This window comes from Streptomyces yerevanensis (assembly GCF_000716805.1).
Lineage (GTDB): Bacteria > Actinomycetota > Actinomycetes > Streptomycetales > Streptomycetaceae > Streptomyces > Streptomyces flaveus.
In genome coordinates this window covers 1-56,851 of record NZ_JNWJ01000041.1, presented here as the reverse complement: position 1 = coordinate 56,851, position 56,851 = coordinate 1, and the positions used below count along the sequence as shown (strand labels likewise).

The window sequence follows — 56,851 nt, the reverse complement described above, 5'->3', positions numbered from 1 at the left end:
CTGACGGCAATGGACAGCCTGTGGCCCGCGCCCGTGCGCGGGTCACAGGCGTACGTGCGCAGGTGACCGCCCGCCGGCCAGGGGTGCCTCTAGGGGCGTGGCTGGGCGGGCCGCGTGTCGGGGCGGGCGTCGTATGTGGCGCGGGCGGCGTCGATGTGGGCCAGGTGCGTGGTGCTCCACTCCAAGAGGGGGGCGGTGGCTTGGCGGAGGGTTTTGCCCATCGGGGTGAGTTCATAGCTGACGTGTGGCGGCATGACGTTGTGGACGGTCCGCGTGAGGATTCCGTCGCGTTCCAGGCTGCGCAGTGTGACGGTGAGCATGCGCTGGCTGATTCCGTCGATGGCTCGCTTGAGTTCGGTGAAGCGGCGCGGTCCCTGGCTGAGGTTGCGCACGACCAGCAGCGACCATTTGTCCCCGACGATGTCGAGGACTTCGCGGGTCCGGCATGGGTCCTCCTGCCGGGCGGGCCGCGACTCACTGTCGGCTGTGCTCATGGTTACCTCCAGGGAACCCGGGCACCGAAATGTGCCTTATTGCTCGGGGCATGGCTGGTGCATCACGATGACTGCGGTTCTCAAAGAGTACCGAGGCACGAAAAGGAACCGGTACGTTCCCGCGCCTCCGCGACCCCGACGAGGAAGAACCTCCGGATCATGTCAACATTCCTGCTGGTACACGGTGCTTGGCACAGCGGCCGGTGCTGGGAGCGGGTGGTCCCGCTGCTGGAATCGGCCGGACATCGCGTGTTCGCGCCGTCACTGACCGGCTACGGCGACAAGGCACACCTGCTCGGTCCCGAGGTCGGGCTCGAGACACACGTCGAGGACGTCGTCGAGCTGATCCGCGAGGAGGACCTGACCGAGGTGGTACTCGTGGGTCATAGCTACGCGGGGCTGGTCATCTCGTCCGTGGCCAACGAGGTGCCGGAACGGATCGCGCATCTCGTGTACCTGGATGCGATGGTCCCGAAGCACGGCGAGACCGCCCTCGACGTCCAGCCTGTGGCCCAGGAGCTGATCGACGAGGCCGCGAAATCCGGCAGCTGGCGGGTTCCGCCGCTGCCCGAAATGCCTCCGCCCTTCGGTCTGTTCGGGGTCACCGACCCGGCGGACGTCGCGTGGCTGCGCGCGATGCTCTCCGACCAGCCGGTGCGCTGCCTGCAGCAACCGGTCCGGCTGGACAACCCGGCTGTGAGCTTGATTCCGCGTACGCACATCCACTGCGTCGGTGTGGAGCCGGAAGGCATCGTGCGGCGGCCCGTACCCGCGATGCAGCCCAATGGCTCGCCGGCACGGACCTGGGAACTGCCGACCGGGCACGACTGCATGATCACCATGCCGACAGAACTGAGCGAACTGCTGCTCAAGGTCAGCCTTTAGCATCGTCCGGCTGCCTAACAGCAGGCAAGGCAACTCCCTTGTCCTGGGCGGGATTTGCGGGCTGGGTGTGACCCGGCAGGAGCAGGCACAAGGGAAGGGCGAGCGCGGTGAACGCCACTGCCCACCAGAAGGCTTGGTCGAAGCCCTGGGCCAAGGCGTCGGGGTGCGGGCGTTGCCCACGCCGTGCTGGAGGGCGACGGCGAGGATCGCGATGCCCACGGACCCGCCGAGTTGTTGAGTGACGCGGCTGATGATGCTGGCGTCGGGGATCTCGGGGTGCTGGAGGCCCACGTAGGCGGCGCCCATCGGCGCGATCATGGCGGCTCCCAGGGCGATGCCGCGGACGAAGAGTGCGGCTGTCAGCAGGATCTCGCTGGTGTCCGCGGTGACGAAGGCGAACGGCACGGTGGCCGCCGCTAGGAACGCGAAGGCGGCGAGTGCGACCCCGCGGGGGCCGAAGCGGTCGGTGTACTTGCCCGCCAGGCCGCGTGCGAGGAGCGCGCCGACGCCCTGTGGGATGAGCAGGCCGGCACCTAGGGCGTCCTGGCCGCGTACCTGCTGGAAGTACTGGCTGCCGTGTCTATGTGCGGGGGTCGGTCGTTAGGCCGATCGGGTGCGTGAGTGTGCCCGGTTCGGACCATGGAGGGGGTGGTGGGCGTGGGCCGGTTGATGGCGACGGCGCCGTGTACCGCCTTCGGCGGCGTGGTGGAGGGCAGCGGTGAGCGGGTCGGCCAGGCCCTGCTGTATGAGCGGGTGGGCTTCCTCGCCGAGTTGAGTTGCGAGCTGACCCGGGCTCTGGTGGCTTCCCGGTGGGATGAGGCCTCCCTGGAGGTGCTGGCCGCTGGGGTCGACGGGCAGGGTGAGCCGTTGCCGTCCAAGGGGTGGATGGCGCTGCGCCGCCTGGACTGGGCGGCGGCCGTGCCTGCCGCGGGGGTGTACGTGTCGGACCGGGTGCGGCGGGGTGCGGAGGAGTACGCGGCGCGCACCCTGCGCCTGGCGCTGCACCGGCGCACTCTGGTGGCGGCGATCCTGACGACCTGGCCCGCCGACCCCCACCGGCGCACCCAGGCGGAGTGGACGGCGCTGCGGGCACTGCTGCCCGCCCAGGTCAGTAGTGCGGAGATCCGCAACCGCACTCGGCAGGTCCGCGCCTACCTGGCCGAGCACGGGAAGTTGCCCGCCGGGCTGTGCGAGCTGGAGGAGCCGCCCGAGATCTCAACTCAGGTACTCCTGGCCGCGATGGACCGCCAGCAGGTCACTCTGCAGCGGGTGGACGAGGGAATAGCCAGGCTGCGGGTGAAGCTTCCGCTGTGCGCGGCTCCCGCCTCGGGCCGGGACTGGGCCTGGCACGTGATCGACCTGCGGCTGCCGGGCACCGTCGGCCCGGAGGCGGTGCTGCACACCCCGACCCTGCGCCCCACCCGCAGCGGGCGGATCGCGGTGGACCTGCCGCACTCCCGGCCCATGGCCGTGGCCCCGGCCGCCGGGCACACCGTGGCGGTGGGCTTCGACTGGGGGGTCAACACCCTACTCACCGGCACGGTGGGTCGGCTGACCGGACGGGGCGAGACGGCGCGGGTGGTCACCGACGGCCGCCCGCTACTCTTCGACGCCACCGCGATCAGCGCGAAACTGCACCGGCTGCGCGGCCACCGCGAACACCTCGCCGCCCGACGCGACCACTACCGCGCCCTCGCGGAACCTCTCGGTGCCCCACTGCTGGCCTGGGACGACCTGCACCGGCGGGCCGCAGTGCTGGAGGTCGAGCACGAGCGGGTGTGCGCCCGCATCCGCCACCTCAACGACGCGCTGGCCTGGTCCGCGGCCCGCTGGGCCGTCGACCAGAGCCTCGCACTCGGCGCCACCGTCATCTACCTGGAGGACCTGGCCACCCTGGAGGCCCGCGGCCGCAGACGCGGTAACGCCCGGCTGTCCGGGCAGGTCCGCGGCACCCTCGCCGAGGCGATCCGGCACCTGGCCGCGAAGGCGGGCCTCGCGGTGGTCACCGTCCCCGCCCGGGGCACCTCCGCGCGGTGTCCCCGCTGCCTGGGTCCGCTGGGCCATCATCCCGCCCCGGACCGGCTTTCCGAGCGCGGCTGGGCCTGGGCCCACTGCCCCGGCTGCCACCTGTCGATCGACCGGGACCAGGCCGCCGCCCGCCGGATCGTCTCCCGCGGCCTGCTCGCTCAGACCCACATCACCACGGACCGCGCCACCGGCATCCGCACCGTCCGCACCACCGTCGACGGCACCGTCACCGCGGTGCGCCGCCCCAAGAAGACCACCCGCCGCCTGCGCCGCGCCCGCCAACAGGCGGCCGCGCCACCCAGGCCGCCGGGGCCGAAAACCACTCCGGGCAAGGCCCATCCCACCCCGGTCCGGCCATCCCCGGCCCGCCGGTCGACGACTTCCCGCCGTATGCCCGAGGTGCGTACGGTCCCCGCCACCACCCCCACCAGGGTGGTAAAGCGTCCGGCGGGGCATGACACCCAGGCACCGGCCCCTCACGGGCCGGTGTCAGGTCATGGAGTACCCGCCCTCTCCCGACCGGAGCCTGCTCCGGGCGGGGTGGGGCGGCTCTCCCGCGGAACCTGTCGGCGGCGCACCCGTGCCGCCCAGCGGACCGGCTTCCACCACCTGCACGCCACCGAGGTCCACCCCCTCACTCCGAGGTTCGGACCCCCCGGTGACGGCACACGGCCACGCCGCGTCCGAAAAGCCTGAAACCCTCAGGCACACACAGAGTTCCAGAGACGCTGCAGAGCGACATCGATGCTGGCTCGGTCTGGACTCGCAAACGCTGCGCTCCCGGGTGGTCGCCCGGCTGGGCGAGGACGTCGCGTACGACGCGTTCTGCTTCGGCGCCGTCGACCCGTGGACGCTGCTGGTCAGCGACGACGTCTCCGAGGGCATTCCGCCCGGCAGCGCGCAGTTGGCGTCGCACAACGAGTACCTCGTGGCCGACGTGGACAAGTTCGCGGACCTGGCGCGGACCGGCCGTACCGTCGGGATTCTCAGTCACAGCGTCGGCGGTGACCTGCCGCGCAGTGCCCGCTTCCGTACGGTCCTGCCGGTCATCGAGGCTCAACACGAGCTGCGTGCCGTGTTCGTGGCGGACGGTGAGTGCTGGGGCGCGCTGGCGCTGTTCCGGCGGGGCGGCCGGGCAGACTTCACACCGCGGGAGGCGGCGCTGTTACGCGCGCTGTCCCGGCCGGTCGCGGTGGCGCTGCGCCGGGCCTGCGTCAACGCCGCGCCACTCGCGCCGCAGGTTCCGGCCGGTCCGGGTGTCCTGGTGCTCGACGGCGAGGGCCGCACCCTGGTCGCCAACGAGACGGCGCGGCACTGGCTCGACGAGATCGGCCCGCTGGCCCCGCACGAGGTAGCGGCGGCGGCCCGGGCCGGTCGGGGCGAGGAGGCGTATCTGCGGGTACGGTCCCGCAGGGGACGTTGGCTGTCGCTGTGGGGTTCGCCGCTGGACGGTGATCCGCACCGCGGCGCCTCGGTCGTCATCCAGCCGGCCCCGGCCTCCGGCATCACCGGCATGCTGGCCCTCGCGTACGGGCTGACGGTCCGGGAGCGGGAGATCCTGGAGCAGGTGATCTCCGGCCAGCCGTCGACGGCAATCGCCTCCGCGCTGAGCGTGTCCCCGTACACCGTGCAGGACCATGTGAAGTCCCTCTTCGCCAAGTTCGGCGTACGCAGCCGCGGGCAGTTGGTGGCGCGCGCCCTGGGCCATCCGCCCATGGAATCGCCCCACACTGCGTGAACCGACCGGCCGCTGGAGGCTGCGGTCAGCCGGGTATGTCCATGCGCTGTGTGCCGATCACCGACAGCAGTTGCAGAGCACCCTCCACCGGGGAGCCGGGGTCGGCCGTGTAGATCACGACTCGCTGGTCCCGGTCAGTGATGTCCAAGACATCGCAGTTGAGTGTGATGGGACCGATCACGGGGTGCCGAAAGGTCTTGTGCGGGGCGGGTTCGACCGACATGTCGTAGGCGGCCCACAGCCGGGCGAACTCCGCGCTGCCGGTGAGCAGCTCGTTCACCAGCGTGGTTACCTCGGGGTCGTCGGGGTAACGGGCGGCGGCGGCCCGCAGATGCCGGGCCGCGGTACGGCCGAAGATCTCCATGCCGGACCGGCTGTACCACTGCCGCTCCCCCACTCGCGAATCGAGAAAGGTACGGCGCAGGAAGTTGCGTTCGTGCCGGGGCAGTGCGGAGAAGTCTTCCAGGAGCGCGGCCGCCAGGTCGTTGTGGGCGATCACCTCATAGGTCGCGGACAGTACGAGTACCGCGGCGTGCGGTAGCCGCCGCAGCAGGTCCAGGATGCTCGGGCGCACCTCGCAGGAGGGGCCTGACGGCGGCGCGGGCGGGGCGCCGGCGAGGTGGTGCAGGTGGGCGCGCTCGCCGTCCGACAGGCGTAGGGCACGAGTCAGACCGGCCAGCACCTCGCGCGAGGGGCGTGGGCCGCGGGCCTGCTCCAGCCGCGTGTAGTACTCGGTGGAGATGAACGCCAGCTGCGCCACCTCCTCGCGTCGCAGCCCCGGGGTACGGCGCCTCGGCCCGGCGGGCAGCCCCACGTCGGCGGGGGTGATCCGCTCGCGCCTGCTGCGCAGGAAGCCGGCCAGCTCTCGTCTGTCCATGTCCCCCAGTGTGTACGGGGCCCGCGAAGCCGATCCAGGTACCGCCGGTGCCTGGATGAGGGTGCCCGGCCGGGCACAGGCTCGTCGGCATGAACGACACACAGACCACCGACACCTCCGCCCCCGCCGCCTCGGGTCTGCTGGCCGGCAAGGTCGCCTTCATCAGCGGAGCCGGCCGCGGCATCGGCGCCGCCGCGGCGCGGCTGTTCGCCCGGGAAGGCGCCCGGGTCCTGCTCGCGGCCCGCACCGAGGACCAGCTCAAAGCGGTATCCGAACAGATCCGGGTGGCGGGCGGCACCGCTCAGTACGCGGTGTGCGACCTGGCCGACACGACAAGCGTGCGCGCCGCCGTCGACCGCACCGTGGAGGTGTACGGCCGACTCGACGTCGCCTTCAACAACGGGGCGCTCGCCACGCGGCACGTCGGCCCGATGGACCAGGTGCAGGAGGCGGACTTCGACCAGCAGTACAGCGTCAACCTCAAGGGCGTCTGGCTTGCCCTGGCCGCTCAGGTCTCCGCGATCCGGGCGACCGCCGGCAGGGGCGCCATCGTCAACAACTCGTCCGTCGGCGGCTGGAAGGGCAACCCCGTACTGCCCGCGTACAGCGCGATGAAGCGAGGTGTCCACAGCCTCACCGAGTCGGCCGCCGTCGCCTACGGCGCCGAAGGCATCCGCGTCAACGCCATCGCCCCCGGCACCACGCTGACCGAGATGATGCGCCACTGGGAAGCGGAATCGCCGGGCGTCATCGACCAGCTCAACGCGCACACCCCGCTGCGCCGCGCGGCCCAGCCCGAGGAAGTCGCCGAGGCCGCCGCCTGGCTGCTGAGCAACCGCGCCTCCTACGTCACCGGAGTGGTCCTCGCCGTCGACGGTGGCATGCAGGCATCGTGAGCCGAGGCCAGACGCCGGCCTTGATCAGCGGAGATCAAACGGACGGCGGCTGTCGCCGATGTTCGTCGAAGGCGGCCGTCATCCGGGCCGGCGTCTCCCCGTACTGCTTCTTGAAGGCTCGGATGAAATGGCTGCTGTCGGAGAAGTGCCAGCGCGCCGCGGCTTCCGCGATGGTCGGCCTGGCCCATGGAGTGAGCAGTTCGTGCCGTGCGCGTTCCAGTCGTCTGCGGCGGATGTAGGCCGCCACCGGCTCTTCGGCTGTGCCGAACGCGCGGTGCAATGTGCGTACAGAGACGTTCAGTTGGCGTGCCAGCCACCGAGGCGAGAGGTCGGGGTCCGTGAGGTGCTCGTCCGCGAGATCCATCGCGGCGCGGGCGAGTGCGGGAGCCAACCGGGGCTCGGCGTCGTCGAATTCGTTTCGCACGGCGGCTCTTACGAGTTCGAGCAGGGCGTCGCGTGCGCCGCGTAGGCCTGCCCCGGTGAGGCCGTGCACGGTCTCGCGGACCATGCTCGCGTGGGCCATGAGAATGCGCATCTCGCTGGAACGGGTCGAACCGACGATCTGCCTGCCGTGCCTGCCGCCGGTTGTCCGCCCGAGCACCGCGGTGGGCAGGATCAGTACCGTCGCCCGGGCACCGGGCGCCACGTCGAACAACGAGGGTGGGTTGTTGTGGCGGGCGATGAAGGACCCGGCCGACACCGTGACGCTTTCACTTCGCCCGTCAAGTGCGGCGAAGCGCCAGGAGCCGTGCCGCATCAGGTGCACGAGCACCCGGTCGTCGCATTCGCGGGCCGCCGCGGGACGCCCGAGGAAGCGCTCGCTGTAGACGTCCGCAATCACCGCGTCGTGCAGGTTGGCGGCCTGGACGTCGATCCGGAAATCGCCGGTCTCGCCGACGTCGAAGGAGGGCAGGGGTAACGCCACGCCTGTTTGTGTCTCCCACTCCTGCCGGAAGACCTCGAAGCCGTTTCTGGCCGTTCGCGGCTGCGTGACGTCTGCCGTGAACGTCCTCCCCAGCCGGCTTCCCGTCATGGCCCTCTCACCGTCGCCCTTTTCGAGTAAGGCACGGAAATCCCATTGATGTGTCGCTCAGTTGCAAGCGCCCCCACACCAACCCGAACAAAATTACAGGCCTCTGCGACACGAGAGGCACAAGGTACGACTTCGATGACCGAAACGACCACGACTCACGCCGCAACGAACGCGGCTGCCGGCGACCCGGCGGCGGATATCGCAAGCCTGATGCAGATGATCGCCGGCGGCGCGATCCTCCAGACCCTGCACGCGGTTGCCGAGCTCAACATCGCCGACCACCTCGCCGATGGAGCACGCACGGCGAAGGAGGTGGCCGCGCGCGAGGGCAGCCATGAGCGATCCACCTTCCGTCTGATGCGTGCCGCCGCTTCGCTGGGAGTGCTCAGCTACGAAGGGTCGGGTCGCTTCGGCCTGACCGGGCGGGGCCAGCTGCTGCGTACGGGCGTTCCGGGCTCCCTGCGTTCCCTGGTGCTGATCCAGGCCGGGGAGTCGCACTGGCAGCCCTGGAGTCTGTTCCCCGAGGCGGTGCGGCAGGGCACGAGCCAGGCCAAGAAGGCATTGGGCGCGGACGTCTTCGACTACTACGCACGGCCGGAGAAAGCCGACAAGGCCAAGCTGTTCGCCGAGTCCATGCGGGACTTGGCCGGCATGGTGACGCAGGGCATCCTGGCCGAGGCCGACACCGAGGGCCTGTCCACCGCGATCGACGTCGGCGGCGGGGACGGACACCTCGTACTGGCACTCATGGAGGCCAATCCTGCTCTGCAGGGTCAGGTACTCGACCTGCCGCACGCCATCGAGGACGCGACCCAGCAGGCCGGACAGCGGGGCCTGTCCGACCGTTTCTCCGGTGTGCCGGGCGACTTCTTCGATGAGGTACCCAGCGCGGACCTCTACCTCCTCAAGACCGTGCTCCACGACTGGGACGACGAGCGCTGTACGACGATCCTGCGCAACTGCCGCTCCGCGGTGCGCGAAGGCGGGCGCGCCCTGGTCGTGGAAATGCTCGTCGACCAGGAGATCGGCAAGCCCGACTTCGCCACCATCGCGGACGTGACCATGCTCTGCGTCACGGGCGGCATCGAACGAGACCTGGACGAATTCGACGCGCTCTTCGAGGCCACCTGTTGGCGCCGCGGCAAGACCTATCCCGTAGGCGGCGGCTATTTCGCCATGGAACTCGAGGCCGTCTGACCAGCTGGTTCAGGAGAATTCCATGTCAACAATTCTCATTACCGGTGCCAATCGGGGTATTGGCTACGAGACGGCCCGAGCCCTCATTGCCGAGGGCCACACCGTATGGCTGGGTTGTCGGGACAAGGCCCGAGGGGAGCGCGCCGCCGACGAGTTGGGCGGGCGATTCGTACGGCTCGACGTCACCGACGACGCCTCCGCCCAAGCTGCCGCCGCAAACATCGGCCAACTCGACGTACTGGTCAACAATGCGGGCCTGCTGGAGCCGCCGACGCACATCGGAGACCTCACGTCCGACCTCGTGCACCAGGTTTTCGACACCAACGTCTTCGGTGCCGTACGCGTCACGACAGCCTTTCTGCCTCTCCTCGCGGAGTCGGCGCGGCCGGCGGTGGTCAACGTGACCAGCAGCATTGGCTCGTTGGCCAAATCGGTCGATCCGGACGACGAGTTCACCGCCTACCCGCAGGATGTGTACCGCGCTTCCAAGGCGGCCCTCAACATGTTCACCGTCCAGTACGCCAAGGCATATCCGGCTATGCGGATCAATTGCGTCGACCCGGGTCTGACCGCGACCGACATGATGGGCGGTCAAGTGGGCCAGCCGGTGGCCCAAGCAGCCGCGATCGTCGCCAGGGTCGCTCTCCTCGGCCCGGACGGCCCGACCGGACAGTTTCTCGGCGCTGACGGGGTCGTCCCGTGGTGACCTGGAACACGAAGCCCAGCTGGGACGCGAAGCCGACCAGGGCGCCCATCACCGAGACCATCGACCGCTTCGTCGACAGCTTCAACGTCCAGGACCTCGACCTCGCCATGTCCTTCTTCGCCGAGGACGCCGAGTACCGTCCCGGCGACGGCGCCGTCCACCGAGGACTCGCACAGATCCGCGCCGCGTTCGTGCCGATCTTCTCGGGGAAGTTCGGCCTGGTCACCTTCGACGAACACGACCGGCTCATCGACGAACAGCAGCGTCGCGCGGCCATCCGCTGGACCTGCCGCCTCGACCTGGCGCCCGAGCACACCCGCGGCACCACCTCGGTGCTGCGCTGGGCCCTCCGCGCCCGCTACGGCAGCCGGATGCGCTGGGAAGGAACCGACATCTTCCACTTCGACGAGGAGCTTCGCATCACCGGCAAGTACACCTACGCGAGTTTCCGTCGGCCCATCATGCTCAAGGGGTGACCGCTGACCGCCTGGTGCTACGTCAGCCAGGGCGCCGCCGCGCCCTGGCTGCGCTCGCTCAGGCGACCGTCGCCTCGATGATCGAGTAGGGAGTCGCCGTCGGCACGACCCTGTCGATGCTGATACCGGCGGCGTTCAGCAGCGACTCGTACTCCGCCCGGGTGCGTTCCTTCCCGGAGCCCATGGCGAGCATGGTGAGGTCGATCGTCTTGGCCACGTGCGGCTCGTCGCCGTCCGGCACGATGGCCTCGAAGATCAGCACCCGAGCACCCGGCCCACCCGCCTTGGCCACTGACTGGAGCAGGCTGACGGAAGCGTCGTCGTCCCAGTCGTGAAGGATGTAGCTGAGTACGTAGATGTGCGCGACGGGCACGCTGTCGAAGAAGTCACCGGCGACGACCTCGACCCGGCCTTCGAGCCCTCGGGCGGCGATGTTGGACCGCGCCGCCGGCGTCATCGCGGGGAGGTCGAAGACGATCCCCCGGCGGTCGGGCAGATCCTGGATGAGTTCGACCAGGACGCTGCCGTCGGCTCCCCCGATGTCGGCGACGAGCTCGCCGGCGGGCAGTGCGTAGTCGTCGAACATGCCGGTACGAAAGCCGTTGGTGACCGAGGCCATCGCCTCGCTGAACTGCCTCGTTCGGTCAGGGCTCTCGGTCAGCCAGTCGAAGAAGGGCTTGCCGAGGTAGTGGTCCGCGGCGGGCTCGCCCGTCCTGAGCGTGTGGAGCAGATCGCTGAACGGCGCGTAGTGGGTCTCCATCCACATGAGCGCCACCGCGTGCACCGAATCGGCGGCGTTGCGGGACAGCGTCGCGCCTATGGGTGTCAGGGACACTTGATCGCCGTCGAGGATGAACACCCCCATCGAGGCGAGAGTGCGCAGCAGACGGCGCAGGGGCTCGACCTGCGCGCCGGATCGCTCCGCCAGTTCGCTCACCGTCAGCGGGCCCCCGGCCTCGTCCAGCATCGTCGGCAGGTCCAGCTTGGCCACGACGTAGACCGCCTGGGAGACCTGGAATCCTCCCGTCATCTGCAACATGACGTCTGTCGGCTTCGGCATCGGTGGGTTCATCAGCGCTCTCCTCTTAAAGTCCGTAGGTGACAACGGACTGATCGAACAGTCGATGGTTGGGCGGCGGCGATACCGCGGGGAGCACAAGATTTGTCCTCATTTGCGTGACCGCGCCCGGAACCGCCCTGGGTTTGCTCCCCCCGCCGAAGCTTAGGAAGGTCGGCGCGGCGCGACCTTGAACCACAGCGGCATCAGAACGGAACATCCGCGCCACGAGACAACGTTGTCGAAGCGCATGGAGGTAGACGATGAACAACGCTGCACCGAAGGCCGAGGGGTCACGCGGGGCGTTCTTACTGGACTCCACCATCGCGGGCACCGGGCCGCGCGGGTTCGACGCCTTACGGCACGTATGGGAGACGCAGATCGGCGATGTCTTCCGACTGCCGAGCTTCAGTCCGGCCACGATCGGTGACCTCCGGGTCAAGGGCCGCGCCGCCAAGGTGCGCGACGTGGCCATCGCCGATGTCCGCAGCGTGTCAGCCCTCGCGGGCACCCCGGGTGACGATCACGATGCGGTGGTGATGCACGTGGTGCGGCGCGGCACATGGACGCTGGACGACCCGCCCGATCGCGGCGAACGCACGGTTTCGGCCGGGCAGTTCCGCCTCCGGCACTTCGTACGGCCCTATGGGTTCCAGACGGCGCCGCACACGACGACGAAGATCCTCGCTCTGCCCGCCGCAAGGCTCAGCCCCGTTCTCGGGAACCGGATCATCACCGGGCCGGCGAACTCGCCCGAGGTGCGCCTGCTGGTGGCCCACACGAATATGGTCCACGCAAACATCGCCGACCTCGGCCCGGCCGGTGTGCAAGCTGCTCACAGCGCCCTGATCGAGCTGGCCAAGGCGGTGGTGCAGGGCCAGTTCGACGACGTGGAACCCCGACTGGCTCCCGCGCTCGCCCAGGCCGCGAAGGACCTCGCGGACAGCCATCTCACCGATCCCGAACTGTATCCGGCGATGCTGGCCCGTCAACTCAACGTCTCCGTACGCACGTTGCAGCGGGCGTTCGCCGCGACGGGAGAGTCGGTGGCCGCCTACATCCGCGGGCGGCGGCTGGAAGAAGCCCGCCTCGCGCTCTCCGCCCCGTCCGGACGGCTGAGCGTCTCCGAACTCGCCGCCCACTGGCACTTCGCCGACAGCAGCCACTTCATCCGCGCCTTCAAGAAGCAGTACGGCCGAACACCCGCCGATTACGCAAGCTCGACCAGGCCGGCCAAAGGACGACCCGGCCTCGACGGTCATCTGTCGGCCGGACACGCACCCGGCCCACCTGCCTACAAGAGGGCATCTGATCAATGAGCTCACGGTGCCCGCACACAAGAGCGGGGCTGCCACCACAAGGTCCTCCATCGGGATTCGCCAGACCGCCGGCCGATCGACGGTCTACCGTACGGATATGCCGCACTACCCTCTGCGGTCGTATGAGGAGGAGTCCTGTGTCATCGCCCTGTGACCCCAAGTACGCTCCCGTCGGGGATATTGGCGCAGCGCTCATGATGATCGACTCACGGCTCAAAGCCGTCTACGACAGCAAGACCGAGACCGACCCCGAACAGCAGCAGATGGTCGACCAGTTCGCCGCGACCTTGGGCCCTACGGGACTCGATGAGCTGCTGGACGGCACGGGCACGCTCATTTACATGTTCATGCAGTGGCTGCGGAAGGCCTGCGAGGACGCCGACGAGGACGTCATCGAGTACTCGGTGTCCGCCCTCGTGGCCACGATGCGCATGATGCCCAAGACCTTCCGTCCCGAGGTCATCCCCACCATGGCCGGCCTGCTCATCGCCGCAGGCACCGGCCTGAGCCCCAACTTGTGGCGCGCACAGTACGGACCCTGGACCGACGCCGAGATGAATCCCCTGGAAGCCACGGCCGTCCTCCTCGCGGAGCACATCAACAGGATCACCGGCGACCACGACTTCGCCACCCGCCTGATCACCGAGGCGCTGTCCAGGTCGGACCAAGGCTGACCTGCGGCATCCTCGCCCCGAAAGCCGAGCGCTTCCACCAGCGCCGGGGTGACGGCCGTACCGATCTCTACGCCATGGGCCGTGTCCTGTACGAACTTTTCGTCGGCAAGCCTCCGTTCGTCGATCCGGGCGGGGCTCGGTTTCAGGCGGCATGTCGTTCGCAGCCGCCTCTTTGTTCAGCTTCTCCTGCCACATCGCGATGCCACGCAGCTCCGGAATCGTGCCGTCGAAACGCGTCTCGTCGTCGTTCTTCGACGGGGTGTTGGCCTCGTCGTGCAGAATGATCACATGACGAAACGGGGAGAAGGGGACGGGCCCGGTGGCTCGTCCGTCGGCAATGCGATCGCGCTCTGGATGCCCCTCGGCCTGTGCTGGGGCGTCGCCCTCGGCATGCTCACGGACAACCTGGGTCTCGGGCTCGCGCTCGGTCTGGGATTCGGGGTGGCGATCGGTGCCGCCCGAGGGCGGGCTCAGCAGCAGCGTGACGAGGCTCCGGGTGACGACCTCTGAAGTGGTGGGTGCTGCCGCATGGGGCACATCCCGTGGGCGAGTGCGCACGAATCCCTTGACGCGTACGGCGAATCTTCGCTGTTGATGGGAGCCGAAAGGCTGCACGCCCATCGGCTCCCTTCAACGCCACCAAGCGACACCACGTCATTGAGTGTCAGTCGATGCAAGGTGAGCGAACCTCAAGTGGCCTGACCTCAGCTCTTGCCGAGCAGGCGCCAGATCTGGTTCCTCTTGTTGTTCAGCGCGCTCGCCGGGTCGCAGGTCCACTGGTGGATCTTCGCGCCGGGTGCCGTCGAGATCTGGCTGACGTCGAGGCACTTGCCGCTGTGGACGGCGGCCAGCTGGTAGTCCTGGCTGTTGCCGAGCGCGGTGACGGGGTTGAGGGTGAACTGCTGGTTGGTGGCGCCGTTGCAGGTGTACTGGATGACGGCGGCACCGTCGGCTGTGGAGCGTCCCGAGACGTCCAGGCACTTGCCGCTGTGCTGGTTGACCACCGTGTAGGTGTTCTCCCGGCCGGCGACCGGCTTGAAGTCGAACATCTGCTGGTAGCCGCCCTCACAGTCGTACTGCTGGTACTGCGTGCCGTTGGCCGTGGACCGGTTGGTGTCGTCCAGGCACTGGTTGCTGTGCTGGGCGACCGCGACCGTGGAGATCGCGGTGTTGGACGGCGGGAGCAGGGTGACGGTGTAGCCGTCCGCCGCGTTGGTCCACGGCACGCTGACGGAAGCGGAGTTGCCGCTGACGGTCAGGGTCTGATCGGAGACGGTGACCGGTCCGGTCACGGCGGCGCCGCCGTTGTTCGGGATGCGCTGCACGACCGCGCGGACCTTGCTGTCCTCGACGACGGAGGTGGTGTCGAGGCGGTTGAGGTTGACCGTGATGTTGCCGGTGTTGCCGTTGCTGCCGAGCAGGATCTTGGCGTTCTTGGCGGTGTTGTCCTTCGTCGCCAGGCCGTCGGTGCCGGTACCCGGGGTGACCCTGACGATGTTGCCGGTCTGGGAGCCGTAGTAGCGGTACAGGAACCACTCACCCAGCGGCAGGTACTGGCTGCCGGTTTTGGTCAGCAGGTTGGCCTGGAAGTCGTGCAGGTTTCCGGCCGAGGCCCAGTTGGCGCGCAGGCCGTCGGCGCCGGCCCGCTCCAGACGGGAGATGTACCAGCCGCCGCGGCCGGGGTTCTGCTCGTTGGTGTTGGCGTACTCGTTGACCTGGAACGGACGGCTCGTGGTCATCGACCGTGCCGCCAGCTTGGACCGGACGGCGCCCGCGTCGGTGACCGGGTCACCGGGCAGGTCGTGCCAGCTGTAGATGTCGGGTTCGACGTTGTTGGCCTTCACGTAGTCCAGGTACGTGTTCCACCAGGCGCTACCCCCGGACGCGGGCTTCCCGGCAGTACTGGGGCCGACGACGACGGCACCCGGGAAGTTGGCTCTGATCTTCTGGTAGGCGCGCTTCCACATCTCCAGGTACCGGGCCTGCGACGGCGCCCAGAAGGGAGCCCAGTCGGGCTCGTTCCAGATGTCCCACTGGACGGTCATGTTGTTGGCCTTGACGTCCCCGATGAGCTGGTCGAGGAAGGCGTCGAACTTCGTCCAGTCGCCGTTGTCGCCCGGCCAGCCCTGCGTGGTGGTGCCGTCGGATCCCCACAGGTCGTGCGGCAGGATGACGAAGGTCCCGCCCAGCGCCTTGGTGCGCTTGTACTGGGCGAGCGTGGGGGCCCAGCGGGTCTGGTAGGCGGCCAGGCTGGTGCCGTAGCCGCCGTTGTTGAGCTGGGCGCCGCCGGCCCGCATGAACTTCCACTTGATGTCCTTGTAGAAGTGGTCCTGCGGCAGCGAACCGTCCACGGTCATGCCGTAGATCGTGCCCGATGCTCCGTAGCCGGGGGCGCCTCCGGCGTCGGAGAAGTCGACGGTGACGGTGGTGTCGGCGGCCTGCGCCGTGGTGCCGGGGAGGGCGACGGTGGCGAGCGACGCCAGTAGTGCGGCGAGCGCGGTGGAGGTACGGAGGCGACGGCCTTGCGCGCCGCCACGTACGGGCTCACGTCTGCGTCGTGGAGAGATACGGGATGAGTGCATTGCGGGTGTCTCCCAGGGGTGGGTGCTGCCTGGGCGTCGGCCGCCCAAGAGTTCTTCAGCCGCCGGTCGTTGCGGCGGGTGCGGTGCGCCGGAGCTCATGGGCCTCGGCGAGGAGGAGGTAGCTGCTGGCGGTCCAGGTGTAGGCGCGGTCGCGCAGGCCCGATCCGGTCAGGGCGTCGAAGTTCTCGGCGAAGCCGTTGGTCTCGCACAGGGCGCGGAAGCGGGCGCTGATCTCGTCCGCGAGGCGTACGTGGCCGGCGCGGCGCAGGCCGTCCTCGACGAGGACGGTGGCGGGGGCCCAGATCGGGCCGCGCCAGTAGCCGTCGGGCAGGTAGTGCGGTGAGGTGGGAAGTTCGGTGGCCAGGCCGAACGCGGTGAGGTGTGCCTCGATACGTTCGGCCAGCACGCTGCCGACCTCCTCCGGCAGGTGCTCGCCCAACGCGATCGGCATCAGGTCGAGCAGACTGGAGGTGCTCCAGGTGTCCCCGCTGTGGACTGCGCGGGCGACGAACCGGTCGCCGGTCCAGAGCTGGTCCAGCATCGCGGCCTGGGTCGCCTCAGCCGTACGCGTCCACTGCCGGGCGTCGTCGGAGCGCCCCAACTCGGTGGCCAGAGAGGCGAGTTCACGCAGCTGGAGGATGAGGAAGGCGGCCAGGTCGGCGGTGACGATCACCCGCTGGGGGTCGAAGGTCGTGGCGTTGTCCCAGCCGCTGTCGTTGCCGTGCTGGTAGTGCGGCAGGGCGGCGCCGGGTGCTCGCCGGGCGGTGAGCCAGAAGCCGGTCCAGCGGCTCAGCCTGTCGTACGTCTCGGCCAGTTCCGTCCGGTCGAGGGGTTCGGGGAGGCGTCGGCGCAGCCGGCCCAGGGTCCAGCCGTGGATGGGCGGTTTGACGAAGTTGTAGAGGACCTCGGAGTGGGTGACCGAGTCGGGCAGCGCCCCACTGTCGTCCTGGTGGTCGAAGGGCAGCGAGAACTGGTCCCAGGCCAGGTCAGGTGAACCGGGGGCCAGGGCAAGGGCGTTGAAGCAGTGGTCCCAGCTCCAGACCTTGTCCATCCAGTGCTTGGACATCAGCACCGCGGGCCGGGTGACCAGGCCCGCCGGGCGCACGGTCGCGGACCACACCACGTAGGCGGCGAGTTCGGCGGCCGGCGTACCGGAGGAGCGCCAGGGGGCCACCACGTCGGCGAACTCGGTGAAGGAGCGCTGCGCCGCCGCCACGACCTGGTCGAACGTCGCCGAGGAGGTGAAGGGCCGCCGCGCCGAGTCCAGTTCCTCGACGGCGATCTCCCAGGCCCCGCCGGTCCCGTCGGCGTCCGCGGTGACGGTGACACCGCGGTCGCCGCTGCCGAGGGCCTCCGTGCCGGACGAGTCGGCCACGGCGCCGGACAGCACGGTGATCCGGTAGCGGCGCCCGGTCTCGTACGAGGTGAGCATGTACGCGCCGTCCACCGGGTCGCGGTAGAAGTAGCTGCCGCTGAACGGCGTCAGGGTCTTCGCCGCCGCGGCGACGCGCAGGTCCAGCCCTTCGCCGCGCAGGCGTACGGTGTCCGGTGCCTCGTAGGCGAGTTCGATGTGCCCGTCCGCACCGGTCCAGCTGAGCAGACCCGGTGTCGCCTCCACGCGGGTCTCGGCCCGGTCGCCCGTCGCCGTGTCCAGGGGGACGAAACACAGGACCGCGTGCATGCCGTTCTGGTGCGAGACCAGGTGAAGGTCCTCGGCGTACGTCTTCTCCGCCACCACGGGCGAGATGTCGAACCAGGATCCGTACGTGCTGAACGGGATGTCACGGATGGAGAAGGCCGGTCCGGATCGGGCCGCGGTCATGAGGGGTTACTCGTTTCTTCAGCGGTGGACGTGGAGAGATGTGCGGTGGCCGGGTCGGCATCAGGAGGAGGTCAGTCCTTGACGGCTCCGGCGGTCACGCCCGCGGCGACGTAGCGCTGGGCGAGGACGAGGATCACCGCGGCGGGCAGCGAGGCCACGACGGCGGTGGCCATGATGGCGTTCCACTCCTGGTTGTTGTTGCCGATGTACTGGTAGATGCCGAGGGTGATCGGCTCGTTGGCGCCGCCGTTGACCAGGGTGCTGGCGAAGATGAAGTCGGACCAGGACCACAGGAACGCGAACAGCGACACCGTGACGACCGAGTTGCGGCTCATCGGCAGCACGATCGACCGGAAGGTGCGCAGGGGCCCGGCTCCGTCCATCTGCGCGGCCTGAAGCAGTTCGCTGGGGATGCCGGACATGAACGCGGTGAAGATGAGTACGGCGAAGGGGACGGCCAGGGTGGAGTCCGCGACGATCAGGCCGGGGACCGACTGGAGCAGGCCGAGGCTGAGGTAGATGGCGTAGAAGCCCATCGCCATGATGATGCCGGGGATCATCTGGGCGACCAGGAAGAGGAAGCTGAGCACTCCGCCGCCGCGCGGGCGCAGTTTGGCCAGGGCGTAGCCGGCGGGCGCGGCCAGCGCCACGGTCAGCACGACCGTGCCCAGGCCGATGACCAGACTCGTGGCGAGATACGGAAGTTGCTGGTCGAGGACGGCACGGTAGCCGTCCAGCGTTCCGTTCATGGGAAACCAGTCGGGTGGCGACTTGCGCATGTCCTGGTCGCGGGTGAAGGACACGTTCAGCATCCAGTAGACCGGGAAGAGCATGACGGCCGTGAGCGCGAGGCCCGTCGCTGTCTGCCACCAAGTGGTCCGGCCCAGGCCCCGGCCCCGGCGCGGACGGGGGCGCGGTCGTCGTGTGGTCACGGTGGTCGCGGTGGTCGCGGTGGTCATGAGGCGTACTGCTTTCGCTGGACCCTCAGGTACACCAGGCCGAAGACCAGGGCGGCGACGACGAGCAGGTTGCCGACGGCCGCACCGGGGCCGAAGGCGGGCAGCAGGTTGCCGAAGCCGAGCTGGTAGGACCAGGTGGCGAAGGTGGTGGACGAGTCGGCCGGGCCGCCCTTGGTCATGATCCAGACGATGTCGAAGACCTTGAGCGTGTAGACCAGGCCCAGCAGCAGGGTGATGGCGGACACCGGGCGCAGCAGTGGGAAGGTGATGCGCCAGAAGCGTTGCCAGGCGTTCGCTCCGTCGAGGGCCGCCGCCTCGTACAGGCTGGCGGGGATGGACTGCAGACCGCTGTAGAGCACCACCAGGTTGAACGGGACGCCGATCCAGACGTTCGCGATGATCACCGAGGTCAGCGACCACGACGGTGAGGTCAGCCAGTTCACCGCGTCGATCCCGACCGCGTGCAGGGCGGCGTTGACGACACCGGAGTCGCTGTTGAGCATCCACGACCAGGTGGAGGCCGACACGATCAGCGGCAGCAGCCACGGTACGAGGAACAGTGCGCGCAGCGTCGCGGAGAGCCGGAAGTGCTGGGTGAAGAAGACCGCGAGGGCCAGGCCGATGGCGTACTGGAAGACCAGCGACACCACCGTGAACACCACGGTGTGCATCAGCGCGGGGGCAAACGTCGGGTCGTCGAAGACCGTCAGATAGTTCTCCAGGCCCGTAAAGGGTGCGTCGCCCTGGACGAAGGAGCGGACCGTGTAGTTACGGAGGCTCAGGTCGACGTTGCGGTAGAGCGGATAGGCGTAGAAGAGGACGAGGTAGAGGGTCACCGGGGCGAGGAATCCCCAGGCGGCCCACTGCTGGGAGGCGGGACGGCGCCGTGGCGCCGTGCGCGGCGGAGGCGGGGCGGCGGTGGCCGCCCCTTTCCGGTCACGCACGGTCCGACGGTCCGGCAGCTGTGTCGTGCGGTTCATCAACAGGCCCCGGGTTCCGGTTACTTGACGGCGTCCTGCGCCGCGGTGAGCGCGTCCTTCGGCGACTGCGACCCGCTCAGGGCGGACTGGACCGCCTTCCACATCTGCTCGGAGATCTTGGGGTACTTGGTGCCGAGGTCGTCACTGGTACGCCCCTTGGCGGCCTTGACGGCGTCCACCCAGGGCTCCAGCTTCGGGTCGGCCGTGACCTGCTTGTCCTGCACCTCGCCGGTGGGCGCGACGTACGACAGGGTGGTGTCGGTGTCGAGCAGGTTCTGCGAGTTGGTCAGGCAGGACACCAGCTTCTGCGAGGTGGCGTAGCGGCCGGTCTCGCCCTGCACCGGGATGGTGACGAACTCCCCGCCTGTCGGGGCGGCGGCGTTGCCTCCCTCGGCGCCCGGGACAGGGATGACCCCGTACTCGAAGCCGGCCTTCTCGGCGCCCGCGAGCTGCCAGGTGCCGTTCTCGGCGAAGGCGTAGTCGCCGCTCGCGAACTCCTGCCAGCTGGTGGTCTGGGTGTTGTTGATCACCGAGTTGGGGGCGTAGCCCTTCTTCAGCCAGTCGCTCCACAGCTTCAGCGCCGAGACACCCTCGGCCGAGTCGAGTTCGGTCAGCTGCGCGCCGGAGCCCCAGAACCACGGCAGGAACTGGAAGCTGCCCTCCTCCGTGCCGATCGCGGAGAAGGTGATGCCCTTCTTGCCCGCCTTGTCGACCTTCGCCAGCGCCGCCGTCAGCGAGGCCCAGTCCTTCACCGAGGCGATGTCCACGCCCGCGGCCTTGAGGACCTCCTTGTTGTAGTACAGGGCCAGGGTGTTGGCGCCGATCGGCGTGCCGTACGTCTTCCCGCCCGTCTGACCGGCCGCGAGGAGGTTCGGGTCCACGTTCGAGGTGTCCAGCTTGTTGTCGTCGGTCGTGGTCAGCACCCCGCCCTCGGCGAGGGTGGACACCACGGGGTTGTCGACGATGAGCACGTCGGCGGAGTTGTCCTGCTGCGCCGCCAGCAGCGCCTTGTTGGTCAGGTCGCTGGTGTCGTACGCCGTCCGCTTGATCTTCACACCGGCTTCGGTACCGCAGCTGTCCAGCAGCTTCGCCCAGGCCGAGCTCTTGTCGAACTGCGGGTACGGGTCCCAGATGGTGTACGTACCGCCGTCCGCCGACTCCGCGGACGTGTTGCCGTCGCCGGATGAGCATGCGGCGGTGGAGGCGGTGAGGGCGACGACGGTCATGGCCGCGGCGGCGAGACGGCGTCCGGTGGATCTACTCATGGGGCTGTTCATGGGGCTGTTCCTCTGGTTTTTGGCATGGGCGTGCCAGGGAGGGTGTTGAGAGGGCTTCAGTCGGCCGATCGGCCGGTAAGGCGGTCCGGTAAGGCGGTTCAGGGCGTGCGAGGGGAAGGGCGGGTGGGACGCGGAGGGTGTTGCTGGTCGGAAGGGCGGGCGTCAGGGTTCATGCCGGAGCCGGATTCAGCCCGTACGTCGCCGGGTCACCCGGTGCCGGCGGGCCCCGTGCTTGCGGGCCCCGTGCTGGCACGCAGCGAGATCGGCGGCGCGAGCAGGTGGTGCCGGGCCGGCGCGTCGGGATGGTCGAGCCGCTCGACCAGCAGGTCGACGGCAAGGCGGCCCATCTGTTCCGCGGGCACGTCCGCGGCCGTGAGCTGCGGGGTCACCGTCTCCGCCCACCGGCTGGCGACGACCCCGGTGACGGAGAAGTCGCGCGGCACATGGCGGCCGGCTTGGGCCAGCCCCCGGTAGAGGCCGCCCAGCGCGGCCTCGTTCAGCGTGACCAGCGCCGTGGTGGCCGGCTCGTCGTGCAGGATCCGCTCCAGACATGCCTGACCGGAGGATGCGTCGTCCCCGCAGCAGTACGTCCGGCTGGTGACTCCGCGCTCCGCCGCGGCCTTGGTGAAACCTTCGAGACCGCGGTGAGCGGATTCGTACCCGGCTCGCAGGAGCTGTTCGGGCCGGTTGACGAAGGCGATCGTGCGGTGCCCGAGGTCGGCGAGGTGGTGGACGCAGGCCTCCGCCAGAGCGGTGTGGTCCAGGCCGACCCACCAGCCGTTCTCCGGATGTGCCGTGCGGCCGATGGCGACGGCGGGGAGGCCCACCGAGTTGAGGTGGTCGAACCTGTCGTCCTGGAGCCGGAGTTCCATCAGGATCGCGCCGTCGACCCGACGCTCGCCCAGGAGCCGCTGGAACGAGCGGTCGCTGTCCATACCGCTCGGAGAGAGCAGCACGTCGTAGTCCTTGGCCGCGGCGGCCTCGACGACATTGCCGATGAAATCGAGCTGCATGCCGGTGTAGTGGTTACCGGCCGGCGGGAAGACCAGACCGATGGTGTTGGTCCGGCCGTTCGCCAGGGCGCGCGCACTCGCGTTGGGCTGGTAGCCCAGCTCGTCGATGACCCGCTGGATCTTCTGGCGGGTGCCGTCGGACACCGGCCGTTTGCCGCTCAGCACGTACGACACGGTGCTGCGCGAGACACCGGCCCGCTTGGCGATCTCACCAATGTTCACGGGACTCCTTGCTCGAACTGCCCGAACCGGTTCGGCGATCTCGGGAAAGGAGACCGAGGTCGGCCGCTGGCGCTGAGGGCTTTATACCGATGACGACCGGCTGTCGAACCGGTTCGCGTGAAGTGAAGGTAAGTACAAGCCACGGAGGTGTCAATGCCTCTCCACGCTTCCCGTAACTGCCACGAAACCTCGCCGGGTCGGCGCCTGCCCTCGTCCGCAGCCCTAAATACTGCCTGCCACCTGCAAATACGCAGATCTCACGGCTTGACTCACTCCGGGCGGCGGGTCGACGCGCCGCAGGTTTCTGTGTCACGGGTATTGCTGGCTGGTTTTCCACGGTGCTAGCTTCCCGATCCGGTTGGCGTTCGAACCGGTTCGACCTCGTCGGCGGGCACACGGATCCCTCGCGGCGCGGTTTCCCGTACGTCGGCACCGGGCCCACGGCGGCACACGGTTCCCGTACACCCCTCGTACGGCATCGCCGCCCGCCTCCTGCCTCCCTCCCCCACGAAGCTACGGAGATCCCCTTGCAGCCCAGAAGAAGAACGGCGGGAGCCGTCGCCATCACCACGGCGGTCCTCGCCTCCGCACTCGGCATGTCCGCCGCCGGAGAGGCAGGCGCCGCGGAGCCGGAGGGGTGACAGCGGCCACCAGCCGCTCGAGCGCCCGTGAACCTCAACCCGCACGGGTCGGAATCCCCCTCTAAAGGAGGGGGAGGATGTCAATTCAACGACTTCCGGGAACTGACGGTCCCGGTGACCCTGAAGAAGGGAACGAACCGGATCGGCTTCACAGCGGAGGAGCTCCCCGACTTCGACGGCGCCACCTACAACCAGTACGACCAGTGATCCCCGTACGCACCGGTGATCGACCGGATCGCGGTCACCCCGCTGACGGAGAAGTAACCCTCACGGAGAAACAGCCTTCCGGCACCTCGCAGCACACCAGGCCGCCGGTCCGCTCCCCCGGGCCGGCGTCCTGGTGTGCCGGGCCGAGCGGGCCTTCGCCGACAGACGGCCCGAACCGATTAGCTAGACTTGCATGAAAGAAAGTTTCATCAAAGAAACTTTCCTGGCACCCGTGCGAGGCAGTTCGTCATGAATGGATTCATCGGCCGCCGGACAGAACTCGGCCTCCTGGACGACATGCTGCATCCGGTGAAGACCGGCGGGCGCGGCGGACGTCCCGGGCGGGCGGTACTGATCCGCGGACGCCGCCGCGTCGGCAAGTCCCGGCTGGTGGAGGAGTTCCTGGAACGCGCCGAACTGCCGCACGTCTTCTTCACCGCCGTCGGCGGCTCGAGGGAGGAGGACCTGGCGGGCTTCGTCGCAGAAGTGGCCGCCTCCAGCCTCCCGGACGCGGGCCGATTCGCGGACTTCACCGCACCGCAGACCTGGGACGCCGCCCTGAGTCTCCTCGCCTCCGCGCTGCCGACCGATGCGCCCAGCGTCGTCGTCCTCGACGAGATGCCTTATCTCGTGCGCGAGGACCCGGCCTTCGAAGGAACCCTGCAGAAGGTCTTCGACCGGACCCTGTCCAAACTGCCCGTACTGCTCGTCCTCATCGGCTCCGACATCGCGATGATGGAACAGCTCAACACCTACGGACGGCCCTTCTACCAGCGCGGAACCGAGATGGTCGTGCCCCCGCTCAACCCGGCCGAGGTCGGGGCCATGCTCGATCTGCCGCCCGCCGATGCCTTCGACGCCTATCTCGTTTCCGGCGGACTCCCGCTGATCCTGGAAGAGTGGCCGCACGGCGCCGGACTGTGGGACTACCTCGCCTCCGCGCTGCGCAAGCCCACCTCGGCCCTGCTCATCAGCGGTGAGCGCACTCTGGCTGCCGAGTTCCCCACCGAAGCACAGGCCCGTACCGTCCTCGGCGCCATCGGGCACGGTGAACGCACCTTCGCCCTGATCGGCCGGGCCGCCGGCGACCTCAACCCCGGCTCGGTCAAACGCTCCCTGGAGCTCCTGACCACCCGCCGCATGGTCGCCACCGACCTTCCCCTGTCCACCAGACCCAGCCGCGAGACCCGCTACCGCGTCGACGACCCCTATCTGCGATTCTGGCTCTCCTTCATCGGCCCCGGCATCCCCACCGTCGAGCGAGGTCGTGGCGACCGAGTCCTCGACTCCATCCGCACCAGCTGGACATCCTGGCGCGGCAGGGCCATCGAACCCATCATCCGCGAAGCACTCTGGCGCCTGGCCGACGACCGGCTGCCCGAAGGCACCAACGCCGTCGGCGGATACTGGACCCGCACCAACGACCCGGAGATCGACCTCATCGGCGCGGACCGCTCCCCGATCGCCAAGAAGATCACTTTCGCCGGATCGGTCAAGTGGCTGGAGAACAAACCCTTCGACCACCGTGACCTCTCCCGCCTCATCATCCACCGCTCTCAGCTCCCCGGCGCCGACGACGACACCACCCTGCTCGCCGTCACCCGCAGCGGCTGCACCGCCGAAGGGATCTCCACCTTCACACCCGAGGACCTCCTCGAGGCATGGACCTGAGAGGAACCGCTCAGCGGTGATACGCGTCCTCCGGCCGAACGAGGAGGGCATGTGGTCGTACGAGGGGTGCGCGACGCACAAGAGCGGCGGAGTGGGCGGCGGTGGGAGTACGGGCTCGTCGCGTGTGCCCTCGGCGTCACCGGGCTGCTGGTCCTGCACTCCGCCGTGCCCAACCGGGTCGGGCGTCTCGGGAGCCTTCTGGAGACGTTTCTTCCGTGGCTGGGTGTGGCCGTGCCGCTGCTGGGCGGGGTCGCCCTGCTCAAGCGGTCGGTGGTGGGGCTGCTCGCCTGCCTGGCGCCCACGCTTGCCTGGCTCTGGATGTTCGGCGGGCTGTGGTTCGGCTCGTCGCCGGGCTCGTACGACCTGACCGTCGTCCAGCACAACGTGGCCGACGACAACTCCGACCCCTCCGGCACCGCACGGGCGCTGCTCGGCGCACGCGGTGACCTCGTGGCCGTGCAGGAGCTGACGCCCGAGGCGCGCGTCGCGTACGAGGACGTCCTGGGCGCCTCCCTCCCCCACCGGGCGGTCCATGGCACAGTCGCGCTCTGGTCCGCGTACCCGCTGTCGGACGTGCAAGCCGTGGACATCCGGCCTGCGGGCTTCCCGGACAGCTGGCAGCGCGGTCTGCGGGCCACGGTCGCCGCGCCCGAGGGAGAGACCACGGTGTACGTGGTCCATCTGCCGTCGATCCGCCTCGGCGCAACGGGCCTGGCGTCGGCGTCCCGCGACGAGAGCGCGGCCCTGCTCGGGGCCCGCATCGCGGACGACCCGGCCGACCGGCTCCTGCTCGTGGGCGACCTCAACGGCACCGTGCAGGACCGCGGACTCGCCCCGCTCACCTCCCAACTGTTCGCCCCCGACTCGGGGTTCGCGTTCAGCTGGCCGGCTTCCCTGCCGGTGGGGCGGATCGACCACGTGCTCGGCAGGGGTGGCGCGGTGACCGAGGTCTCGACCCTGGACGCGACCGGGAGCGACCACTTGCCGGTCGTCGGCCGCGTGCGTCTTGGCTGATGGCCAGGTGCATTGCCTGAAGGTGACGACGTGGACGGGCGTCGTACTGCCGCTTTCGGACAGTGGCTCAGGCCGCCGTGTACCCCAACTGCCGTCGCATGTACGGAGTCATGAGGTTCTTCGCCTTGGCCAGGGTGCTGGTGCGGCCGCCGAGGACCGCCGTCTCGCCGCCCGGTACGGGCAGCATGGTCACCCCGCCCGCCGAGCCGAAGGGCACGATCAACGGCGTGCGGTGGATCGGCCGGTAGAAGCGGGGCTCCTTGCGGTGCTTGCCGGAACTCTGAAGGTACGTACGGATGTTGTGGGCGGCGAGGTCCGCCTGGGCGAGCGCGGCGGGGGTGAGTTTGAGTTCGCTGATGTTGTTCACGTCGCCGACCGCGAACACGTCCTTCCACCCCTCGACCCGGAGCGCCTTGTCGACCTTGACCTGTCCGGCCGAGTTCAGCCAGTCGCCGTGCCCGGCCAGGCGCAGCCAGAGCGTGTTGGGGGTGGTGCCTGTGGTCCAGAAGGAGAGGTCGGCGTCGATGATGTTGCCGCGGGCGTCGCGGTAGGTGCCGAAGTCGTTGCCGGGGGACATGAAGGAGTCGAGCCGTATCTCCACGTCATGGGACTCCAGCCAGGCGCGGGCCTTGCGCCCGGCCCGCGCGCTGCCCGTGGAGTGGAGCAGCGCGGGACCGGAGTGGGCGAGCGTGACCCGGGCGTCCGGCCGGGCCAGCCGGATCTCGGCGGCGAGTTCGACGCCGGAGGGCCCGCCGCCGACGACGAGGGCGTGCTCGGCGGTGGCGATGTTCTGCTGGTGTTCGGCGAACGACTTGGCCGCCTCTTCGGGGGTGGTGCCGGTGAAACGGGCCGGTTCAGGGTAGTCGGCGCCGGTGGCGACCACCACCACGTCGTACGGCAGCCGTTCACCGGTGGCGAGCGCCACCTGCCGTTCGGAGGTGTCGATGCGGACCACCTTGCCCACGGCCATCCGGCCGTTGGTGAGCAGCCGGTCGTACGGGATGAAGGGTGCCCCGGTCCACTCCGGATCCACGCCGGCGCGCAGCGAGGCGACGCGGTGGAAGAAGACCTCCTTGCGGTCCACCAGCGTGACGCGCGCCTGCCCGTCCAACCGTTTCGCCAGACGGACGCCGGCATAGCCGCCGCCGATCACCACTACGTCGCGGTCACGCACGTCAACTCTCCTGTGCCTTGTGGGGGGAGCGAGGGCCGTAACGCATGCCGTCATGTTTCGGCCACCCGCTTGCTGGCGAGCGTATGACTTGAAACTTAAAGTTGCGGTGTTGTGTTGTGTGAGTTCTGTGAAGTGACGGCAGAAACAGGCCGATGTATGGGGCGTTGCCGGCAACGGTCCTGACCGGGCGGGCGGTTTCCGCCAGAAGAGTGACCGCCCCGCTCCCGGATCAGCGGGACGGGACGGTCAGGATGGTGCTGCGGCGGTTCCAGTGAGTCACACGGTCTGAGTCACACGGCCGGCTGAGTCAGACCGTCGGCTCGAACGGTTCGATCTCCGGGAGTTCCGGCAGGGGAATGTCGGGGTATCCCGGCAGGCTGCTCTCGCTCACGATGTACGTGCAGTTGGTGTACGTGTAGCCGGGATCGATGCTCATCCCGTCGGCCTCGTTCCTCACGTTCCCCGCGTCTTCGCCGGCGTACTTGATGAGGGTGTGGTAGTCGCCGGCGGGCAGGTTGAGATAGTCGGTCGGGTAGGCGATGCCGCTGTTCGAGCAGGCGGCGTCCGCGGCCTGTGACTCGCTGGAGTACTCGGTGCAGCCGGCGCAGGCCGTGAGGGTGATGCGGCCGGTGACCGGGCCGGTGTAGAGGAACTCGACCGCGGTCGGGGCGTCGTTGCTGATCTTCAGGGGCATCTTGGCGCCGCCCGGGCTACGGGACGGCGGCAGTTTCCGGCCCGCCTCGGGCCGTTCCTCGGCGATCTCCGCGGCGATGGCTATCTGCCGGGCACGCTTGGCGTTCTTGTTGTCCTTGTACGTGTCGGCGAAGTCGTTGAGCGTGGTGGCCGCCGCGCCGAACTTGTCGTCCTCGAACTCGTCGACCCCGCAGGCGTAGGCGCCGGACTCCACCGCCTTGACGGCGTCCGTGCGCAGCCCGTCACCGGGGCTGCCCGCGGGCAGGTCGACCATGGTCCGGCTGATGGCCTGCAACTCCTCGCTGGCCGGGCAGGGGTCGTTGCCCTTCAGGGCCTTGGACTGGTTCGCGATCTCCGCGCTGACGGCCGGTCCGACCTTGGCAGCCGGCTCCGAGTCGGGGAACGTACGCAGGAGTTCGGTCAGTTCGCCGCCGTTCGCCTTCGTTTCGGTCGCGGCGGCGGAGCCGAGGTTCGTGATGCCGCACTCGTAGAGCGAGGTCTGCAGGGGCTCGACGGGCCAGTCGGTCAGGGAGCCGAGCCGCTGCTTGCCCATCGTGTCGGGCAGCTTCCACAGATACCGCAGCGGTTCCAGGGCCTCGCAGTACTCCTTCTCGCGGTACGGCGTGGCGACGGCGGCGTAGTACCGGTCGAGGCGGTCGGGGATGCGCCCTGCCGCCCGGCTGCCGGGATGGTCGTCACCGAGCGCACGGTAGGCCTTCAGCGCCCGCTCGTAGTCCGCCTTGGCCTCGGCGAAGCCGCCCTGCCGCGAGGCGGCGGTGACCAGCCGGTCCGTCTTGGCGAGCCGGTCGAGCAGCATCTGCTGGTACGCCTCTTCCCGCGCCGCCTCGTACCCCACCGCGCTACCGGCCGGCACCGCGAGCAGCACGAGCCCGAGCCCGGCGGCGACCATCGGCCGCACCGGCAGCGTCATCCGCGTACGGCGCCCCAGCCACGCCCCGTGGACCGCGGCCAGCACCAGTACGAGGCCGTACGCCCATATCACCCCGCCCGGCACCCCGTCCGGGTCGGCGGGCAGCGCGGCCACCAGCAGCCAGCCCGTCGCGATCCAGCACAGGGCGGCCAGCGGCCAGCGCCGCAGGAGCACGTACCCGAGCCCGAGCCCGGAGAGGTTGAACAGCCCGGCCGCCGCGGCCCGCCACGGGTCCGGGGGCACGGCGTCCTCGGGCTCGTCGGCCGCCAGCGTGTAGGTCTGCCACTCGGGGTTCGGCGGGACGGGCGGCGGACCGCCGGGGAGTGGGGGCAGGGGCGATGACGGGGGCACAGGCGGCAACGGAGGTGCTTCCGGTGCGGACGACGCAGGCTCGGGTGATGCCGGAGGTACGTCCGGCGGAGGCGGCGCGGACGGCGCTGGCTCGGGCGGCGACGGAGGTAGTGGCGGCGCGGACGGCGGAGGCGACGAAGGCGGCGGTGTCGACTCCGGCTCCGGTCCGCTGCCCGACAGCTCTCCCGTGCCACCGACACCCGACGGCTCTTCGGACCCACTCATACCGACCCACTCCCCCAACTCCCGTACGTCCAGGACATCTTGCCCCCTTTACAGGTTCCCCATGCTCCCGCAGGCGGCCGGGGAGGGGTCCCGAACGGAGGAAGGAAATGTTGAACGGAAGGTGATGACGCGGTCACTCTCGCCGGGTTGGCTGTGTAGAAGATGATCCTGCTCGCGTGACCCGCCGCGACGGCTGCCTGCGCCGGCGCAGGTTGGGCATTGTCACCGGAGGTTGGTCACCAGTAGGTTCGAGCCGCTGACGTTCGCACGACAGGGGATGCGGGGCCTCGGGTGGCACTGCTGGACACACTGGTGACAACGGCCACCGGAGCGCTGTCCGCCACGATCGGGGTCCTGGTCGGGGGCATCGTCACACACCGTGCCCAGGACCGTCAGTGGCTACGGGACAAGCAGTTGATCGCCTACGAGGAACTGATCAGCCACTACGCCAAGTTCACGATGACCATCAGCCGCGCCCATGCCGGCCGACAGGGCTGGGACTACGACTGGAGCGAGTGGAGCGCAGCCCTGACCCGTGCCAGCCTTGTCGCCCCCGCAGACGTCGCGGGGGAGATCGACAACTTCGGCAAGGCCATCAACGCGTTCCTGAACCAGGTGGCACGTGACCCGGCACGCGACCCGTTGCACAATCCGTTGAGCGTGGAGGAGTTCGCCCAGGCCAGTAGAGCGCCCGCCCAAGCGCAGGTGCAGTTGGTCAACGCCATACGACGGTCACTGAGCAAAGACCAAAAGGCACTGCCCTTCTGGATAGGCGGATCCCTCGCGGACAGTCCCGACGACACCAGATAGACGATGCACGGCCGGAAAGCCCATCCACCGCCCACGATCGCACGGCGCATCCCGGCGCTCATCAAGGAATCGAACACGTCCTTCACCGACCGCGACCGCTCCCCAAGATCTGCGCCAGAGCCCAAAGCTCGACAACACTGCGGTACTTGCCAGGGCAGCATCGGGATGCTCCTGGCGAAAGGTGCTGGTCATGCCTGAGTAGGGGTCAAGTCTCGAGGATGCCGCGCAGGATGGATCGTCCGGGCGCTGTAATCGCCGTGGAAAACCACTCGGCGGCATACGAAGCCGGGAGGCACAGTGATTCCATGAGCGGAAGAGGACTGAACCAGGACGGGACGATCGCGCGTGAAGGTGCGCTGAGCTGCGTGCCAGAAGCTTTCGCGGCTGTCGTCGATGCCTCCCGCGCTCAGATCACCGAGATGTTCGGCAGCACACGACTGCACAGCGCCTACCTCTACGGCAGCATTCCCCGCGGCGCCGCCATCCCCGGTGTCTCCGACCTCGACCTGCTTCTCGCCCTCCGCGACGAGCCCACTGAGGCCGACCGAGCGGACGCCAAGACGATCGAGGCCGCTCTCGACCGTTCCTGTGCCCAAATCAACGGCGTCGGCATCCTCCTGTCCGGCGTACGCGCCCTTCTCAGCGAACTCGAACGCCATGACGGCGGCTTTTTTGTCGCCTGCCTGTGTACCCCGCTGCTGGGCAACGACCTCGCCGAACAGCTTCCCCGCTACCGCCCCACATCCTTGCTCGCCCGCGAGACGAACGGCGACCTCCCTCTGGTGCTCCCGCGATGGCGCGCCCGAGCGGCAGAGGCCGCCACGGACGCCGACCGCAAGACCCTCAGCCGCGTCGTAGGCCGCCGCATCGTCCGCACAGGGTTCACGCTGATCATGCCTCGCTGGGGCGGCTGGACGAGCGACCTCAGCGAGTCCGCCGAGCTATTCGGCCACTACTACCCCGACCGCGTCGAGCAGATGCGCGTCGCTGCGGCCACTGGCCGCACGCCCTCGGCAAACCCGGCGGTGCTCAGCATGCTCATCGACCACCTGGGACCCTGGCTCGCAGCCGAATACACAACCGTGCACGGCGAGAAAGCACCTCGCCCCTGAGTTGACAGCACTCGCTTGTCACATGACGCTCCGCCCAGCGACTCACCGGGTCCGCGCAGCTGGCCGGCTTGTGGCCCCGCTCTTGCAAGGCACTGCGTCAGAGGACCGTCGTGCCGTCAATCTCTCAGCGATATCACTCCCCGCCAACACCGGGCGGTGTCGCCGCCGATCGACAACCGGTGTCAGGGCAGCGACGTCGTTTCGACGCGAGATTGAGAGTCGCGCCCATGCGAACAGTTGATGTTCACGAGAGCGGGAGTCACCCAGCTTCGTAGGGCGGCCCCGGACGCGGACGCGGCCGTCACCGGTGATGCGGGTCCTTCCGCGTCCGTCCCACGAACTACGCGGGGCTATGCCGTGGCTGCGGGGTCGGTTGCCGTGAAGGCGTCCGCGTGCTCCGCAGCCCACTGTCCGAAGGTGCGGGCCGGGCGGCCGGTGACCTTCTCGACGGTGTCGACGACCGTACGGCCCACCTCCGGGGTGTTCCCGTACGCCTCGATCAGGAAGCCGATCACGTCGTCCGGGTGGCCCGCCGCCCGCCACTGGGCGACGGCCTGCTCCTCGGTCAGCTCGACCAGGGCGATCTCCCTGCCGCAGGCTGCGGCAAGCTTCGCCACCTTGTCACCGACGGTCAGCAGCTCAGGGCCGGTGATCACGTACTCCTGGCCCCCGTGCCCCTCCTCGGTGAGCGCGACCGCGGCGACGGCGCCGATGTCGCCCTCGTGGACCATGGCGCTCAGCCGGGAGACGAACGGCTCACGGACTTCACCCGAGGCCACGATCCCGTCCCTCCACTCCAGCGCGTTGGCCATGAACTCGACCGGCATGAGTACGGTCCAGTCGACACCGTCGTCGGCCCGCACGGCGTCCTCCAGCAGGGACGGCCCGCCACCGTGCAGCACGGTGACCCGGCGTACGCCGGCCACGCGGGCCAGCTCCAGGATCCGCGGGCCGGTCTCCAGCGGGGCGAAGTAGGGCCCGCCGAAGGTGATCAGATGGAGACCGGTGACGCCCTCCAGGGCCGGGATCAGGCTGTCGGGTTCGGTCAGGTCGCCCTGGACGACCTCGACTCCGACCGGAAGTGCGGCCGTCGCCGCATCCCGGGTGAGGGCGCGGACCGCGTGGCCGCGGGCGAGCAGTTCGGCGACGACCTGGCGGCCGACGGTTCCGGTGGCGCCGGTGACAAGAGTCTTCTGCGTCTGTGTCATGGCACGACCATAGGGAGCATCTAGGTCAGATTCTGTCCGCGATGGCCTCGGCAGTCCGCCGTACACCACGTCTGTGGACGCGACCCCGTGTGCGTCAGCGTGTCTCCCGCAGCCGCTGGCGGCGCATGGCCTGCGTGCCCAAGAGGAGCGCGACGGTCAGGCAGGCAACGGCCAGCGGCGATCGGTTGGTCTCCATCCACTCGACCAGATCGTCGCGCCGCCACGTGATCAGGGCCATGCCGCTGCCTCCGGTGACCATCCACAGCAGCGAGACCAGTGGACTGTTGCGACGCGCCCCCAGCTCCGCGAGGAACAACAGTCCTCCCGAGAGCAACACCATGGCAGCGACAAGGATCTCGCCGTCCACACCGCCGACGAGAATCGCCTCACCGAAGAGCAGGGAGACGCCGGCCAGGAACGCCTTCAGCCCGGCCTGCCCGTCACTGGGAAGCACCAGCACGGCCACCATCTGCACCCCCATGACAGCAGCAACCACCCACATGGCATCCATGTCCCGCGCTCCCCTCGCTCACGTGCCGGCCAGACACACAGCGTCAGCGGAGAAGTCCGGGACGGGTCCCGGAGGCGGCTCCTCACCCTCCCCACAGGCGCCCCGCTCAACCGTCGGAGGCAGGCCGTCGGTCCTACAGTGAGAAAAGCGCGCAACTCGGCCCATTCAGGGGAGACTTCACATGGCACTGTTCGGAAACGCCCACACCGTCGACCCGGCGAAGGCCCAGCACGACTACGCGCGACTGCTCGGGCAGGACGAGCAGGTGTACGCCGCTTACCTGCTGATCCGCGACACCATCCTCTTCACCGACCGCCGCCTCATCCTCATCGACAAGCAGGGCATCACCGGCAAGAAGACGGAGTACCACTCCGTCCCGTACCGCAGCATCACCCACTTCTCCGTCGAGACCGCCGGCCACTTCGACCTCGACGCCGAACTGAAGATCTGGATCTCCGGCACCCCCGCCCCGATCGAGAAGACCTTCACCAAGGGCGTCGACATCTACGAAGTCCAGGCGATCCTCACGCAGTTCGTGGCGCGCTAAGGGCTGCGCTTCAGGCTGACGATCACCGATCTGCTCGTGGAACTGCCGTCATGGGCAGCTTCGGCGGAGCCGACGCCGAGGATCTTGTCGGTCCCCGGCACCGCCGTGATGGCGTTCAGCCGGAGCGACTGCTGTGAACCGGCCTCGATCCAGTCGGCGCTCGGCAGCTCTGACAGCGAGATCCCTTCGCAGTTGCCGCCCGCGGTGAGGTACCGGCCGGCGCTGAGGACCACCCCGTGCTCACCGTCGCGGACCCAGCGGTCGCGATCGGAACACGCTCCCTTCGAGTTCGGCAACTTGATCCAACCGCTGCCGTTCCAGCGCACCCGGAGGGCCTCCGGGGCGGGGTCCGGTTCGTCGTCCTCGGGGAGGGAGGTGTGGTCGCCGTAGACACGTATGTCGTCCTTCGCCAGCGCGACGACCTCGGTGAAGTAGGCCAGCTGCTCGGGCGCCGGGACTGCGTAGTGGTACTCCGGCGTCGGTACGGGCTTCCAGGCGCGGCCGTCCCAGTGCACGGTGGCGGGCTGGGCGCCCGGAAACCCCGGACCCTCGTCAGGACCGTGCGGGTAGTCGTAGCCGACCGCCCACAGGTCGTCGGACGCGACGCCGTCGAGTGAGGTGACGGCGACGGGCAGGTCCACGGCAGTCCAGCGGGCGCCGTCCCAGTGGGACGCACCGGCCTCACCATCGAGGACCCAGATGTCGTCCGCTGCGAAAGCCCGCACATCAGCCACCGGGTGGCCGTCGGGCAGCTCGGGCAGCGCCGTCCAGCGCGTGCCGTCCCAACGGGCCATGTGCGGCGCTTCCCCCTCCACCTCCCCCTCCTCCATGCTCGCCGTGAGCAGGATGCCGCTGGAGCCCACAGCGTCGAGGCGCACATGGGCAAAGAGGCTGCTGCCGAACGACGTCGGCATGGGACGCCGCTGCCATCCGGTGCCGTCGTCGTGCAGGAGGAAGCTGTCGCCCGCCACCCAGATGTCGGCGGCGGCGGTCGCCATCACGTCGTACAGCTCGCCGGTCTCTTCGAAGACCTTGTCGTACTTCCAGGTCATACCGGAGTCGATCACGGCGCGAAGGCCTGCCACGGTGACGAACAGGAGCAGCATCGCGGCGAGCGCCATGTTGACCTTGAGCATGCGCATGTTCACGTACAGGTAGAGCGGTACGGCAGCGCAACAGTTGCACCCTTTACGCTTTCTGCACCTACGGTCGGCCCTCCCGCATGGCGGGCCCGAACTCACACCAGACGATCTTCCCCGGGTCCCGCTCGGCCACGCCCCACTTGTCCGCCACCGCCGACACGAGCAGCAGGCCGCGCCCCGACTCTCCCGCAGACGGCACGACGCGCGGCTCCCCGTCGCCGCTGTCGTGGACCTCCACACGGAGCGCTCCGTCGCCGCACGGGAGGAGGCAGAGCCGGAAGCCCCGGCCCGGAGGTACGCCGTGGAGGAGGGCGTTGGTGGTGAGCTCGCTGACGCACAGCAGGACGTCGTCGTACGTCGCTTCCGGTACGCCCCAGTCCTTCAGCGCGGCCTTCGTGAACTCCCTTGCCGCCGGGATCGATTGGCGTTCTCGTCGGTAGAAGCGTTCGCGGGGAGCGGGTGAGTTTTCGTTGTTCACAGGACGAGTGTCACGCTCTGTGTCCATGATGGAGCAGTGCGTGGGCTCGTACGGATTTCTTGTACGGACCTGTCGCAGTGAACGTACGTACCGCGGTGGGGAGTTGGACCTGTATGAACTCCAGGAAGCGTTCGCGCAAGAACGCATCGGCGATGAAGATGGTCGGCGCGCAGTTGGCTGTGCTGAGGCGGGCGGCCGGTTTCACCCAGCGCACGCTCGCCGAGCGGGCACGGGTGGACGAGGAGACGATCGCGTCGATCGAGCAGGGCAGACGGCCGCTGAAGGAGGACTTCGCGGAGCTGCTGGACAAGATCCTTGACACGAAGGGGGTGTTGGCCGCGGCCGTGGACAACATGCCCGAGGTGGACCTCATCCCGCGCTTCGCCGAGGAGTTCGTCGACTACGAGCAGCAGGCGATCGCGATCTCCTCCTACCAGAACCAGGTGTTGCCCGGTCAGTTGCAGACGACGGCTTACGCTCGGGCGGTCTTCCGCAGCCGCGTTCCCGTCTACGACGAGGACGAGATCGAGCAGAAGGTCGCGGCGCGTATCGAGCGCCAGCAGATTCTGCACCGCAAGGTGCCGCCGACCACCAGCTTCGTGATCTGGGAGGCGGTGCTTCAGGACTTCTTGGGCGGCAAGGAGGTATACGTGGAGCAGTTGCGGCGCCTGCGTGAGTACGCCGAACTGCCCGGACTCGCCCTGCAGGTCCTGCCGTTCGGGCGCACCATGCACGCCGCCCTCGACGGACCCTTCGTCCTGCTGGAGACGCCCGATTACCAGCGCCTCGCCTACAGCGAAACCCAACGCGGCAGCCAGTTGGTCGGTGATCCAGACGAGGTGGCGATCCTCGCTCAGAAGTATGCGATGCTGCGGACTCAGGCCCTCAACACCGAGGACACCAGGGGCCTGTTGGACCGTCTGCTGGGAGAGCAATGAGCAGCGCACTGCACTGGTTCAAGTCGGCCTACAGCGGCGACGAGGGAGGCGACTGCCTCGAAGTCGCCTACGCATGGCGGAAGTCCAGCTACAGCGGCAGTGAGGGCGGCGACTGCGTCGAGGTAGCCACCCACCCCTCAGCCATCCACATCCGCGACTCCAAGACCCCCGACGGCCCGCTCTTCACCGTGACCCCCGCCGCTTGGACGTCGTTCCTCACGCTCACCCGCGACTGACACCGACAACGCAACCGTCACCGCGATCGACGCGACGGCCATCACCACCATCGCCGCCCCCGCCGACGTCAGTTGAGCCACCGCCCCCGCCAGCCCGGCAGCCACCCCCTGCATCGTGAGCATCCCGGCGGAGTGCAACCCCAGGGCGTGACCGCTGAGTTCGGGCGGGGTGAGGGCCATCAGCTGTTCCTGCTGGACCAGGCTCGCGCCGAAGCCGACAGAGGCCACAGCCACGACAACCGCCGCCACCGGCACCCCCGGCCGCAGAGCGAACAGCAGGTACGGCGCAGCCAGCAGCAGTAGCAGCGGGACGCCGAAACGGGGCCGCACCCGAGACGGAAGGAAGCGGCCCACCGTCACGTCCCCCACGAACATCCCCAGCGCCGCGCAGGCGAAGAGCAGACCCGCGTGGTCGGGGGCGTACGGGACGTACAGCGACTCGCAGCCGACGATCAGGCCGTTGGGGACCCAGAGGAGCAGGTAGACGTTGCGGCGGGGTGCGTACGACCACAGGCGTGCGTTCGTACGCCAGGTCTCGGCCACGGAGGGGCGGCCGGACGCGCGGGGCGGGCGGCGGGTCAGGCCGAGGCGGGCCGTGATCGCTGCCGCGAGGTAGAGCGTCGCGGCCGTGAGCAGGGTGCCGCGCGGGGACAGGAGCGTGACGAGGACGCCGCCGGTCGCGTACCCGGTGATCTGCGTGAGCCCGTTCGCCATGTTGAAGACCGAACGGCCCAGCAGATAGCCGTTCTTGGGCAGGATCTCGTTCAGCAGGCCCCAGCTGACTCCTCCGCCCAGCGAGGCCACCAGGCCCAGCAGCAGGATCAGGGCGAAGATCGCCCACAGGGGCACGGGCGTCGCCAGGATCGCCGTACCCGCCGCGAACGCCAGGGCGATGCCCGTGATCGTCGCCCGGGGAGGCAACCGGTCGGCCGCCGACAGGAGTGTGGTCGCGCCCAGGACCTGGGCCAGGGACGGGCCGAACATGCTCAGCGCCGAGAGCAGGGGCGAGTCGGTGGCCGCGTACACCAAGGTGCCCAGGGCCAGACCGCTCATCGTCTGCGCGGCCCCTTTGACCAGGGAGGTCAGGAACAGCGGCGTGAACTCCGGCGTACGGAACAGGGATTGGTAGGAGCGCATGAGCGGAGTCTCGAAGCGTCCGCATCCCGGCCGATAATGTTTCGCACTGAGGCGAAACCACAACAACGGTGAGCGGAGGGCGGGCAGACAGGCATGGGCTGGTGGCAGGTCAACGCCGACACTCTCGCCGGGAGCCGTTTCGTGCTGTCTCCGCTCGCCGAGACCCTCGCCGGTCTCAAGGCGCTGCACGCGGGGGCGGCCGCGCACCCCGGCGAGCGGACCTGGCTCGATGCCCATCTCACGGAGTACAGAAGGCGGTTGGCCGCCGATCCCGTCACCGCCGCCCTCGTGCGGGCCGGTCTCGGCAAGGAGTGGACCGCCGACTTCCTCGCGCCGACCCCGACCGGAGAGCCGGAGGACTTTGCGGCGGAAGTCGCGCGCGTACGGGACACGTCCCCCGAAGCCGCCCGAGCCCACCTCGTCGTCGCCCTGGGCGGCGGCCCGCTGCCGCGCATCCTCCAGGACCGCGACGACCTGCCGTCCCGTGCCGCCGACCTGCTCCAGTACGTCTGGGCCGAAGCCGTACGCCCCTACTGGGCCCGGCGGCGACGCGTACTCGAAGCCGATGTCGTCGCCCGTACCGTCCAGTTGAGCCAGGGCGGCTGGGCCGCCGCGCTCGACGCGATGCGGCCGGGCATGCGCTGGCTGGGCGAGAACCGGCTCCAGGTCAACCTGCACGAGTATCCGCCGCGCGAGATCTCCGGCGCCGAGCTCTTCTTCGTACCGGTCACGCCCCAGCGGCGCGGCTGGGTCTCCTGGGAGGATCCGCACCGGTACGCGGTCGTGTACCCGTGCTCGGGCGCGCTGGCCGGGGCCGAGCCGGTCGCCGCGCCCGAGAGCCTCAACCGGCTGCTCGGACCCGCCCGGGCCGGCGTACTCGTGCTTCTCGACTCCCCTTTGAGTACGAGCCAGTTGGTGGCCGTCACGGGGCACGCACTCGGCTCCGTCGGCCGCCACCTGAAGGTCCTGCTCGACGCCGGGCTCGTCCAACGGCGGCGGGCGGGACGGTCGGTGCTCTATTCCCGGACGCCGGCGGGCGAGGTTCTCGTCAAAGCGGGTCTTCGAAGTTGAGCTTGTCGTTCGGCCTGCGTCGGAGCAGACTGCGGGGGCTTCCGCCCGGACAGTGGTGAGGCCAGACAGTGGTGAGGACGCCGATTCATCTGCTGACCGTCGGCGCGCCTTCCGGGGCACTCAGCAAGGCCTGGGGCAGGTAGGCGGATTGGACGCGCAAGGTCCAGCCGTGTACCTGGGCTGCGAGTGCGGCCAGGGCGATGGTCTTCTGCGGCAGCAGGCTGCGGGGTGCCGCATCGGGGGGAGCGCTCTCCCGGTGCTGGACAAGACGATGTGTCAGAGCCCGTTCGAAGGCCGACTGGTCATCCTCCAAGAGCACGCGCAGCAGTTGCTGATCCGGCGTCAAGTCGCCGAGGGCATTCAGGCGTAGCGCCCCATCGAGACGCTCGTCGACCTCCGGCATGCACAACGTCACGGACGGCCAGTCCCGAGGCAGGTGTCCACTGGCCTTGGTCAGGTAGCAGGCAAGGGTGTCCATCTCCGCCAGTTCCGCCGGATCCGACTTTGACTCCAGCTTCGAGTACGGCACCCCGTCGTGGATCGTGGACGCATGGTCACGCAGCAGCAGCCCGACAACACGGTCCCGCTCCCACACCATGCCGCTGATCAGGCCCAATGCGAAGGCATCCAGCCAGTCCCTCGCGGTGGATGCGTGCTCCACCACGTCCCCGAAGGCCAGGTCCTCGCTGCTGATGCTCTCGTCGACGAGAGGAAAGACGATCTCTTGGTCGCCGTCGGGATGGGAACCGAGGTCCAAGAAGCCCAGGGCGCACTCCGCCGCAGTGCGCAGGACGATGCGTGACGGGGGTGTGCTGAGTTGGGGGTCCGCCACCGTGCGGGCGGCGAGATGGTCGAGGAGGTCGTCACGCATCGCTTGCAACTCCGCGTCGGAGTAGCAGTCGTATTGCATCGTGTGCCAACGGCTTATGATCCGCCCCTCGATGCCCTCCAGCGCCTGCTCGATCCGCTGCTCGCTCACCTCGTGCCGGATTACATCCTTGATCGTCATGTACGTCATCCTGGCAGCCGCCACTGACATCACAGGTGCCCGGCCCTGACCACAAGTTGAGCGCTGCGGTCATCCGTCGGCCCCGTCCCCCCAGAGGTTGCTTTCTGAAATTGTGACACTTCTGGCTGAGGTGTCACAATTTCGCGCACCAGCCTCCCTACCCCCCCGGGCCCGAGTCGGGGCGGTTTCGGTTCGTCATCCGGGGAGCCGGTCTTCACACACAGGTTCCTGAACCCTGCCACACACCCGCCCAGCCCATCACGTCGCAAGCCTCCACCGTCCCGGCATCGAGTCCCACTCGCCAGTCAGGTTGGATAGCAGTGTGGCGTAACAGCCAGAAGCAAGAGGGGGAAGGAAGGTGTTGGATTCCTGGATCCTGGCAGTGCTCTTTGTGGGCTTCGGACTGCCCTTCGTGCGTGTCCAGAAGGGCCGGCGTCTCCTGGGCCTGATCAAAGCTTCTACCGCCACGGGAACCCTGTGCTACCTGCTCGGCTGGTCCCAGGTCTTCTTCGCCTTCCCCTCGCACGCATGCCCCGACTTCTTTGACCGCCGCCCCCTCGTCCAGTTCGACCGCTACGAGAGCGGCACCTTTCCGCTTCACGCCACCTGCTACTGGGACAACGGCGAGCAGAAGGAACTCGTGAGCGGCTGGGTCAACCCACTCCTGTCCACTTGTACGGCCGTGTTGATCGGCTGCCTTGTGACGCTGGCGGTCCTCGCCTACCGCCGATCTCAAGAAGAGCGCACACGTTGAACGACCCTGCCTTACCCGGCGTCAGGCTCTCCGCATCACTACCGGGCTCTCCTGCTCGCTGAGCCCAGCCCGCGGCCGCCCCTGGGAGAACGCGGGGCACGGCAGATAAACGCGCAACCTTGGAAGCTGAACAACAAGTTGAGTACCTGTTTCTGGTCCTCGGTCCTCGGTAGCCTCGAGTCCTACGCCGGCATGGTGTCCGAGCGCGCCGGACGGGCTGGGGGAGAGGAACCGAGGTCGACGAGGAAGCCGACGCAGTGAGCTGCGAGCAGTCCGCGCACGACATGGCCGCTCGAATCGAGCATCTGGCGCAGACTGAGCCCGGGCGCTTGGGCCTGCCCGAGCAGACGCCGGCACCTTCACCACGGGATACCAGGGTTCGGTTGCTGGGACAGGGAGAGAGCTATACGGCCTGGCGCCTCGACGTCGACGGAAGTCCTTCCTTGGTCGTCCGGGTCACACGTCGGGCTCCCGAGGACCTGCCCAGGCCGATGAGCAAGGAGTTCGCCGCCCTCCCCCATCTTCCCGACGGCATCGGCCCCTCGGCCGTGCTGCTGGAACAGGCACACGACAACCCTCTGGGGTCTCCCTACATGGTGTGCGGGTACGTTTCCGGCCGGGTGTTCCAGCCCGCAGAGTGGAACGACGGCCTTCTGGCCGCACACGCCCGTCAGATGAGCAGGCTCCACGCCAGGGCCTTCGACCGGTGCGGTGACGTCGGCGCACCGGCCGAGGAACAAGCCACGTATCTGTCACTGACCCACCTGTTCGCCACCAGCCTCACCTGGTGGCGCGAGACATTCCCGCACGTGGTCGACGATCCGGAGGTCAGCCGGCTGCTCCCCCGCGTGGAAGCCTTCGTGGCGGCGGCGGAACCCACCTTCCGGCGCCTGGAGCGGTTCACCCTCATCCACGGCGACCTCGTGGTGCCCAACATCCTGGTCGACGACGCCGGCACGCCACGTTACGTGGACTGGGAATGGGTCGAAATCGGCGACCCGGCAAAGGACCTGGCGTACATCGGTGGCTACGTACCGGCTCCGCCGTGGTATCTGCCGCTGGACCGTACGAGGATCCGCCGGTTGCTGGAGAGCTATCTGCGGTACGCCCCCGACACCTGCGACGAGACGCTGGACAGCCTCGCGACGCGCCGCGACGCGTGGGAGGTCTACGAGCGGTTCTTCTCCTCCCTGCACTTCCGCACCCGCCGCAACACCTCCGAGGACCTGCAGACCGGTCTCTACACCCACGCGGTCGCTCAGCTCACAGCCGGCCTCCGCCACCGCCTCGCCCCGTCGTGATCCAGCCCTCGACACCGCCCGCGGGCCCATGCTCTCCGTGAGCCCGCGCGGCTTCGGCGTCCCGTCAGAGCCGCGGTGCGCCCGTCACCGACATCACCAGCGAGTACAGCGACGTCGTGGCCGTGATGAACATGCGGTTGTTCTTCGGGCCGCCGAAGGCGATGTTGGACACCGTCTCGGGGATCAGGAGGCGGCCGATGAGGGTGCCGTCGGGGTCGTAGCAGTGGACGCCGTCGTCGAGGGCGGCCGCCCACAGGCGGCCCTCGTCGTCGAAGCGGATGTTGTCGAAGTGGACGCCGTCCTTGCCCTCGGCGAAGACCTCGCCGGGCGACAGGGTGCCGTCGTCGCGTACCTCGTGGACGTGGATGCGGGCGGCCCGGGAGTCGGAGACGTACAGGCGCCGTTCGTCGGGCGAGAAGATCACGCCGTTCGGGCCCTCGAAGCCGTCCGCGACGAGGCGGACCTCCCTTGTCACCGGGTCCAGCCGGTACACGTTGCACGCGCCGATCTCGGACTCCGCCCGGTGGCCCTCGTAGTCGGTGAGGATGCCGAAGTCCGGGTCGGAGAAGTAGATCGAGCCGTCGGAGCGTACGGCGGCGTCGTTGGGGCTGTTGAGGCACCGGCCCTCGTAGTGGGAAGCGAGGACGGTCACCCGGCCGTCGTGCTCCGTTCGCGTCACCCGCCGGTTGCCCTGCTCGCAGGTGATCAGCCGGCCTTCCCGGTCAAGGGTGTTGCCGTTGCTGTTCCCCGCCGGAAGCCGGAAGACCCCCACCGTCCCCGTCGTCTCGTCCCAGCGCAGGAGGCGGTCGTTGGGGATGTCGCTCCAGATCAGCTGGCGCCAGGCGGGGACGTACAGCGGGCCCTCCGCCCAGCGGCAGTCGTCGTACAGGCGCTCCAGCCGGGCGTCCCCGAGCGTGCAGCGCCCGGTGCGGAAGCGGTCGTCGAGTGTCTCGTAGATCCCATTCACGGTGGTCACGCCGGGGACCTTATCGATCCCGGTTAGCATCCGAACATGACTTCTTCCGACGCGTCTTCCGTATCTGTGTACGACATCGACATCAATGCCCTGCAGGGCGGCTCCGCCGACCTCGGGCAGTACAAGGGCAAAGCCGTACTCATCGTGAACGTGGCCTCCAAGTGCGGGCTCACTCCGCAGTACGCGGGCCTCGAGCGGCTGCACGAGCAGTACGCGGACAAGGGCTTCACCGTGCTCGGGGTGCCGTGCAACCAGTTCCTCGGGCAGGAGCCGGGGACTTCGGAGGAGATCGCGGAGTTCTGCTCGGCCACGTACGGGGTGACCTTCCCGATGACCGAGAAGGTCGAGGTGAACGGGGAGGGACGGCATTCGCTGTACGAACGACTGGTCGGCCACGCCGACGCCGAGGGGCACACCGGTGACATCCGGTGGAACTTCGAGAAGTTCCTGATCGGCCGGGACGGCGCGGTCGTCGCCCGTTTCTCGCCGCAGACCGAGCCGGAGTCGGCGGAGGTCGCGGCGGCCGTGGAGAAGGCCATCGGTTGACTCGGTTAGCTCAGTTGGCTCGGTTGGCTCGGTTGAATTCGGGCTCCGGTTGACCTTGCCCCCTGGGGCAGGGGGCACTGTCCTTGTCGCCGGGCGGAGGCCTCCGGCGGGATGTCGGGGGCGCCGTTCGTCGTCTACTTCTCCGAGGTGTCCGAGGAGAGCGACGGACCGGGAGATCGGATGGGCCCTGTCGGCCAACTGTCAGCGGGTGGTTAGCGTCTACACGAACAGAACGCCAACACCAGCCTGCACGAGTCGAACGGAACGGAAGAGCCTCAGTGGCCTTTGCCGAGCTGACCCCGCGCCGCCCTGTCCTGCGCTCTGACAAACCGGCACGGGCACGTGAGCCGTGGTACGAGCGCCACCGAGTGCCGCTCTCGGTCGCCGCCTGCGCCTTTCCGCTGTACTTCGTGTGGTGGGCGGTCTTCGCGACTGGCGGCGGCGATCTGGCAGCGCAGGTGGCGTGGGCGGAGTTCGCGAAGATGTACCCGGACTCCGCCTACAACCTGTTCTGGTACGGCGGTCTGCACGCTGTGAACTACAGCGTGATGTCGCCGTACGTGATGGCGGCGATGGGCGTGGTGCCCGTCACGATGCTCTCGGGGCTCGCGGCCTCCTGGCTGGCCGGTGAGGTCGTCGTGCGCACGGGCGTGCGCAGACCGGTGTGGCCCGCGCTGGCGGTGACGCTCTCACTGTGGTGCCAGGTGGTGTCGGGTCGCTCGACATTCGTGCTGGGCACGGCCTTCGGCATGGGGGCCGTGCTGGCGGTGGTGAGCGGGCGGACCAAGCGGCATCTGGCCGTGGCGGTCGTGTGCGCGACGCTGTCCACGATGGGGAGCCCCGTATCCGGGCTGTTCCTCCTGGTGGTCGGCGCCGCGTACCTGCTGTCGCGCGAGTGGGACCGGGCGGCCACGCTGGTCGTGCCGCCGGTCGTCGTCGTCGCCGTCACCACGCTGCTGTTCCCGTTCGAGGGCGAGCAGCCCATGCCGTTCAGTCGCATATGGCCACCGGTCGTGATGTGCGTGGTGGTCGTGCTCACGGCGCCACGCCACTGGCGGGTGCTGCGGTTCAGCGCCTCGGTCTACGCGCTCGGCGTGGTGCTCTGCTATCTGATGCCCACGCCGATCGGCACCAATGTCGAGCGGCTTCTGGAGTTGGCGGGCCCGGCGGCCCTGCTGGCCATCGCGATGTATCAAGGCGACCGGAGCGAGGCCGACAGAAACGGCTCGGGCGCTGAGAGCTCCGAACAGAATGGGAGTCCGATCAGCTCGCGGCGTCTGGTGCGTGCGATCGCAAGGCGCCGGAAGGTCCTCGTAGCGGAGCTACTAGGACCTTTTGGCAACGCGGCGAGCGTGCGTGCCAGGCGTCGCGAGCCGGGCGCCCATTCTGTTCGGAGCTCTGAGGGCGGCACACCGCCCGCCCGGCTGCCCCTCGCGTGGTTCACGCCCCGGCGGCGGAAGGTGGTCTGCGTGGCGGCCATGGTCCTGTCCCTGACCTGGCTGTCCGGCAAGACGATCGCCGACATCGTCACGAACACCAAGGTGCCCGAGTGGGCGGTCAAGACCGACGGTGTCGTGGCCGAGCTCAAGCAGCTGGGCGCCGAGGAAACGCGCGTCGAGGTGGTGCCTGCCCGCGACCACCGGGAGGCCGCCATCCTCGCGCCCTACATCAACATGGCCCGCGGCTGGAACCGGCAGGCCGACGTCGAGCGCGGCCGTCTGTTCTACGAGGGGCACGGCGGAACCAAGGTGCCGGAGGGCGCCTTCTCCTCGGAGGCCTACCGGGCCTGGCTCTCCCAATGGGCCGTGGGCTTCGTCGTCCTCGTCAACGGTGAACCGGACGGCCCCGCGAAACTGGAGCACGCTCTGGTGACCAGCGAGCCGGAGTATCTGGAGAGGGTGTGGGAGGACGCCAACTGGAAGATCTACCGGGTGAAGAACGCGACCCCGCTGGTCGACAAGCCCGCCTCGATGGTGAGCTCCGACGGCGCCAACCTGGTCGTCCGCATGCCGAAGCCCGGCGCGGTCACCGTACGGATCGCCTACTCGCCGTGGCTGTGGGCGGACAAGGGTTGTCTGAGCGACGCGGGTGAATTCACGCGTCTGACGGTCCAGGAGGCCGGCGATGTCCGGATCAGCTCAAGATACGGCGGCCCATCCCACGAGACGCCGCTGGACTGCAAGACCGATGATTCCTGAAGGACGCTCTCCTGCTGCTCCACCGAGGCACCTCGGGCGCCAACGTCACGGCGCGTTGCTTGTTTGCGACAGTGATGTCACCCGACCGGTTGAGGACCAGCATGTAGAACCCGGAGTGGTGCGGCCGGCGGGGCCCGGGGCGTCCGTGCGCCTCCAGCGGGGGAGACGTCGCCGCCGCGACCCGCACGATCCCGAGGTCCACCAAGCGGAGGGTCGCCGTGAAGTCCGCCGTGTGCTGGGTGCGCACGTCGACGGGGGCGAAGGCGGGCGGTCCACGCATGCGGACGCCCCTTTCCGGTCCACATGGATCGGAAAGGGGCGTCCGCCGCGAAGTGCGGCGGTCAGCCGAGACGAGTCAGCTTCTTGTCGAAGCCCGGCTCGGTGAGGTCCGACTGGAGCGTGACGGGCACCTCGACGGCGCCGCCCGTACCGTCTCCGACGATGAGGGCACCGACCTTGGTCCCGGCCTTCGCCTCGTGCGGAATCTCCGTGCCGCCGTCGCTCAAGGTCAGCTCGACGGTCTTGCCGGCCCAGCCCACCGCGGAGACGTCCTGCGTGGCGACGACCCGGGCCCGGCCGCCGAACCCGTCGTCCACGTACCCGACGACGTCGCCCTTCTTCAGGATCTTCGACGAGGTCAGCGCGTCCTGGGCGGCGACCATCGCGGTCTTGCTGACCGCGTTGACGGTGTCAATGATCGGCGGCTTGTGCTGGCCGAGGATCGCGCCGACGACGGTGACGATCTCACCGTCCACGTCCTCGGTGGCGGCGAACAGCAGGTTGCCGCCGGCCTTGGTGGTGGAGCCGGTCTTGATGCCGATGGCGTTGTCGTACGGGACGAGGCGGTTGAAGTTCTGCCACTTCTTGCCCGAGGGGTCCTTCCAGGTGGGCAGCTTGGTGATGTCCGTCAGCGCCTTCATCCGGACCAGCTCGTTGCCGAGCTTCACCTGGTCCTCGGCGGTGGAGACGGTGGTCTCCTTCAGGCCGGAGGGGTCGGTGTACTTCGTGTTCTTCATCCCGAGGTCCGCGGCGGCGTCGTTCATCTTCTTGACGAACGCGGCCTCGTCGCCGCCCGAGTCCCAACGGGCCAGCAGCCGCGCGACGTTGTTCGCGGACGGAATCATGATGGCGGCCAGGGCCTGCCGCTGGGTGAGGGTGTCGCCCGCCTTGATGGTGTTGAGCGTGGACTCGCCGTCCTTGTCGTAACCGCCCTCCGTCTCGGCCTTCGCGTCGACGGGGATGTTCTTGCCCTCCTCGCCGGACTTCAGCGGGTGGTCCTTGAGGATCACGTACGCGACCATGGCCTTGGCGACCGAGCCGATGGCGACGGGCTGCTGCTTGCCGAAGTTGTCGACCGTGCCGACGCCGTTGACGTCCATCCAGCCCTGGCCCTCGCCGGGCCACGGCAGGGTGACCTTGTCGCCCTCGAAGGTGTACGTCTCGTCGGCCGTCAGCGCGAGGGTGGGCGTCGGCAAGGGGCGTACCGCCTGCACGACCGCGAACACCACGGCCAGCAGGATGGCCAGCGGCGTCCAGATCTTGACCCGCCGCACGATTGTCCGCACCGGAGTCTCCGGAGGCGGCGGCGTGTTCGTCAACTCCGCCAGCAGATCGATCGGCGGCCTGGGCGGCAGGGGTTGCTGCGCGGTCTGCTCCGGCCCGACCTGCGGAATGGCAGCGGTCTCGGCGGCGGGCGGAACGGCCGGCTTCTCCTTGGGAGGAGCCGGTTCGTCGAGCGGCTTGAGCGCCACGAACTTGCTGGTGCGCTCGGCGTCACGCTCGGGGGTGGTGGGTTTCTCGTCCGGCTTGTCGTCGGGCTCGGTGCCGGCGGGCTTCTCGTCCGGCTTGGCATCGCCCACCTTGAGCGTGGTGGTGGGCTGATCAACAGCGGGCGCCCGCACCTTGAAGGTTGCGGTGGGCTGGTCGACGGGACGCTTGGGCTCGTCCTCACCAGCACTTGAGCTGGGCTCGGGCTCGCCCTCGTCATCCCGCTCGGCAGCCGGGACGTTTCCGCTGCTGACACGGGGGTCGCGCTTCGGGTCGGGGTCTTGGCCGGTCGCGGAGCCGGTCGCGGAGCCGGACCCCGCGTCGCCGCCGTCCCGGCCACTCTCGGATTCGGGCTTCGCGTCGGCGCCGGAGGCGGGAGCGGCTTCGCCGCTGGGGGTGGCGTCCTTCGGCTCGTCCGCGTCGGCGGTACGGCCAGGGGCCGGGGCCTCTTCGGCCGAGGGATCGGCGTCGTGGCCGCCCGCGGAGTGGTCGTCCTCCGCGTCAGCGGTGGCACCATCCACAACGACGCTGGAGCCAGACTCCGCGCCAGTGCCCGGGGCGGCGGCCGAGGCGGCTCCGCCGCCGGGGGTCGCGTCCGCCTTCGACTCGTCCTCATCGTCGCTACGGCCACCGGCCACGGCGTCTTCGGCCGAGGGCTCGGCACCGGAGCCGCCCACAGGGGCGTCGTCCTCCGCGTCAGCGGACACATCCTCGCCGGAGGCATCTCCGTCGGCGCCGGAGGCGGCGTCCGTCTCCGGCTCGTCCGCACCAGAACCACGGCTACCCGCTGAGGTGTCATCGCCCGAGGGCCCGGCGTCCGACCGCGCGTCGGCGCCGTCCTCCGGCTTCACCTCCGACCGCTCGGCATCCTCCGCGGCCTCGGCCTCGGAGCTGCCCGCAGGGTGGTCCTCCTCGGCGTCACCGCCAACTGCCGCACCGGCCTCCTGGTCGGCGACCGCCGAGGAGGAGGCGTCCGCCTCCGGCTCGTCCGCATCAGAGCCACCGCCGGCCGCCGGGGTTTCCTCGCCCAGGGGCTCCGCGGCCTCGGCCTCGACGTCGCCCACCGACCGGTCGTCCTTCGCCTCCACAGTGCCGGAGGCGCCCTCCGCCGCGACCGCATCCTCCGGCTCGGAACCCGAGTCTGCCTCGGAGTCCGTACGCGCCTCCTCGGCGTCGACCTCCGCCTCCGGAGCCGTACCGTCGTCGGCCGAAGGCGCCGCGTCCTCGTCACCCTCGACGCCGCCGTCACTCTCCGCCTCTGCCCGCGACTCACGGTCACCTGAGCTCGAATCCGAGCCCGCGCCCTCAGCCCCGGCACCCGTCCCCGCGACCCAAGCCGCCACAGCGTCCCGCAGCCGGGCGTCACCCCCCTGGGACGACTGGGAGCCGTTCGCACCGGACTCCGCGGCGTCCTCCGCTTCCGAAGCAGCCGCAGAGTCCTCCCGCCCGGGGGAACCCTCAGCAGTCAAGCCCTCCGCCCCTGCCGTATCCGACGCAACCGAACCTGAAGCCTCCGTACCCGAGGCGCCCGAAGCCGACACGTCCGAAACCGAGACGTCCGCGATACCGCGCGTGGAGAACACCGCCGTGGCCGTGTCCACCCTCCCCCGCTCCCGCCGTCGCTCGCGCGGCGGGACCGCCGCCGCTACCGCCTCGCGGGCCACCGCGAGCCGCGGATCCGCACCCGGCGCGGGACGCGCGTCGGACCCGCCCCCGGAGCCGGAGGCAGGACCCGGAACCGGAGCCGTACTCCCCGACGTCGGTTCTGCCGACGACTCGTGCTGCTTCGACCTGTCGGGGGACTCGCCCGCCACCGATGCCTCCTCCATGCGCCACTCACCGTGCGCCCAACCGAACCATGAACCCTTGAAGAGCCGCCAACAGAAGCCCGGAACCGATGTCCGAACCATGCACCAGTGTCCTGTGTGCGGGCTTAACCCCTGCGGTAGACGAGAACGACATACCTACCGGTTCCACTACATTCCGGTCACGCGCTCTCGACAGACCATTGTGAGAGGGGTCACCCTGTCATTCATCCACGCGGGGAGGCATGGATGGGCAGGAGCCGCAGAACGATTCCGGAGGAGCTTCTGTTGCTGGCGCTGGACCCGACCACGGGTACCACCGCACAGCCGCAGTCGCTCGACCTTGGTCTGGCCGGAGCACAGCTAGTGGAGCTGGCGCTGGCCGGACGGATAGCCCCAGACGGGGATCGTATCGCCGTGGTAGTACCACGGCCGACCGGAGATCCGACTTTGGACTGCGCGTTGGAGTTGCTGCGAAGGCGTGGCGCTCCCGTGCGTGCCGTTCACTGGATCGGCGGGCCCCGACTGGGGCTGCGCCAGACGTACCTATCGCATCTGGAGCGCTGCGGCATGGTCCATGCCGTCGCGGGACAGATGTGCGGGGTGCTCCCGACGACTCGCTATCAGGCGACCGACACGGAGATCAGCCGGGAGATCAAGGCCCGGCTGGACAGTGCGATCCGCACCGGCGTACCGCCGGACCCGCGGACCGCCGCACTGGCCGCGCTGGCGCACGCCGTCGGCCTGGGCAAGCACCTCTACCCGGGGAACGAAGGGCGCTCCTCGCGCTCCCGCCTCCGGGATCTGATCAGGCACGACCCCATGGGCGGACTCGTGGCGCACGCCGTGATGGACGTCCAGAACGGTGTGGCCGCACAGCCGCGCCGCAGCCCGGCCCCGACGGCCGGCCGTCAGGCCACCGCCGGAGCCAGGCCCGCATCGGAACCCACACGGGGTGTTCCGATGCAACCGCGCCGCGGATCCATGGCGCGCGCCGTGGCCCACTGAACCGCTGTTCCACGGCACAAGGCACCACACGACAACTGCAGGGCACTACAGAGCACCACGCGCACACCGTCAGCGCCGCACCGCAAGTCCCCAAGACCCGGTTCGGGAGCCGCTGAGCCGCGCGGGGCGGCAGGCCGTACGTCCGGACGACGACACGGCCCGCCGCCCCGCGCGGCCGCATGTCCGGTGCGCTTCCGTAGCGCCCCCAAGGGGCGCGGGGCTGTGACATATGCGGCTCCGCCGTCCGGGCACCACCAGCCACAACGGACCCGCAGGTGACGCACCGGACTTCCAGCGGAGCGCTTGAGCGGCGGCAACATGGCGCATACCCACCGCATATCCGCAGTTTCCCAGCGCTGACACACGCCTTGGTGGCAATCTGCTCAACAGCAGACACGCAAAGTACAGGCCGCACGCAGCCGGAGGTGCACGTCCCGTGGCGTCCAATGTCAATCCCACCGTCAGGCGACGCCGGCTGGGCCAGGAGCTGCGCCGGCTCCGCGAGCTCAAGGGCATGACCGCCGAAGAGGTCGCCGAGCGCCTGCTCGTCTCCCAGTCGAAGATCAGCCGCCTGGAGAACGGACGGCGCAGCATCAGTCCGCGCGACGTCCGTGACCTGTGCGGGGTGTACGAGGTCGAGGACCAGAGAATGGTCGACGGCCTGATGGAAATGGCCAAGGCCTCGCGCCAGCAGGGCTGGTGGCACGCGTTCGGGGACATCCCGTACAGCGTCTACATCGGCCTGGAGACGGACGCCGAATCGCTGCGGGTCTACGAGCCCCAGATCGTCACCGGACTGCTCCAGACCCCCACGTACGCCGAGGCCATCGTCCGCGGCGGATCGCCCGAGTCCTCGGACGCCGAGATCGAGAAACGCGTCCAGGTCCGGCTGCGGCGCCAGGAACGCATCAACGCCGAGAAGGACCCGCTGCGCCTGTGGGTGGTGCTGGACGAGGCCTCGCTGCGCCGGGTGGTCGGCGACAACAACGTGATGCGCGAGCAGTTGGAGCACCTCAACGAGATGGCCCAACTCCCCCACATCACCGTGCAGATACTGCCGTTCGACGTCGGCGCGCACTCCGGTCTTGCCGGGCAGTACGCGATCCTGGAGTTCGCCGACGCGGCCGATTCGAGCGTGGTGTACATCGAGGGTGTCACCAGCGACCTGTACCTGGAGAAGGCGCCGGACGTGCAGAAGTACAGCCTCATGTACGAGCATCTGCGGGCCCAGGCTCTCAACCCCGAACAGTCGCGTCAGATCATCGCCGACATCGCGAAGCAGTACGCCCGTGGAGACCGCATGGACTGAAGGGCGCAGATTGTAGACCTCGGCGCACCTTAACAGAAGGTCTGGATGGCATATTCCACCCAGACGAGTGAACGGCTCCTCCGGACGAGGAAGTTGGCGAGTAGCGTCGATCACGCCACTCGATCAACAAAGTTGGCGCGAACCGCGCTGTGGCCCCAATGGCCCGGTGACCTCGGCCAGCGATTCACCATCGGAGCGAACATGGCAATTCTGCAAGGCGCCACGAAGACCTGGACGAAGTCCTCGTACTCCTCCCCGAACAGCGCGTGCGTCGAGGTCAAGTCACCCACCACCTCGGCTCTCGCCGTCCGCGACTCCAAGGCCCCCGAGGGCCCGACCCTGGCCTTCCCGGCCGCGGCGTGGAGTGTCTTCGTGACATCGGTCAAGCAGTGAGACCTGAGGGTCCCTGACCCTCGGCCACCACTGGCCGGACCAACTCCATATGCACCACTGCAAGAGCCCTCTCGACTGGACGCCGTCACCAGCCGAGGGGGCTGCGTTTTTGCCTGGTGCACCTGATCGCGGAACTTCGGGCGAAGTCGAACGGGATGCCTCTCCCAAACTGACGCTCCATCAGCTACACCGGACCCATGACAGACGACGCGACGCACGCAGACGAAACCCGCAGCCACCTGTATGCCGAACTGGCCGCCGTCGGCCCCTACGGAGCCGACCTCGGGCACGCGCTCATCACCATGGTCGAGCCGCATCCCGGCCGGGAGCGCGAGTACAATCGCTGGTACGAAGACGACCACTACATCGCGGGCGCGATGGCCATGCCGTGGATGTACGCGGGACGTCGCTGGGTCGCCACGCGGGACCTGCAACTCCTGCGCTACCCCCAGACCTCCTCCGTCGCGCAGCCGGTGACGGCAGGGTGCTACATATCCGCCTACTGGATGACCGCGGGCCGCTACGCCGACCACATGCGGTGGACCGTCGGCATCAACAAACGCCTCAACCGCGACCACCGCGTCTTCCAGGACCGTACGCACGTCTTCACCGCGTTCCAGGACCACGCGGTGACCGTCTACCGCGACGGCGACCACGGGCCGCGTGACATCCACGCCCTCGACCACCCCTTCGCCGGGCTCGTCGTCCAGGTCATCGACGCCGACTCCCCCGGCAGCCGCGGCGAACTGCTCGCGTGGCTGCGCGACGACCACCTTCCGAAACGGCTGGCGGGCTCGCCCGCGGCCATGGTGACCGTCTTCACGCCGACGCCGTTGCCCCTGGACCGGATGACCTACGTCAAGCAGGTTGAGGGGGTCGGGACCCGGCTGACCCTGTTGTGGTTCCTCCAGCATGATCCCCGCGACCACTGGCTCGACCACTTCGCGGACCTGGACACGGCAGTGGCGGCTTCGGGGCTGGGCGACGTGCAGTTCGTCGCACCGTTCATCCCCACGGTGCCCGGGACGGACCGTTACGTGGACGAGCTGCGGTGAACCCGCCGGCGACTGCCGCTACCGGGAGGCCTCTTCGATGGTGACGTTGACCTCGTCGGCCCCGGAGAGTTGCTTGATGCCGCTGTCTGCCATGTGACCGATGATGATCAGGCCGGTGGCGTGGGAACCGCCGCGGTAGAAGACGGCGAGATTGCCCCACGGCGCGTAGTAGGCGAGGTCGCCGGCGCGGGGGGCGGCCCCATCCGGGGCGCCGGAGGTGGACAGTCGGCGAGGCAGGTCGGCGATCTTCTCGGCCTGGTGGAAGTCGGTGAGGTTCAGGGTGAGCGGAAGCTGGGCGGCGAAGTCCCTGGCCGCCGCGCTGTCGTTCAGGGTGGCGTCGACGGGGGTGCCGTCGATGGCGAGCCGGATGTTCATGTCGGGGTGTCCTGGCGGGAGTTGGGCGGGAGGGCGGCCCAGGATCACGGGCGTCCAGGGGAGGGGATGTGCAGGGGGTTCAGTCAGGGAGGGGTTCGGCGTAGTGACGGAAGGCGTCGCGCTTGAGGTGGATGTCGTACAGGCGCCCGGCGAGGACCTCGGGGCTGCTGTGTTCGGCGTCGGGCCGGATGGCTCCTGGGACGATCAGCTGCGCGGCGTGGATGTTCTCCGGGGCGAGGGCGTCGTGGAGCATGCGGGCGTAGGCGCTCTCGGCGGCGAAGGCGATGGAGGTGCCGGCCACGGCGGGGTTCGGGCGTACGGCGCTGGCGCCGTTGACGAACAGCAGGGTGCCGCGGCCGAGGTTGCGCATACCGGGCAGGACGGCGTTCACGGCCGCGACGGGGCCTTTGGCAGAGAAGGACAGCGGCGCGTCGAGGTCGTCCGCGCCGGTGTCGAGGACCGGCTTCATGAAGTCGGCTCGGGGCACGGGGCTGTACTGGAGGATCTCAATGGTCCCCAGGGCGGCCGCGGCCGCGTACAGGGCTTCGTTCAGTGACTCGATGTCGAGGACGTCGGCGGTGAAACCGCGGGCCTGGATGCCGTCGCGGGCGAGTTCGGCAGTCAGTTCGTCCAGCTTCTCGGCGTTGCGGGAAATCAGGGCGACGGTGTGCCCGGCGGTTCCGAAGCGGCGGGCGGTGGCCAGCCCGAGACCGGGGCCGGCGCCTATGAGGGCGAACGTGGTCATGGTGGGCCCTTGAGTGAGTGGGTGTGGTGAGTGAGTGGCGAGGGCTGGACGCCGACGGGGTCCGGCCCCCGGGTCGGGTCAGGGCGTGAGGAGGGTCTTGATGGCGCGGCGCTCGTCCATCGCCTGGTAGCCCTCGGCGACCTGCTCCAGGGGGAGGGTGAGGTCGAAGACCTTGCCGGGGTTGATGCGGCCGGTAAGGACGCGGTCGATGAGGTCGGGCAGGTAGTCGCGCACGGGGGCCGGGCCGCCGCGCAGGCCGACGTGGGAGAAGAACAGCTCCTGGCCGTCGATCGCCACGTCGTGGGGGACGCCGACGAAGCCGACGTTGCCGCCGGGCCGGGTGGAGCGCAGGGCCTGCTGCATGGCTTCGGGGGTGCCGACGCATTCCAGTACGGAGTCGGCGCCGACACCGTTCGTCAGCTCCTTCACGCGGGCGATGCCTTCTTCGCCGCGCTCGGTGACGATGTCGGTGGCGCCGAACTCGAGGGCCAGCTTCTGCCGGGGCTCGTGCCGGCTCATCGCGATGATGCGCTCGGCCCCGAGTTCCTTGGCGGCGATGACGCCGCACAGGCCGACCGCGCCGTCTCCGACGACGACGGCTGTGGAGCCGGGCCTGACCTCCGCGGCGACGGCGGCGTACCAGCCGGTGCCCATCACGTCGGACACGGCGAGCAGGCTGGGCACGACATCGTCGGCGGGCAGCTCGGGGGTGGCTACGAGTGTGCCGTGCGCGTTGGGGATACGGACGTACTCGGCCTGACAGGTGCTCATGAACTCGCGGCGAGCGCAGTTGGACTGGTAGCCCGCCTGGCAGTTCGGGCAGGTGTTGTCCGAGGTGGCGAAGGAGCCGACCACGAACTGGCCGGGCTTGACGTTGGCGACCTCGCTGCCGACTTCCTCGACGATGCCGACGTACTCGTGTCCCATCGGGTGGGGTTCGTCGACGGGCTCGATGCCGCGGTAGGGCCACAGGTCCGAGCCGCACACGCAGGTGACGGCGGTACGGATGATCGCGTCGGTCGGGTTGACGATCCCGGGTGCGGGGACGTCCTCGACCCGGATGTCGCCAGGGGCGTGAATGATGGTTGCGCGCATGATGCCTTTCGATGACGTCATTTCGATGGCGTCCGGAAAAGAAACCGGCGGGCTGGGGGCGACTCATCGGTGGAGTGTTTTCCGGTGACAGGAGCTGATCTCCGGAGCTGATCTCCAGAGCCGCTCTCCGGTCGCGCCAATGAGCTTGCCACTGTCGCGCGTACCCGCAAAAGGGGAGGGTTCCATCCTGGGAGCACATCATCCAGGGAGAAAACTCTCCCCCCTTCCCACCGTGACAACGGCGCCATCCGCAGTAGGCTGCTCTCGTCCGTGAACTGTCGGCAGCGGATCGCCACTTCAGCGAGTGATCACTCGGCTGACAGTCGTCGGCGGTCCACGAGGCGGCGCGAATGACCGGGCGGAAAGGTTTCCTGGGATAAATTCGACCCCCTCATAATTTGATGGTTTCATGCGACAGTTACTTGCATGGAAAGCAGCGTACATTTGAAGAAGCTGGGTGAATTCCTCAAAGCCCGGCGAGCGGAGTTGAGTCCGCGCACGGTCGGGCTGCCGGAGACCGGCGCGCCACGGAGAGTGCCCGGTCTGCGGCGGGACGAGGTCGCCCGGCTGGCCGGGCTCAGCAGTCTTCACTACACCCGCCTGGAGCAGGGACGCGTAGGGCCGTCGGCGGCCGTGCTCGCGACGCTCGTCCGCGTCCTGCATCTGAACGACGAACAGCGGGATCACCTGTTCGCGCTGGCCGGCAAGGTGGGGGTCAAGGTCTGCCGGCGGCCGGCGCAGAAAGTTCAGCCCCAGGTGCGACGGTTCCTGGACGGCATCCCGTTCACCCCAGCGCTGGTGCTGGGGCGGTACATGGACATCCTCGCCTGGAACCCGTTGGCCGCCGCCCTGTTCACCGACTTCTCCCAAATGCCGGGAAAGAAGCGGAACTTCATCCGGCTCCTCTTCACCGAGCCCGCCGTGAGGGCGCTGTACCCGGAGTGGGAGCGCGTTGCCCATGCCTGCGTCACGCAGTTGCGGATGGAGGGCGCCAAGTGCCCTGGAGACGCGCAGCTCGTCGAACTGGTGGGTGAACTGTCTGTGGCTGACGCCGACTTCCGGCGATGGTGGGGTGCCGAGCACGCCACGGCGCTGAGCGTGGGAACAAAGACCCTGCGGCATCCGCTCGTCGGGGAGATCACCCTCGACTGGGACAGCTTCATCTCCACCACCGACGCCGAGCAGCAACTGGTGATCTGGACCGCCGAACCCGGTACGGCATCGCACGACAGCCTGCGTCTGCTCTCGTCCTGGACGGCTCAGCCGGCCGCACGTGCGTCCGACGCGCCCTGACACGTCTCACCGACATGTCTCACCGTTTCTGTCGGACCGGGAGCTGACAATTCGACGCGTGCGTCAGCAGCCGCGAAATTCGTGAATCCTGCATCTTTCCCGTCCGCTGATCACCGCCCCACACTGTCGTGCTTGCGTTCAGCGGTTTCCTCTCTCGGGAAACAGAGCCGAATACCCCTTGAGAGAAGAACATCCAGGGAGAAAACTCTCCCTCCCACAACTGATGCCGACGATGCAAGACTGCCCGGCGTGACCGACCGCGGGCCTCGCAGCACGTGCGAATTTCTCAGCGCCCGGTGGTGATGACGTCACGGGATTCGCCCCGTTCCTGCCGCTGCGCAGGCCAGGAGCCCCCGCCCGCCGAGTCCGAAAGCGTATGTATGTCTTCCACTGAGTTCACCGATACAGACGTTCCGCCCCCCACCGACTCCACCGAGTCCACCGGGTCCCCGACAGCGCCGACCCGACGCACTTTCATCGCCACGACCACTGCCGTCGGTGGTGCCGTCGTCGTCGGCGGCTTCATCGCCGGGTCGGATTTCATCAATGCGGACGATGCGGAAGCCGGCGAGGCCGCACCCTCCAGCCGCGTCTCGCTGACGGTGAACGGCTCTCGGCGAACCGTCACGGTCGACAACCGCACCTCGCTGCTGGATCTGCTGCGCGAGCACCTGGACCTGACCGGCTCCAAGAAGGGCTGCAACGCCGGGGCCTGTGGTGCGTGCACCGTCCTGGTCGACAACCGGCGCGTCAACTCCTGCCTGACCCTGGCGGCCCGTTTGGAAGGTGCTGAGGTCACCACGATCGAGGGCCTGGCCGACGGCGACGAACTGCACCCGCTGCAGCAGGCGTTCATCGACGAGGACGCCTTCCAGTGCGGTTACTGCACG

Annotated in this window: 51 protein-coding genes and 1 pseudogene; 28 read left to right on the top strand and 24 right to left on the bottom strand. The window is 68.9% G+C overall.

Annotated features, from left to right (window positions below; genetic code table 11):
- Positions 1–89: 89 nt before the first annotated feature.
- A complete protein-coding gene (locus OP79_RS33925) occupies positions 90–494 on the bottom strand; it encodes a winged helix-turn-helix transcriptional regulator (RefSeq protein WP_033325683.1) in 405 nt (134 codons plus the stop codon).
- Positions 495–653: 159 nt separating this feature from the next.
- Here OP79_RS33925 and OP79_RS33920 point away from each other — a divergent pair, with 159 nt between their 5' ends.
- The gene (locus OP79_RS33920) at positions 654–1,379 is read left to right on the top strand and encodes an alpha/beta hydrolase (protein ID WP_033325682.1); all 726 of its coding nucleotides are present in this window, start codon (positions 654–656) and stop codon (positions 1,377–1,379) included.
- Here OP79_RS33920 and OP79_RS52420 read toward each other — a convergent pair.
- Positions 1,369–1,946, bottom strand: a pseudogene (locus OP79_RS52420) (MFS transporter); the annotation flags it as partial. The gene OP79_RS33920 and the pseudogene OP79_RS52420 overlap by 11 nt on opposite strands.
- Before the next feature lie 72 nt (positions 1,947–2,018).
- Here OP79_RS52420 and OP79_RS33915 point away from each other — a divergent pair.
- Positions 2,019–4,103 (top strand): zinc ribbon domain-containing protein, encoded by a 2,085-nt coding sequence (locus OP79_RS33915; RefSeq protein WP_106972545.1) that lies wholly within the window; start codon positions 2,019–2,021, stop codon positions 4,101–4,103.
- 88 nt (positions 4,104–4,191) lie between these two features.
- Positions 4,192–5,145, top strand: a complete 954-nt coding sequence (locus OP79_RS33910; protein ID WP_051745122.1) for a LuxR C-terminal-related transcriptional regulator — start codon at positions 4,192–4,194, stop codon at positions 5,143–5,145.
- 25 nt (positions 5,146–5,170) lie between these two features.
- On the opposite strand, the gene OP79_RS33905 is transcribed toward OP79_RS33910, so the two are convergent.
- A complete protein-coding gene (locus OP79_RS33905) occupies positions 5,171–6,022 on the bottom strand; it encodes a helix-turn-helix transcriptional regulator (protein WP_033325681.1) in 852 nt (283 codons plus the stop codon).
- Between the two features lie 89 nt (positions 6,023–6,111).
- On the opposite strand from OP79_RS33905, the gene OP79_RS33900 reads away from it, so the two are divergent.
- Positions 6,112–6,918, top strand: coding sequence for an SDR family NAD(P)-dependent oxidoreductase (locus tag OP79_RS33900; protein WP_033325680.1), 807 nt, complete (start codon positions 6,112–6,114; stop codon positions 6,916–6,918).
- 34 nt (positions 6,919–6,952) lie between these two features.
- On the opposite strand, the gene OP79_RS33895 is transcribed toward OP79_RS33900, so the two are convergent.
- Complete coding sequence (locus tag OP79_RS33895) at positions 6,953–7,951, bottom strand: helix-turn-helix domain-containing protein (protein WP_033325679.1); 999 nt, start codon at positions 7,949–7,951, stop codon at positions 6,953–6,955.
- 135 nt (positions 7,952–8,086) lie between these two features.
- Here OP79_RS33895 and OP79_RS33890 point away from each other — a divergent pair, with 135 nt between their 5' ends.
- The 3 genes from OP79_RS33890 to OP79_RS33880 are packed head-to-tail and all read left to right on the top strand — an operon-like array spanning position 8,087 to position 10,330.
- Positions 8,087–9,148 (top strand): methyltransferase, encoded by a 1,062-nt coding sequence (locus OP79_RS33890; protein WP_051745121.1) that lies wholly within the window; start codon positions 8,087–8,089, stop codon positions 9,146–9,148.
- Between the two features lie 22 nt (positions 9,149–9,170).
- A complete protein-coding gene (locus OP79_RS33885; RefSeq protein ID WP_033325678.1) occupies positions 9,171–9,854 on the top strand; it encodes an SDR family NAD(P)-dependent oxidoreductase in 684 nt (227 codons plus the stop codon).
- Positions 9,848–10,330 (top strand): YybH family protein, encoded by a 483-nt coding sequence (locus tag OP79_RS33880; RefSeq protein WP_051745120.1) that lies wholly within the window; start codon positions 9,848–9,850, stop codon positions 10,328–10,330. The genes OP79_RS33885 and OP79_RS33880 overlap by 7 nt, the downstream gene beginning before the upstream one ends.
- 58 nt (positions 10,331–10,388) lie before the next feature.
- Here OP79_RS33880 and OP79_RS33875 read toward each other — a convergent pair whose 3' ends face one another.
- Positions 10,389–11,402: a methyltransferase gene (locus tag OP79_RS33875; protein WP_051745119.1), complete on the bottom strand. Its 1,014-nt coding sequence runs from the start codon at positions 11,400–11,402 to the stop codon at positions 10,389–10,391.
- A 248-nt stretch (positions 11,403–11,650) separates the two neighbouring features.
- Between OP79_RS33875 and OP79_RS54330 the strand changes: the two genes are divergently transcribed.
- From OP79_RS54330 to OP79_RS33860, 3 genes are all read left to right on the top strand, one after another.
- Positions 11,651–12,706 (top strand): helix-turn-helix domain-containing protein, encoded by a 1,056-nt coding sequence (locus OP79_RS54330; protein WP_106972544.1) that lies wholly within the window; start codon positions 11,651–11,653, stop codon positions 12,704–12,706.
- Positions 12,707–12,843: 137 nt separating this feature from the next.
- Positions 12,844–13,380, top strand: a complete 537-nt coding sequence (locus OP79_RS33865) for a hypothetical protein (RefSeq protein ID WP_033325677.1) — start codon at positions 12,844–12,846, stop codon at positions 13,378–13,380.
- Between the two features lie 288 nt (positions 13,381–13,668).
- The gene (locus tag OP79_RS33860; protein WP_033325676.1) at positions 13,669–13,890 is read left to right on the top strand and encodes a glycine zipper domain-containing protein; all 222 of its coding nucleotides are present in this window, start codon (positions 13,669–13,671) and stop codon (positions 13,888–13,890) included.
- Between the two features lie 194 nt (positions 13,891–14,084).
- On the opposite strand, the gene OP79_RS33855 is transcribed toward OP79_RS33860, so the two are convergent.
- From OP79_RS33855 to OP79_RS33830, 6 genes are all read right to left on the bottom strand, one after another.
- Positions 14,085–15,962: an RICIN domain-containing protein gene (locus OP79_RS33855; RefSeq protein WP_078492173.1), complete on the bottom strand. Its 1,878-nt coding sequence runs from the start codon at positions 15,960–15,962 to the stop codon at positions 14,085–14,087.
- Between the two features lie 55 nt (positions 15,963–16,017).
- Entirely contained in the window at positions 16,018–17,784 is a 1,767-nt protein-coding gene (locus OP79_RS33850) for an amylo-alpha-1,6-glucosidase (protein ID WP_033325675.1), read from the bottom strand.
- 71 nt (positions 17,785–17,855) lie between these two features.
- The gene (locus tag OP79_RS33845) at positions 17,856–18,617 is read right to left on the bottom strand and encodes a carbohydrate ABC transporter permease (protein ID WP_245685545.1); all 762 of its coding nucleotides are present in this window, start codon (positions 18,615–18,617) and stop codon (positions 17,856–17,858) included.
- A 122-nt stretch (positions 18,618–18,739) separates the two neighbouring features.
- Complete coding sequence (locus OP79_RS33840) at positions 18,740–19,723, bottom strand: carbohydrate ABC transporter permease (RefSeq protein ID WP_033325674.1); 984 nt, start codon at positions 19,721–19,723, stop codon at positions 18,740–18,742.
- A 20-nt stretch (positions 19,724–19,743) separates the two neighbouring features.
- A complete protein-coding gene (locus tag OP79_RS33835; RefSeq protein WP_033325703.1) occupies positions 19,744–20,988 on the bottom strand; it encodes a sugar ABC transporter substrate-binding protein in 1,245 nt (414 codons plus the stop codon).
- Between the two features lie 218 nt (positions 20,989–21,206).
- Positions 21,207–22,235 (bottom strand): LacI family DNA-binding transcriptional regulator, encoded by a 1,029-nt coding sequence (locus tag OP79_RS33830; RefSeq protein ID WP_033325673.1) that lies wholly within the window; start codon positions 22,233–22,235, stop codon positions 21,207–21,209.
- A 1,097-nt stretch (positions 22,236–23,332) separates the two neighbouring features.
- Here OP79_RS33830 and OP79_RS33825 point away from each other — a divergent pair.
- Both OP79_RS33825 and OP79_RS33820 read left to right on the top strand, forming a co-directional pair.
- Complete coding sequence (locus tag OP79_RS33825; RefSeq protein WP_033325672.1) at positions 23,333–24,754, top strand: ATP-binding protein; 1,422 nt, start codon at positions 23,333–23,335, stop codon at positions 24,752–24,754.
- Positions 24,755–24,805: 51 nt separating this feature from the next.
- A complete protein-coding gene (locus OP79_RS33820; protein WP_078492170.1) occupies positions 24,806–25,768 on the top strand; it encodes an endonuclease/exonuclease/phosphatase family protein in 963 nt (320 codons plus the stop codon).
- A gap of 67 nt (positions 25,769–25,835) precedes the next feature.
- Here the strand turns inward: OP79_RS33820 and OP79_RS33815 are convergent, their stop codons facing one another.
- Positions 25,836–26,942: an NAD(P)/FAD-dependent oxidoreductase gene (locus OP79_RS33815; protein ID WP_033325671.1), complete on the bottom strand. Its 1,107-nt coding sequence runs from the start codon at positions 26,940–26,942 to the stop codon at positions 25,836–25,838.
- 307 nt (positions 26,943–27,249) lie between these two features.
- A complete protein-coding gene (locus OP79_RS33810) occupies positions 27,250–28,917 on the bottom strand; it encodes a tetratricopeptide repeat protein (protein WP_245685541.1) in 1,668 nt (555 codons plus the stop codon).
- A 516-nt stretch (positions 28,918–29,433) separates the two neighbouring features.
- Between OP79_RS33810 and OP79_RS33800 the strand changes: the two genes are divergently transcribed.
- Both OP79_RS33800 and OP79_RS33795 read left to right on the top strand, forming a co-directional pair.
- Positions 29,434–29,952 carry a hypothetical protein gene (locus OP79_RS33800; RefSeq protein WP_033325670.1) on the top strand — a complete coding sequence of 173 codons (519 nt, stop codon included), beginning with the start codon at positions 29,434–29,436 and terminating at the stop codon, positions 29,950–29,952.
- A gap of 305 nt (positions 29,953–30,257) precedes the next feature.
- Complete coding sequence (locus OP79_RS33795; RefSeq protein WP_033325668.1) at positions 30,258–31,064, top strand: hypothetical protein; 807 nt, start codon at positions 30,258–30,260, stop codon at positions 31,062–31,064.
- Between the two features lie 350 nt (positions 31,065–31,414).
- Here OP79_RS33795 and OP79_RS33790 read toward each other — a convergent pair whose 3' ends face one another.
- Together OP79_RS33790 and OP79_RS33785 are read right to left on the bottom strand one after the other, a co-directional pair.
- Complete coding sequence (locus OP79_RS33790) at positions 31,415–32,272, bottom strand: NmrA family NAD(P)-binding protein (protein WP_033325667.1); 858 nt, start codon at positions 32,270–32,272, stop codon at positions 31,415–31,417.
- Positions 32,273–32,366: 94 nt separating this feature from the next.
- A complete protein-coding gene (locus OP79_RS33785) occupies positions 32,367–32,783 on the bottom strand; it encodes a hypothetical protein (RefSeq protein ID WP_157857400.1) in 417 nt (138 codons plus the stop codon).
- 181 nt (positions 32,784–32,964) lie between these two features.
- On the opposite strand from OP79_RS33785, the gene OP79_RS33780 reads away from it, so the two are divergent.
- Complete coding sequence (locus tag OP79_RS33780; protein WP_033325663.1) at positions 32,965–33,330, top strand: PH domain-containing protein; 366 nt, start codon at positions 32,965–32,967, stop codon at positions 33,328–33,330.
- On the opposite strand, the gene OP79_RS33775 is transcribed toward OP79_RS33780, so the two are convergent.
- Together OP79_RS33775 and OP79_RS33770 are read right to left on the bottom strand one after the other, a co-directional pair.
- Positions 33,327–34,478 (bottom strand): beta propeller repeat protein, encoded by a 1,152-nt coding sequence (locus OP79_RS33775; protein WP_157857399.1) that lies wholly within the window; start codon positions 34,476–34,478, stop codon positions 33,327–33,329. The genes OP79_RS33780 and OP79_RS33775 overlap by 4 nt on opposite strands.
- A 55-nt stretch (positions 34,479–34,533) precedes the next feature.
- Positions 34,534–34,977 carry an ATP-binding protein gene (locus OP79_RS33770; protein ID WP_051745118.1) on the bottom strand — a complete coding sequence of 148 codons (444 nt, stop codon included), beginning with the start codon at positions 34,975–34,977 and terminating at the stop codon, positions 34,534–34,536.
- Positions 34,978–35,063: 86 nt separating this feature from the next.
- Between OP79_RS33770 and OP79_RS33765 the strand changes: the two genes are divergently transcribed.
- Both OP79_RS33765 and OP79_RS52405 read left to right on the top strand, forming a co-directional pair.
- Positions 35,064–35,888, top strand: coding sequence for a helix-turn-helix domain-containing protein (locus tag OP79_RS33765; RefSeq protein ID WP_033325657.1), 825 nt, complete (start codon positions 35,064–35,066; stop codon positions 35,886–35,888).
- Entirely contained in the window at positions 35,885–36,124 is a 240-nt protein-coding gene (locus OP79_RS52405) for a DUF397 domain-containing protein (protein WP_078492169.1), read from the top strand. Before OP79_RS33765 ends, OP79_RS52405 begins: the two co-directional genes overlap by 4 nt.
- Here OP79_RS52405 and OP79_RS33760 read toward each other — a convergent pair.
- On the bottom strand, positions 36,026–37,261 hold the full coding sequence (locus tag OP79_RS33760; RefSeq protein ID WP_051745117.1) for an MFS transporter: 1,236 nt from the start codon (positions 37,259–37,261) through the stop codon (positions 36,026–36,028). The genes OP79_RS52405 and OP79_RS33760 overlap by 99 nt on opposite strands.
- Before the next feature lie 93 nt (positions 37,262–37,354).
- Between OP79_RS33760 and OP79_RS33755 the strand changes: the two genes are divergently transcribed.
- Positions 37,355–38,332, top strand: a complete 978-nt coding sequence (locus OP79_RS33755) for an ArsR/SmtB family transcription factor (protein ID WP_033325655.1) — start codon at positions 37,355–37,357, stop codon at positions 38,330–38,332.
- An 85-nt stretch (positions 38,333–38,417) separates the two neighbouring features.
- Here the strand turns inward: OP79_RS33755 and OP79_RS33750 are convergent, their stop codons facing one another.
- Positions 38,418–39,341 carry an immunity 49 family protein gene (locus OP79_RS33750; RefSeq protein WP_342669565.1) on the bottom strand — a complete coding sequence of 308 codons (924 nt, stop codon included), beginning with the start codon at positions 39,339–39,341 and terminating at the stop codon, positions 38,418–38,420.
- A 361-nt stretch (positions 39,342–39,702) separates the two neighbouring features.
- On the opposite strand from OP79_RS33750, the gene OP79_RS33745 reads away from it, so the two are divergent.
- Both OP79_RS33745 and OP79_RS33740 read left to right on the top strand, forming a co-directional pair.
- Positions 39,703–40,095, top strand: a complete 393-nt coding sequence (locus tag OP79_RS33745) for a hypothetical protein (RefSeq protein WP_033325653.1) — start codon at positions 39,703–39,705, stop codon at positions 40,093–40,095.
- 284 nt (positions 40,096–40,379) lie between these two features.
- Positions 40,380–41,396: a phosphotransferase family protein gene (locus tag OP79_RS33740; RefSeq protein ID WP_245685544.1), complete on the top strand. Its 1,017-nt coding sequence runs from the start codon at positions 40,380–40,382 to the stop codon at positions 41,394–41,396.
- A gap of 64 nt (positions 41,397–41,460) precedes the next feature.
- Here OP79_RS33740 and OP79_RS33735 read toward each other — a convergent pair whose 3' ends face one another.
- Positions 41,461–42,372, bottom strand: a complete 912-nt coding sequence (locus OP79_RS33735) for an SMP-30/gluconolactonase/LRE family protein (RefSeq protein ID WP_033325652.1) — start codon at positions 42,370–42,372, stop codon at positions 41,461–41,463.
- A 36-nt stretch (positions 42,373–42,408) separates the two neighbouring features.
- Here OP79_RS33735 and OP79_RS33730 point away from each other — a divergent pair, with 36 nt between their 5' ends.
- Together OP79_RS33730 and OP79_RS33725 are read left to right on the top strand one after the other, a co-directional pair.
- The gene (locus OP79_RS33730) at positions 42,409–42,918 is read left to right on the top strand and encodes a glutathione peroxidase (protein ID WP_033325649.1); all 510 of its coding nucleotides are present in this window, start codon (positions 42,409–42,411) and stop codon (positions 42,916–42,918) included.
- 368 nt (positions 42,919–43,286) lie between these two features.
- Positions 43,287–45,116: a hypothetical protein gene (locus tag OP79_RS33725; protein ID WP_033325696.1), complete on the top strand. Its 1,830-nt coding sequence runs from the start codon at positions 43,287–43,289 to the stop codon at positions 45,114–45,116.
- A 341-nt stretch (positions 45,117–45,457) separates the two neighbouring features.
- Here OP79_RS33725 and OP79_RS33720 read toward each other — a convergent pair whose 3' ends face one another.
- Positions 45,458–48,712 (bottom strand): hypothetical protein, encoded by a 3,255-nt coding sequence (locus OP79_RS33720; protein WP_078492167.1) that lies wholly within the window; start codon positions 48,710–48,712, stop codon positions 45,458–45,460.
- Between the two features lie 225 nt (positions 48,713–48,937).
- Between OP79_RS33720 and OP79_RS33715 the strand changes: the two genes are divergently transcribed.
- From OP79_RS33715 to OP79_RS33700, 4 genes are all read left to right on the top strand, one after another.
- Positions 48,938–49,696 carry a GOLPH3/VPS74 family protein gene (locus OP79_RS33715; RefSeq protein WP_033325647.1) on the top strand — a complete coding sequence of 253 codons (759 nt, stop codon included), beginning with the start codon at positions 48,938–48,940 and terminating at the stop codon, positions 49,694–49,696.
- Positions 49,697–50,132: 436 nt separating this feature from the next.
- The gene (locus OP79_RS33710; RefSeq protein ID WP_033325646.1) at positions 50,133–51,005 is read left to right on the top strand and encodes a helix-turn-helix domain-containing protein; all 873 of its coding nucleotides are present in this window, start codon (positions 50,133–50,135) and stop codon (positions 51,003–51,005) included.
- A gap of 201 nt (positions 51,006–51,206) precedes the next feature.
- A complete protein-coding gene (locus tag OP79_RS33705; RefSeq protein ID WP_033325645.1) occupies positions 51,207–51,398 on the top strand; it encodes a DUF397 domain-containing protein in 192 nt (63 codons plus the stop codon).
- 197 nt (positions 51,399–51,595) lie between these two features.
- Complete coding sequence (locus OP79_RS33700; RefSeq protein ID WP_033325644.1) at positions 51,596–52,453, top strand: hypothetical protein; 858 nt, start codon at positions 51,596–51,598, stop codon at positions 52,451–52,453.
- 18 nt (positions 52,454–52,471) lie between these two features.
- On the opposite strand, the gene OP79_RS33695 is transcribed toward OP79_RS33700, so the two are convergent.
- The 3 genes from OP79_RS33695 to OP79_RS33685 all read right to left on the bottom strand — a co-directional run bounded on the left by OP79_RS33695 (position 52,472) and on the right by OP79_RS33685 (position 54,668).
- Positions 52,472–52,828: a cyclophilin-like fold protein gene (locus OP79_RS33695; RefSeq protein ID WP_033325643.1), complete on the bottom strand. Its 357-nt coding sequence runs from the start codon at positions 52,826–52,828 to the stop codon at positions 52,472–52,474.
- 79 nt (positions 52,829–52,907) lie between these two features.
- Positions 52,908–53,573 (bottom strand): SDR family NAD(P)-dependent oxidoreductase, encoded by a 666-nt coding sequence (locus OP79_RS33690; protein WP_033325642.1) that lies wholly within the window; start codon positions 53,571–53,573, stop codon positions 52,908–52,910.
- 78 nt (positions 53,574–53,651) lie between these two features.
- A complete protein-coding gene (locus tag OP79_RS33685; protein WP_033325694.1) occupies positions 53,652–54,668 on the bottom strand; it encodes a zinc-dependent alcohol dehydrogenase family protein in 1,017 nt (338 codons plus the stop codon).
- A 426-nt stretch (positions 54,669–55,094) separates the two neighbouring features.
- Here OP79_RS33685 and OP79_RS33680 point away from each other — a divergent pair, with 426 nt between their 5' ends.
- Both OP79_RS33680 and OP79_RS33675 read left to right on the top strand, forming a co-directional pair.
- Positions 55,095–55,961 (top strand): helix-turn-helix domain-containing protein, encoded by an 867-nt coding sequence (locus tag OP79_RS33680; RefSeq protein WP_033325641.1) that lies wholly within the window; start codon positions 55,095–55,097, stop codon positions 55,959–55,961.
- 380 nt (positions 55,962–56,341) lie between these two features.
- Positions 56,342–56,851 (top strand): (2Fe-2S)-binding protein (locus tag OP79_RS33675; protein ID WP_033325640.1); only part of this gene is annotated, 510 nt, incomplete at its 3' end.

Bases quoted from the DNA above. Each gene is read 5' to 3' on its own strand.
- OP79_RS33925 (WP_033325683.1), bottom strand. From the start codon at position 494: ATGAGCACAGCCGACAGTGAGTCGCGGCCCGCCCGGCAGGAGGACCCA.
- OP79_RS33920 (WP_033325682.1), top strand. From the start codon at position 654: ATGTCAACATTCCTGCTGGTACACGGTGCTTGGCACAGCGGCCGGTGC.
- OP79_RS33915 (WP_106972545.1), top strand. From the start codon at position 2,019: ATGGAGGGGGTGGTGGGCGTGGGCCGGTTGATGGCGACGGCGCCGTGT.
- OP79_RS33905 (WP_033325681.1), bottom strand. From the start codon at position 6,022: ATGGACAGACGAGAGCTGGCCGGCTTCCTGCGCAGCAGGCGCGAGCGG.
- OP79_RS33900 (WP_033325680.1), top strand. From the start codon at position 6,112: ATGAACGACACACAGACCACCGACACCTCCGCCCCCGCCGCCTCGGGT.
- OP79_RS33895 (WP_033325679.1), bottom strand. From the start codon at position 7,951: ATGACGGGAAGCCGGCTGGGGAGGACGTTCACGGCAGACGTCACGCAG.
- OP79_RS33890 (WP_051745121.1), top strand. From the start codon at position 8,087: ATGACCGAAACGACCACGACTCACGCCGCAACGAACGCGGCTGCCGGC.
- OP79_RS33885 (WP_033325678.1), top strand. From the start codon at position 9,171: ATGTCAACAATTCTCATTACCGGTGCCAATCGGGGTATTGGCTACGAG.
- OP79_RS33875 (WP_051745119.1), bottom strand. From the start codon at position 11,402: ATGAACCCACCGATGCCGAAGCCGACAGACGTCATGTTGCAGATGACG.
- OP79_RS54330 (WP_106972544.1), top strand. From the start codon at position 11,651: ATGAACAACGCTGCACCGAAGGCCGAGGGGTCACGCGGGGCGTTCTTA.
- OP79_RS33860 (WP_033325676.1), top strand. From the start codon at position 13,669: ATGACGAAACGGGGAGAAGGGGACGGGCCCGGTGGCTCGTCCGTCGGC.
- OP79_RS33855 (WP_078492173.1), bottom strand. From the start codon at position 15,962: ATGCACTCATCCCGTATCTCTCCACGACGCAGACGTGAGCCCGTACGT.
- OP79_RS33850 (WP_033325675.1), bottom strand. From the start codon at position 17,784: ATGACCGCGGCCCGATCCGGACCGGCCTTCTCCATCCGTGACATCCCG.
- OP79_RS33845 (WP_245685545.1), bottom strand. From the start codon at position 18,617: ATGCTCTTCCCGGTCTACTGGATGCTGAACGTGTCCTTCACCCGCGAC.
- OP79_RS33840 (WP_033325674.1), bottom strand. From the start codon at position 19,723: ATGAACCGCACGACACAGCTGCCGGACCGTCGGACCGTGCGTGACCGG.
- OP79_RS33835 (WP_033325703.1), bottom strand. From the start codon at position 20,988: ATGAGTAGATCCACCGGACGCCGTCTCGCCGCCGCGGCCATGACCGTC.
- OP79_RS33825 (WP_033325672.1), top strand. From the start codon at position 23,333: ATGAATGGATTCATCGGCCGCCGGACAGAACTCGGCCTCCTGGACGAC.
- OP79_RS33795 (WP_033325668.1), top strand. From the start codon at position 30,258: ATGAGCGGAAGAGGACTGAACCAGGACGGGACGATCGCGCGTGAAGGT.
- OP79_RS33790 (WP_033325667.1), bottom strand. From the start codon at position 32,272: ATGACACAGACGCAGAAGACTCTTGTCACCGGCGCCACCGGAACCGTC.
- OP79_RS33785 (WP_157857400.1), bottom strand. From the start codon at position 32,783: ATGGATGCCATGTGGGTGGTTGCTGCTGTCATGGGGGTGCAGATGGTG.
- OP79_RS33780 (WP_033325663.1), top strand. From the start codon at position 32,965: ATGGCACTGTTCGGAAACGCCCACACCGTCGACCCGGCGAAGGCCCAG.
- OP79_RS33770 (WP_051745118.1), bottom strand. From the start codon at position 34,977: ATGGACACAGAGCGTGACACTCGTCCTGTGAACAACGAAAACTCACCC.
- OP79_RS33765 (WP_033325657.1), top strand. From the start codon at position 35,064: ATGAACTCCAGGAAGCGTTCGCGCAAGAACGCATCGGCGATGAAGATG.
- OP79_RS52405 (WP_078492169.1), top strand. From the start codon at position 35,885: ATGAGCAGCGCACTGCACTGGTTCAAGTCGGCCTACAGCGGCGACGAG.
- OP79_RS33760 (WP_051745117.1), bottom strand. From the start codon at position 37,261: ATGCGCTCCTACCAATCCCTGTTCCGTACGCCGGAGTTCACGCCGCTG.
- OP79_RS33755 (WP_033325655.1), top strand. From the start codon at position 37,355: ATGGGCTGGTGGCAGGTCAACGCCGACACTCTCGCCGGGAGCCGTTTC.
- OP79_RS33750 (WP_342669565.1), bottom strand. From the start codon at position 39,341: ATGACGATCAAGGATGTAATCCGGCACGAGGTGAGCGAGCAGCGGATC.
- OP79_RS33740 (WP_245685544.1), top strand. From the start codon at position 40,380: ATGGCCGCTCGAATCGAGCATCTGGCGCAGACTGAGCCCGGGCGCTTG.
- OP79_RS33730 (WP_033325649.1), top strand. From the start codon at position 42,409: ATGACTTCTTCCGACGCGTCTTCCGTATCTGTGTACGACATCGACATC.
- OP79_RS33720 (WP_078492167.1), bottom strand. From the start codon at position 48,712: ATGGAGGAGGCATCGGTGGCGGGCGAGTCCCCCGACAGGTCGAAGCAG.
- OP79_RS33715 (WP_033325647.1), top strand. From the start codon at position 48,938: ATGGGCAGGAGCCGCAGAACGATTCCGGAGGAGCTTCTGTTGCTGGCG.
- OP79_RS33705 (WP_033325645.1), top strand. From the start codon at position 51,207: ATGGCAATTCTGCAAGGCGCCACGAAGACCTGGACGAAGTCCTCGTAC.
- OP79_RS33700 (WP_033325644.1), top strand. From the start codon at position 51,596: ATGACAGACGACGCGACGCACGCAGACGAAACCCGCAGCCACCTGTAT.
- OP79_RS33695 (WP_033325643.1), bottom strand. From the start codon at position 52,828: ATGAACATCCGGCTCGCCATCGACGGCACCCCCGTCGACGCCACCCTG.
- OP79_RS33690 (WP_033325642.1), bottom strand. From the start codon at position 53,573: ATGACCACGTTCGCCCTCATAGGCGCCGGCCCCGGTCTCGGGCTGGCC.
- OP79_RS33685 (WP_033325694.1), bottom strand. From the start codon at position 54,668: ATGCGCGCAACCATCATTCACGCCCCTGGCGACATCCGGGTCGAGGAC.
- OP79_RS33680 (WP_033325641.1), top strand. From the start codon at position 55,095: ATGGAAAGCAGCGTACATTTGAAGAAGCTGGGTGAATTCCTCAAAGCC.